Source organism: Streptomyces sp. NPDC038135 (assembly GCF_055601245.1).
Genome location: NZ_JBVJXS010000004.1, coordinates 563338 through 615318 on the forward strand (window position 1 = coordinate 563338; position 51981 = coordinate 615318).

71 protein-coding genes and 1 tRNA gene (1 of these 72 only partly in view) are annotated in these 51981 nt (G+C 71.5%); 64 read left to right on the plus strand and 8 right to left on the minus strand.

The genetic code is table 11. From position 1 onward, the window contains the following. The first annotated feature begins 307 nt into the window (after positions 1-307). The 3 genes from ACZ7JA_RS14215 to fdh all read left to right on the plus strand — a co-directional run bounded on the left by ACZ7JA_RS14215 (position 308) and on the right by fdh (position 5779). Positions 308-1345: a 4Fe-4S dicluster domain-containing protein gene (locus ACZ7JA_RS14215; protein ID WP_450747066.1), complete on the plus strand. Its 1038-nt coding sequence runs from the start codon at positions 308-310 to the stop codon at positions 1343-1345. Beyond that, a complete protein-coding gene (gene nrfD, locus ACZ7JA_RS14220; RefSeq protein ID WP_470808282.1) occupies positions 1342-2361 on the plus strand; it encodes an NrfD/PsrC family molybdoenzyme membrane anchor subunit in 1020 nt (339 codons plus the stop codon). The genes ACZ7JA_RS14215 and nrfD overlap by 4 nt, the downstream gene beginning before the upstream one ends. Before the next feature lie 136 nt (positions 2362-2497). Further along, positions 2498-5779, plus strand: a complete 3282-nt coding sequence (gene fdh / locus ACZ7JA_RS14225; protein ID WP_470808284.1) for a formate dehydrogenase — start codon at positions 2498-2500, stop codon at positions 5777-5779. 45 nt (positions 5780-5824) lie between these two features. Here fdh and selD read toward each other — a convergent pair whose 3' ends face one another. Further along, positions 5825-6835 (minus strand): selenide, water dikinase SelD, encoded by a 1011-nt coding sequence (selD, locus tag ACZ7JA_RS14230; RefSeq protein ID WP_401133499.1) that lies wholly within the window; start codon positions 6833-6835, stop codon positions 5825-5827. A 35-nt stretch (positions 6836-6870) separates the two neighbouring features. On the opposite strand from selD, the gene ACZ7JA_RS14235 reads away from it, so the two are divergent. Beyond that, positions 6871-6963: transfer RNA gene (locus tag ACZ7JA_RS14235), tRNA-Sec, on the plus strand. 77 nt (positions 6964-7040) lie between these two features. After that, positions 7041-8294 (plus strand): tyrosine-type recombinase/integrase, encoded by a 1254-nt coding sequence (locus ACZ7JA_RS14240; RefSeq protein ID WP_470808288.1) that lies wholly within the window; start codon positions 7041-7043, stop codon positions 8292-8294. A gap of 9 nt (positions 8295-8303) precedes the next feature. On the opposite strand, the gene ACZ7JA_RS14245 is transcribed toward ACZ7JA_RS14240, so the two are convergent. Both ACZ7JA_RS14245 and ACZ7JA_RS14250 read right to left on the minus strand, forming a co-directional pair. Further along, entirely contained in the window at positions 8304-8498 is a 195-nt protein-coding gene (locus tag ACZ7JA_RS14245) for a hypothetical protein (protein ID WP_470808291.1), read from the minus strand. A gap of 227 nt (positions 8499-8725) precedes the next feature. Further along, positions 8726-9154 (minus strand): helix-turn-helix domain-containing protein, encoded by a 429-nt coding sequence (locus tag ACZ7JA_RS14250; RefSeq protein ID WP_470808293.1) that lies wholly within the window; start codon positions 9152-9154, stop codon positions 8726-8728. A 267-nt stretch (positions 9155-9421) separates the two neighbouring features. Between ACZ7JA_RS14250 and ACZ7JA_RS14255 the strand changes: the two genes are divergently transcribed. The 27 genes from ACZ7JA_RS14255 to ACZ7JA_RS14385 all read left to right on the plus strand — a co-directional run bounded on the left by ACZ7JA_RS14255 (position 9422) and on the right by ACZ7JA_RS14385 (position 23543). Beyond that, positions 9422-9721, plus strand: a complete 300-nt coding sequence (locus ACZ7JA_RS14255) for a helix-turn-helix domain-containing protein (protein ID WP_470808295.1) — start codon at positions 9422-9424, stop codon at positions 9719-9721. Then, entirely contained in the window at positions 9718-9987 is a 270-nt protein-coding gene (locus ACZ7JA_RS14260; RefSeq protein WP_470808298.1) for a helix-turn-helix domain-containing protein, read from the plus strand. Before ACZ7JA_RS14255 ends, ACZ7JA_RS14260 begins: the two co-directional genes overlap by 4 nt. A 92-nt stretch (positions 9988-10079) precedes the next feature. Next, positions 10080-10463 carry a hypothetical protein gene (locus tag ACZ7JA_RS14265; protein WP_470808300.1) on the plus strand — a complete coding sequence of 128 codons (384 nt, stop codon included), beginning with the start codon at positions 10080-10082 and terminating at the stop codon, positions 10461-10463. Beyond that, positions 10460-11137 carry a hypothetical protein gene (locus ACZ7JA_RS14270; RefSeq protein WP_470808302.1) on the plus strand — a complete coding sequence of 226 codons (678 nt, stop codon included), beginning with the start codon at positions 10460-10462 and terminating at the stop codon, positions 11135-11137. The genes ACZ7JA_RS14265 and ACZ7JA_RS14270 overlap by 4 nt, the downstream gene beginning before the upstream one ends. After that, complete coding sequence (locus ACZ7JA_RS14275) at positions 11137-11394, plus strand: hypothetical protein (protein WP_470808305.1); 258 nt, start codon at positions 11137-11139, stop codon at positions 11392-11394. Before ACZ7JA_RS14270 ends, ACZ7JA_RS14275 begins: the two co-directional genes overlap by 1 nt. Next, positions 11391-11573 (plus strand): hypothetical protein, encoded by a 183-nt coding sequence (locus ACZ7JA_RS14280; RefSeq protein WP_470808307.1) that lies wholly within the window; start codon positions 11391-11393, stop codon positions 11571-11573. Before ACZ7JA_RS14275 ends, ACZ7JA_RS14280 begins: the two co-directional genes overlap by 4 nt. Next, entirely contained in the window at positions 11570-12064 is a 495-nt protein-coding gene (locus tag ACZ7JA_RS14285) for a hypothetical protein (RefSeq protein WP_470808309.1), read from the plus strand. Before ACZ7JA_RS14280 ends, ACZ7JA_RS14285 begins: the two co-directional genes overlap by 4 nt. Continuing rightward, the gene (locus tag ACZ7JA_RS14290) at positions 12064-12303 is read left to right on the plus strand and encodes a hypothetical protein (RefSeq protein ID WP_470808311.1); all 240 of its coding nucleotides are present in this window, start codon (positions 12064-12066) and stop codon (positions 12301-12303) included. The genes ACZ7JA_RS14285 and ACZ7JA_RS14290 overlap by 1 nt, the downstream gene beginning before the upstream one ends. Then, the gene (locus tag ACZ7JA_RS14295; RefSeq protein WP_470808313.1) at positions 12300-13337 is read left to right on the plus strand and encodes a YqaJ viral recombinase family nuclease; all 1038 of its coding nucleotides are present in this window, start codon (positions 12300-12302) and stop codon (positions 13335-13337) included. The genes ACZ7JA_RS14290 and ACZ7JA_RS14295 overlap by 4 nt, the downstream gene beginning before the upstream one ends. Before the next feature lies 1 nt (position 13338). Continuing rightward, positions 13339-14109 (plus strand): ERF family protein, encoded by a 771-nt coding sequence (locus tag ACZ7JA_RS14300; RefSeq protein WP_470808315.1) that lies wholly within the window; start codon positions 13339-13341, stop codon positions 14107-14109. Next, a complete protein-coding gene (locus ACZ7JA_RS14305) occupies positions 14106-14999 on the plus strand; it encodes a hypothetical protein (protein WP_470808316.1) in 894 nt (297 codons plus the stop codon). Before ACZ7JA_RS14300 ends, ACZ7JA_RS14305 begins: the two co-directional genes overlap by 4 nt. Further along, positions 14996-15376 (plus strand): hypothetical protein, encoded by a 381-nt coding sequence (locus ACZ7JA_RS14310; protein ID WP_470808318.1) that lies wholly within the window; start codon positions 14996-14998, stop codon positions 15374-15376. The genes ACZ7JA_RS14305 and ACZ7JA_RS14310 overlap by 4 nt, the downstream gene beginning before the upstream one ends. A gap of 16 nt (positions 15377-15392) precedes the next feature. Continuing rightward, positions 15393-15746, plus strand: a complete 354-nt coding sequence (locus tag ACZ7JA_RS14315) for a hypothetical protein (RefSeq protein WP_470808322.1) — start codon at positions 15393-15395, stop codon at positions 15744-15746. After that, complete coding sequence (locus ACZ7JA_RS14320; RefSeq protein WP_470808326.1) at positions 15746-15955, plus strand: helix-turn-helix domain-containing protein; 210 nt, start codon at positions 15746-15748, stop codon at positions 15953-15955. Before ACZ7JA_RS14315 ends, ACZ7JA_RS14320 begins: the two co-directional genes overlap by 1 nt. Beyond that, positions 15952-16356 carry a hypothetical protein gene (locus ACZ7JA_RS14325; protein WP_470808331.1) on the plus strand — a complete coding sequence of 135 codons (405 nt, stop codon included), beginning with the start codon at positions 15952-15954 and terminating at the stop codon, positions 16354-16356. The genes ACZ7JA_RS14320 and ACZ7JA_RS14325 overlap by 4 nt, the downstream gene beginning before the upstream one ends. Before the next feature lie 70 nt (positions 16357-16426). After that, entirely contained in the window at positions 16427-17434 is a 1008-nt protein-coding gene (locus tag ACZ7JA_RS14330) for a hypothetical protein (protein ID WP_470808334.1), read from the plus strand. Then, a complete protein-coding gene (locus ACZ7JA_RS14335; RefSeq protein ID WP_470808336.1) occupies positions 17431-18108 on the plus strand; it encodes a zinc finger domain-containing protein in 678 nt (225 codons plus the stop codon). The genes ACZ7JA_RS14330 and ACZ7JA_RS14335 overlap by 4 nt, the downstream gene beginning before the upstream one ends. Beyond that, positions 18105-18713: a WhiB family transcriptional regulator gene (locus ACZ7JA_RS14340; protein WP_470808339.1), complete on the plus strand. Its 609-nt coding sequence runs from the start codon at positions 18105-18107 to the stop codon at positions 18711-18713. Before ACZ7JA_RS14335 ends, ACZ7JA_RS14340 begins: the two co-directional genes overlap by 4 nt. Before the next feature lie 117 nt (positions 18714-18830). Continuing rightward, entirely contained in the window at positions 18831-19658 is an 828-nt protein-coding gene (locus tag ACZ7JA_RS14345; protein ID WP_470808341.1) for a DNA adenine methylase, read from the plus strand. Beyond that, entirely contained in the window at positions 19652-20680 is a 1029-nt protein-coding gene (locus tag ACZ7JA_RS14350; protein ID WP_470808551.1) for a DNA-methyltransferase, read from the plus strand. The genes ACZ7JA_RS14345 and ACZ7JA_RS14350 overlap by 7 nt, the downstream gene beginning before the upstream one ends. An 81-nt stretch (positions 20681-20761) precedes the next feature. Then, positions 20762-21001, plus strand: coding sequence for a hypothetical protein (locus ACZ7JA_RS14355; protein WP_470808344.1), 240 nt, complete (start codon positions 20762-20764; stop codon positions 20999-21001). Next, positions 20998-21141 carry a hypothetical protein gene (locus ACZ7JA_RS14360; RefSeq protein WP_470808346.1) on the plus strand — a complete coding sequence of 48 codons (144 nt, stop codon included), beginning with the start codon at positions 20998-21000 and terminating at the stop codon, positions 21139-21141. The genes ACZ7JA_RS14355 and ACZ7JA_RS14360 overlap by 4 nt, the downstream gene beginning before the upstream one ends. 35 nt (positions 21142-21176) lie before the next feature. Then, positions 21177-21782, plus strand: a complete 606-nt coding sequence (locus ACZ7JA_RS14365) for a DUF6085 family protein (RefSeq protein ID WP_470808348.1) — start codon at positions 21177-21179, stop codon at positions 21780-21782. Between the two features lie 3 nt (positions 21783-21785). Further along, positions 21786-22361, plus strand: a complete 576-nt coding sequence (locus ACZ7JA_RS14370) for a hypothetical protein (RefSeq protein ID WP_470808350.1) — start codon at positions 21786-21788, stop codon at positions 22359-22361. Then, positions 22358-22531 carry a hypothetical protein gene (locus ACZ7JA_RS14375; protein WP_470808352.1) on the plus strand — a complete coding sequence of 58 codons (174 nt, stop codon included), beginning with the start codon at positions 22358-22360 and terminating at the stop codon, positions 22529-22531. The genes ACZ7JA_RS14370 and ACZ7JA_RS14375 overlap by 4 nt, the downstream gene beginning before the upstream one ends. Before the next feature lie 101 nt (positions 22532-22632). Beyond that, complete coding sequence (locus tag ACZ7JA_RS14380; RefSeq protein ID WP_470808355.1) at positions 22633-23379, plus strand: hypothetical protein; 747 nt, start codon at positions 22633-22635, stop codon at positions 23377-23379. Continuing rightward, positions 23376-23543: a hypothetical protein gene (locus tag ACZ7JA_RS14385; protein ID WP_470808357.1), complete on the plus strand. Its 168-nt coding sequence runs from the start codon at positions 23376-23378 to the stop codon at positions 23541-23543. Before ACZ7JA_RS14380 ends, ACZ7JA_RS14385 begins: the two co-directional genes overlap by 4 nt. Positions 23544-23622: 79 nt before the next feature. Here ACZ7JA_RS14385 and ACZ7JA_RS14390 read toward each other — a convergent pair whose 3' ends face one another. Beyond that, on the minus strand, positions 23623-23838 hold the full coding sequence (locus ACZ7JA_RS14390) for a hypothetical protein (protein ID WP_470808359.1): 216 nt from the start codon (positions 23836-23838) through the stop codon (positions 23623-23625). A 42-nt stretch (positions 23839-23880) separates the two neighbouring features. Next, complete coding sequence (locus ACZ7JA_RS14395) at positions 23881-24165, minus strand: sigma-70 RNA polymerase sigma factor region 4 domain-containing protein (protein WP_470808362.1); 285 nt, start codon at positions 24163-24165, stop codon at positions 23881-23883. Between the two features lie 114 nt (positions 24166-24279). Between ACZ7JA_RS14395 and ACZ7JA_RS14400 the strand changes: the two genes are divergently transcribed. Then, the gene (locus ACZ7JA_RS14400; protein WP_470808364.1) at positions 24280-26319 is read left to right on the plus strand and encodes a hypothetical protein; all 2040 of its coding nucleotides are present in this window, start codon (positions 24280-24282) and stop codon (positions 26317-26319) included. A 47-nt stretch (positions 26320-26366) separates the two neighbouring features. Here the strand turns inward: ACZ7JA_RS14400 and ACZ7JA_RS14405 are convergent, their stop codons facing one another. The 3 genes from ACZ7JA_RS14405 to ACZ7JA_RS14415 all read right to left on the minus strand — a co-directional run bounded on the left by ACZ7JA_RS14405 (position 26367) and on the right by ACZ7JA_RS14415 (position 27384). Beyond that, positions 26367-26603: a hypothetical protein gene (locus tag ACZ7JA_RS14405; protein ID WP_470808367.1), complete on the minus strand. Its 237-nt coding sequence runs from the start codon at positions 26601-26603 to the stop codon at positions 26367-26369. A gap of 72 nt (positions 26604-26675) precedes the next feature. Next, positions 26676-27071 carry a DUF6221 family protein gene (locus ACZ7JA_RS14410; RefSeq protein WP_470808369.1) on the minus strand — a complete coding sequence of 132 codons (396 nt, stop codon included), beginning with the start codon at positions 27069-27071 and terminating at the stop codon, positions 26676-26678. 4 nt (positions 27072-27075) lie between these two features. Beyond that, positions 27076-27384: a hypothetical protein gene (locus tag ACZ7JA_RS14415; RefSeq protein WP_470808371.1), complete on the minus strand. Its 309-nt coding sequence runs from the start codon at positions 27382-27384 to the stop codon at positions 27076-27078. A 188-nt stretch (positions 27385-27572) separates the two neighbouring features. Between ACZ7JA_RS14415 and ACZ7JA_RS14420 the strand changes: the two genes are divergently transcribed. The 31 genes from ACZ7JA_RS14420 to ACZ7JA_RS14570 all read left to right on the plus strand — a co-directional run. Then, entirely contained in the window at positions 27573-27791 is a 219-nt protein-coding gene (locus tag ACZ7JA_RS14420; protein ID WP_470808373.1) for a hypothetical protein, read from the plus strand. A gap of 130 nt (positions 27792-27921) precedes the next feature. Next, positions 27922-28116, plus strand: a complete 195-nt coding sequence (locus ACZ7JA_RS14425; RefSeq protein WP_470808375.1) for a hypothetical protein — start codon at positions 27922-27924, stop codon at positions 28114-28116. A 74-nt stretch (positions 28117-28190) separates the two neighbouring features. Beyond that, positions 28191-29042, plus strand: coding sequence for a protein transporter Sec31 (locus tag ACZ7JA_RS14430; protein WP_470808377.1), 852 nt, complete (start codon positions 28191-28193; stop codon positions 29040-29042). Between the two features lie 302 nt (positions 29043-29344). Then, positions 29345-29701, plus strand: coding sequence for a hypothetical protein (locus tag ACZ7JA_RS14435; protein WP_470808379.1), 357 nt, complete (start codon positions 29345-29347; stop codon positions 29699-29701). After that, positions 29701-30213 carry a hypothetical protein gene (locus ACZ7JA_RS14440; RefSeq protein WP_470808382.1) on the plus strand — a complete coding sequence of 171 codons (513 nt, stop codon included), beginning with the start codon at positions 29701-29703 and terminating at the stop codon, positions 30211-30213. The genes ACZ7JA_RS14435 and ACZ7JA_RS14440 overlap by 1 nt, the downstream gene beginning before the upstream one ends. Continuing rightward, entirely contained in the window at positions 30210-30794 is a 585-nt protein-coding gene (locus ACZ7JA_RS14445) for a hypothetical protein (protein WP_470808385.1), read from the plus strand. The genes ACZ7JA_RS14440 and ACZ7JA_RS14445 overlap by 4 nt, the downstream gene beginning before the upstream one ends. 71 nt (positions 30795-30865) lie before the next feature. After that, positions 30866-31078, plus strand: coding sequence for a hypothetical protein (locus ACZ7JA_RS14450; RefSeq protein WP_470808387.1), 213 nt, complete (start codon positions 30866-30868; stop codon positions 31076-31078). A gap of 77 nt (positions 31079-31155) precedes the next feature. Beyond that, positions 31156-31305, plus strand: a complete 150-nt coding sequence (locus ACZ7JA_RS14455; RefSeq protein WP_470808389.1) for a hypothetical protein — start codon at positions 31156-31158, stop codon at positions 31303-31305. 205 nt (positions 31306-31510) lie between these two features. Then, positions 31511-31993 carry a hypothetical protein gene (locus ACZ7JA_RS14460; protein ID WP_470808391.1) on the plus strand — a complete coding sequence of 161 codons (483 nt, stop codon included), beginning with the start codon at positions 31511-31513 and terminating at the stop codon, positions 31991-31993. A gap of 72 nt (positions 31994-32065) precedes the next feature. Further along, positions 32066-32626, plus strand: a complete 561-nt coding sequence (locus tag ACZ7JA_RS14465) for a helix-turn-helix domain-containing protein (RefSeq protein WP_470808393.1) — start codon at positions 32066-32068, stop codon at positions 32624-32626. Then, complete coding sequence (locus ACZ7JA_RS14470; RefSeq protein WP_470808395.1) at positions 32613-33890, plus strand: PBSX family phage terminase large subunit; 1278 nt, start codon at positions 32613-32615, stop codon at positions 33888-33890. Before ACZ7JA_RS14465 ends, ACZ7JA_RS14470 begins: the two co-directional genes overlap by 14 nt. Next, positions 33890-34063, plus strand: coding sequence for a hypothetical protein (locus ACZ7JA_RS14475; RefSeq protein WP_470808397.1), 174 nt, complete (start codon positions 33890-33892; stop codon positions 34061-34063). Before ACZ7JA_RS14470 ends, ACZ7JA_RS14475 begins: the two co-directional genes overlap by 1 nt. Next, positions 34063-34299 carry a hypothetical protein gene (locus ACZ7JA_RS14480; RefSeq protein ID WP_470808399.1) on the plus strand — a complete coding sequence of 79 codons (237 nt, stop codon included), beginning with the start codon at positions 34063-34065 and terminating at the stop codon, positions 34297-34299. Before ACZ7JA_RS14475 ends, ACZ7JA_RS14480 begins: the two co-directional genes overlap by 1 nt. Then, positions 34280-35791 (plus strand): phage portal protein, encoded by a 1512-nt coding sequence (locus ACZ7JA_RS14485; protein ID WP_470808401.1) that lies wholly within the window; start codon positions 34280-34282, stop codon positions 35789-35791. Before ACZ7JA_RS14480 ends, ACZ7JA_RS14485 begins: the two co-directional genes overlap by 20 nt. A 16-nt stretch (positions 35792-35807) precedes the next feature. After that, a complete protein-coding gene (locus ACZ7JA_RS14490) occupies positions 35808-38315 on the plus strand; it encodes a phage minor capsid protein (protein WP_470808403.1) in 2508 nt (835 codons plus the stop codon). Positions 38316-38327: 12 nt separating this feature from the next. After that, on the plus strand, positions 38328-38612 hold the full coding sequence (locus tag ACZ7JA_RS14495; protein WP_470808405.1) for a hypothetical protein: 285 nt from the start codon (positions 38328-38330) through the stop codon (positions 38610-38612). Positions 38613-38765: 153 nt separating this feature from the next. Next, positions 38766-39563, plus strand: coding sequence for a hypothetical protein (locus ACZ7JA_RS14500; protein ID WP_470808407.1), 798 nt, complete (start codon positions 38766-38768; stop codon positions 39561-39563). Between the two features lie 20 nt (positions 39564-39583). Further along, on the plus strand, positions 39584-40534 hold the full coding sequence (locus ACZ7JA_RS14505; protein WP_470808410.1) for a major capsid protein: 951 nt from the start codon (positions 39584-39586) through the stop codon (positions 40532-40534). Continuing rightward, positions 40531-40905, plus strand: coding sequence for a hypothetical protein (locus ACZ7JA_RS14510; protein WP_470808412.1), 375 nt, complete (start codon positions 40531-40533; stop codon positions 40903-40905). The genes ACZ7JA_RS14505 and ACZ7JA_RS14510 overlap by 4 nt, the downstream gene beginning before the upstream one ends. A gap of 3 nt (positions 40906-40908) precedes the next feature. Then, positions 40909-41418 (plus strand): hypothetical protein, encoded by a 510-nt coding sequence (locus tag ACZ7JA_RS14515; RefSeq protein WP_470808414.1) that lies wholly within the window; start codon positions 40909-40911, stop codon positions 41416-41418. 73 nt (positions 41419-41491) lie between these two features. Next, a complete protein-coding gene (locus ACZ7JA_RS14520) occupies positions 41492-42754 on the plus strand; it encodes a hypothetical protein (RefSeq protein WP_470808417.1) in 1263 nt (420 codons plus the stop codon). A 5-nt stretch (positions 42755-42759) separates the two neighbouring features. Then, positions 42760-43473 (plus strand): hypothetical protein, encoded by a 714-nt coding sequence (locus tag ACZ7JA_RS14525; protein ID WP_470808419.1) that lies wholly within the window; start codon positions 42760-42762, stop codon positions 43471-43473. After that, positions 43467-43784 (plus strand): hypothetical protein, encoded by a 318-nt coding sequence (locus ACZ7JA_RS14530; protein ID WP_470808421.1) that lies wholly within the window; start codon positions 43467-43469, stop codon positions 43782-43784. The genes ACZ7JA_RS14525 and ACZ7JA_RS14530 overlap by 7 nt, the downstream gene beginning before the upstream one ends. Positions 43785-43795: 11 nt before the next feature. Further along, positions 43796-44146 (plus strand): hypothetical protein, encoded by a 351-nt coding sequence (locus ACZ7JA_RS14535; RefSeq protein ID WP_470808423.1) that lies wholly within the window; start codon positions 43796-43798, stop codon positions 44144-44146. Next, positions 44143-44580 (plus strand): minor capsid protein, encoded by a 438-nt coding sequence (locus ACZ7JA_RS14540; RefSeq protein WP_470808425.1) that lies wholly within the window; start codon positions 44143-44145, stop codon positions 44578-44580. The genes ACZ7JA_RS14535 and ACZ7JA_RS14540 overlap by 4 nt, the downstream gene beginning before the upstream one ends. Positions 44581-44589: 9 nt before the next feature. After that, positions 44590-45066: a phage tail tube protein gene (locus ACZ7JA_RS14545; protein ID WP_470808428.1), complete on the plus strand. Its 477-nt coding sequence runs from the start codon at positions 44590-44592 to the stop codon at positions 45064-45066. Continuing rightward, entirely contained in the window at positions 45066-45596 is a 531-nt protein-coding gene (locus tag ACZ7JA_RS14550; RefSeq protein WP_470808430.1) for a DUF7426 family protein, read from the plus strand. Before ACZ7JA_RS14545 ends, ACZ7JA_RS14550 begins: the two co-directional genes overlap by 1 nt. Positions 45597-45805: 209 nt before the next feature. Continuing rightward, positions 45806-49114, plus strand: coding sequence for a phage tail tape measure protein (locus ACZ7JA_RS14555; RefSeq protein ID WP_470808432.1), 3309 nt, complete (start codon positions 45806-45808; stop codon positions 49112-49114). After that, on the plus strand, positions 49115-50107 hold the full coding sequence (locus ACZ7JA_RS14560; protein ID WP_470808434.1) for a phage tail family protein: 993 nt from the start codon (positions 49115-49117) through the stop codon (positions 50105-50107). Positions 50108-50120: 13 nt separating this feature from the next. Further along, positions 50121-51275, plus strand: coding sequence for a siphovirus ReqiPepy6 Gp37-like family protein (locus ACZ7JA_RS14565; RefSeq protein WP_470808437.1), 1155 nt, complete (start codon positions 50121-50123; stop codon positions 51273-51275). 3 nt (positions 51276-51278) lie between these two features. After that, a protein-coding gene (locus tag ACZ7JA_RS14570; protein ID WP_470808439.1) for a hypothetical protein crosses the window boundary here: on the plus strand, positions 51279-51981 show its 5' portion. It continues 239 nt past the right edge of the window; 703 of the gene's 942 nt are visible here — the first part of the coding sequence; its start codon is at positions 51279-51281; its stop codon lies off the right edge, out of view.

Sequence of the window (51981 nt, forward strand, 5' to 3'; positions counted from 1 at the left end):
CGCAGGCTAACCCACTTTCACGAGCCCCGACAAAGCAGCCCCTCGGCCGGCCAGACTTCGCCACGACGATCCGCCGCGAGAGGTGTACTTCCCGTCGTCCCGGGTACTCCATCGCGTTCGGCGTCCGCGGAGCGGCGCCTCGCGTCCGGCCCCTCCCGCCGGGTGACGGCTGCCGCGGGGGCCGTTTCGGGCGCGCGCGGCGAGGGCACCCGTGCCAGGCTCGAGACAGGGCACCAGGACCCGGACCCCGGACGTTTGCGCGCCTCGGCCGCCGGCGGGGGCGCGGGCCGAGCGAGGAGGGCGCGGCATGACCCCCGACGACGACGGCGCTGCGGGCCCCGGGCCGGCGCGCGGGCATCTGCTGTACGGCCCCCAGCCGGACGTGGCGGGCGCCGCGGGTTACCCGGACGCCCCGCCCAGGATGGGCTTCTTCACCGACACCTCCGTGTGCATCGGCTGCAAGGCGTGCGAGGTGGCCTGCAAGGAGTGGAACGCCGTCCCGGAGGACGGGCTCGAACTGACCGGCATGTCCTACGACAACACCCAGGGCCTCGGCGCCGACACCTGGCGGCACGTGGCGTTCATCGAGCAGCGCAAGCCCTTCGGCGGGCAGGAGCCCGGCGTCGTCCACGAGGACGTCGACGTGTTCGCCGCCGCGGCGGACCTCGGCACCGGCGCGGGCTCGCCGGGGCCGGGCGCCACCGCTCCCCCGCCCGCCGGGGCCCCCGCGGGCGCCCCAGCCGGGGAGATCTCCCCGGTGTCGCCGGACGGCCGCACCGAGCTGCGCTGGCTGATGGCCTCCGACGTGTGCAAGCACTGCACCCACGCGGCGTGCCTCGACGTGTGCCCCACAGGCGCGCTGTTCCGCACCGAGTTCGGCACGGTCGTCGTCCAGGAGGACGTCTGCAACGGCTGCGGCTACTGCGTGCCCGCCTGCCCGTACGGCGTCATCGACCAGCGCGAGGACGACGGCCGGGTGTGGAAGTGCACCCTGTGCTACGACCGGCTGGGCGTCGGCATGGAGCCGGCCTGCGCCAAGGCCTGCCCGACCGAATCGATCCAGTTCGGCCCGCTGGAGGAGCTGCGCGAGCGGGCCGCGGCCCGGGTGGAGCGGCTCCGGGAGGCGGGGGTGGCCGACGCCCGGCTGTACGGCGAGAGCCCGGACGACGGGGTCGGCGGGGACGGCGCGTTCTTCCTCCTGCTGGACGAGCCGGAGGTGTACGGCCTGCCGCCGGACCCGGTGGTCACCACCCGGGACCTGCCCGACATGTGGCGGCACGCCGCGCTGGCCGCCGTCTCGCTCGCCGCGCTCGCCGTCACCAGTTTCGTGAGGAGGCCGCGATGAGCGGTTCGGACGTGACCCGGGACGGCGTGACGGGCGGGCGGCCGGGTCGCGAGGCCCCGACGGGCGAGCGGGCCGGACGCCGCCGGCGCCGGCGCGGCCGGGGCGAGCAGCCGATGGTCCCGGACGCGGAGTTCTCGTCGTACTACGGCAAACCGGTGCTGAACAAGCCGACGTGGAAGGCGCTCGACATCGCCGGCTACCTGTATCTCGGCGGGCTGGCCGGGGCCTCGTCGCTGCTCGCGGCCGGGAGCACGCTCAGCGGGCGGCCGGGGCTGGCCCGGCCGGCGAAGCTGGGGGCCGCCGGGGCCATCTCGCTGTCCCTGGTCGCGCTCGTGCACGACCTGGGCCGCCCGGCCCGCTTCCTCAACATGCTTCGGGTGTTCAAGCCCACCTCGCCGATGAGCGTGGGCTCGTGGCTGCTGGTGGGCTACGCCCCGCTGACGGTGGCCGCGGCGGCCGCCGATGTCGCGGGCCGCTACCGCCTGGCCGGCTCGGCCGCCACGGCGGGCGCCGCCGTGCTCGGCCCGGCGGTGGCGACCTACACCGCGGTGCTGCTCTCGGACACGGCGGTGCCGTCCTGGCACGAGGGCTACCGGCAGCTCCCGTACGTCTTCGCGGGATCGGCGGCGACCGCGGCGTCCGGTCTGGCGCTGGCCGCCGCCCCGGTGGGCGAGGCGGGACCGGCCCGCCGGATGGCGGCCCTCGGCGCGGCGCTGGAGCTGGGCGCCTTCCGGCTGATGAAGGGGCGCCTGGGACTGGCCGCCGAGACCTTCGAGCAGGGCCGGCCGCACCGGTTGCTGCGCGCCGCCGAGGCGCTGACGGCGGGCGGGGCCGCCCTGGCGCTGCTGTCCGGGCGCGTGCGCGACCGGCGCCTGGCCGTGGCGGCCGGAGCCGCGCTGCTGTCCGGCTCGGCGGCACTGCGCTTCGGCGTGTTCCAGGCCGGGGTGGACTCCGCCGAGGACCCGAAGTACACGGTCGTGCCGCAGCGCGAGCGGCTCGCGGCGCGGGGCGGCTGAACCCGTCCCCCGTCCGGGAGCGAGCCGTGCCGGTTTGGCCGTCCGGGGCGGGGGTACTCCGCCGCCCGCCGGGGCCGGGATGCCGCGGACGCGCGGTGGCGTGAGAATCGAAGGACGTGGACGGGAGGAGCGGGTCGTGGGCGTTCGCACCTGGATCGACTCCTGGCCGGTCTACCGGCAGCTCACGGGTACCGACCCGCTGGGCCGGGGGGCCGCCGCCAAGAGCGGCCGCAGCGCGCGTCTGAAGCCCCGGGTGGCCTCGGCCGACCGGGTGGTCAAGTCCGTCTGCCCGTACTGCGCGGTGGGCTGCGGGCAGAACGTGTACGTCCAGGGCGGGAAGGTCACCCAGATCGAGGGCGACCCGGACTCCCCGATCTCGCGCGGCCGGCTGTGCCCCAAGGGCTCGGCCAGCCTGCAGCTGACGACGGGGAGCGCCCGCGAGCACCAGGTGCTCTATCGGCGGCCGCACGGCACGCGGTGGGAGCGGCTGGACCTGGACACGGCGATGGAGATGATCGCCGACCGGGTCGTCGAGGCGCGGCGGGCGGGCTGGCAGTGGGAGGCCGACGGGAAGCGCACCCGGCGCACCCTCGGCTTCGCGAGCCTCGGCGGGGCGACGCTCGACAATGAAGAGAACTACCTGATCAAGAAGCTGTTCACCGCGCTGGGAGCGATCCAGATCGAGAACCAGGCGCGTGTTTGACACTCCTCCACCGTTCCCAGTCTGGGAACCTCGTTCGGACGCGGCGGCGCGACCACCTTCCAGCAGGACCTGCAGAACTCGGACTGCATCGTCATCCAGGGCTCGAACATGGCCGAGTGCCATCCGGTCGGGTTCCAGTGGGTGATGGAGGCGAAGGCGCGCGGCGCGAAGGTGATCCACGTCGACCCGCGGTTCACCCGGACCAGCGCGCTGGCCGACGTGCACGTGCCGCTGCGCGCTGGCTCGGACATCGCGTTCCTCGGCGGGATCATCAACCACGTCCTGCGGGAGGAGAAGTACTTCCGGGACTACGTGCTGGCGTACAGCAACGCCTCGGTGATCCTGCGCGAGGACTTCCGGGACACCGAGGACCTGGACGGCGTCTTCTCGGGCCTGGACACCGACAGCCGCTCGTACGACAACAGCAGCTGGCAGTACGAGGGCGCCGAGATGCAGGCGGCCTCGGGCGAGCGTGATCTGGATTACGACAAGCGCACCGGCGGCGAGGGCTCCGACGACAGCGCGGTCACCGAGGCGGCGCGCGGCGAGGCGCACGGCTCCGGCGGGGCCGTGATCGGCGAGGGCGAGCCCGAGCGGGACGAGACGCTCACCCATCCGCGCTGCGTCCTGCAGGTGCTCAAGCGGCACTACGCCCGCTACACGCCCGAACTGGTCGAGGAGGTCTGCGGGGTACCGCGGGACCTGTTCCGGCAGGTGTGCGAACTGGTCACGGAGAACTCCGGACGGGACCGGACCACGGCGTTCGCCTACGCGGTCGGCTGGACACAGCACACGGTCGGCGTGCAGTACATCCGCGCGGCCGCGGTGCTGCAGACACTGCTCGGCAACATCGGCCGCCCGGGCGGCGGCATCCTCGCGCTGCGCGGGCACGCCTCCATCCAGGGCTCCACGGACATCCCGACCCTGTTCAACCTGCTGCCCGGCTACATCCCGATGCCGCACGCCCACCAGAACCAGGACCTCGACGCGTTCGCGAAGGCCGAGGCGGCCCACAAGGGCTACTGGGGCAACATGCGCGCCTACCTGGTGAGTCTGCTGAAGGCGTACTGGGGCGACGCGGCGACGCCGGAGAACGACTTCTGCTTCGACTACCTGCCGCGGCTGACCGGCTCCCACTCCGCGTACGAGACGGCACTGGCGCAGCTCGACGGGGCGTGCAAGGGCTACTTCCTGATCGGGGAGAACCCGGCGGTCGGCAACGCCAACGCCAAGCTGATGCGCATGGGCATGGCCAACCTGGACTGGCTGGTGGTGCGGGACTTCTCCCTCATCGAGTCGGCGACCTGGTGGAAGGACGGCCCGGAGATCGAGACCGGGGAGATGCGCACCGAGGACATCGGCACCGAGGTGTTCTTCCTGCCGGCCGCGGCGCACACCGAGAAGGACGGCAGCTTCACCAACACCCAGCGGCTGCTGCAGTGGCACCACCAGGCCGTGGAGCCGCCCGGCGAGGCCCGCAGCGATCTGTGGTTCACGTACCACCTGGGGCGGCTCATCAGGGAGCGGCTGGCCGGGTCCGCCGACGAGATGGACCGTCCGGTGCTGGACCTGACCTGGGACTACCCGACGAGGGGCGAGCTGGTCGAGCCGGACGCGGAGGCCGTGCTGGCCGAGATCAACGGCCATGACGCCGACGGCGATCCGCTCTCCTCCTACGAGCAGCTGGAGTCCGACGGGTCGACCGCCTGCGGGTGCTGGATCTACTGCGGGGTGTACGCCGACGGCGTCAACCAGGCCGCGCGCCGCAAGCCGGGCCGGGAGCAGGACTGGGTGGCGGCCGAGTGGGCGTGGGCCTGGCCGGCCAACCGGCGCATCCTGTACAACCGCGCCTCGGCCGATCCGGACGGCAGGCCGTGGAGCGAGCGGAAGGCGCTGGTGTGGTGGGACCCGGACAAGGGTGAGCGGGGCGAGTGGTCCGGGCACGACGTGCCCGACTTCAAGAAGGACAAGGCGCCCGACCACGAGCCGCCCGAGGGCGCGACCGGCCCCGAGGCGCTGTCCGGCCGGGACCCGTTCATCATGCAGGCCGACGGCAAGGCGTGGCTGTACGTGCCGTCGGGCCTGACCGACGGGCCGCTGCCGACGCACTACGAGCCGCAGGACTCCCCGTTCCCGAACCTGCTCTACGGCCAGCAGCGCAATCCGGTACGGCAGTTGCTGCCGACGCTGCCGGACAACCGCTACCAGCCGAGCGGCGCCGAGTCCGGCTCGGAGGTGTTCCCGTACGTGGCCACCACCTACCGGCTCACCGAGCACCACACGGCGGGCGGCATGTCCCGCTGGCTGCCCTATCTCGCCGAACTACAGCCGGAGTTCTTCTGCGAGGTGTCCCCGGAGCTGGCGGCCGAGCGGGGCCTCGCGCACACCGGCTGGGCGACGATCGTCAGCGCGCGCGGGGTGATCGAGGCCCGGGTGCTGGTGACCGACCGGATGGCGCCGCTGCGGGTGCAGGGCCGGACCCTGCACCAGGTGGGCCTGCCCTACCACTGGGGTCCGAACGGCTACAGCACCGGGGACGCCGCCAACGAGCTGCTGCACCTGTCCCTGGACCCGAACACGCACATCCAGGAGGCGAAGGCGTTCGCCGTCGACGTCCGTCCCGGGCGCCGTCCGCGGGGACCGGCGTCACTGGAGCTGGTGCGGGCCTACCGGGCCCGGGCGGGCATCGACGAGCACACCGGTACGGAGCCGTAGGGGCGGCGCGTCCGGCCCCCGCCGGCGGCCCGCCGTAGGGGCGGCTCAGCGGAGCACGATCGAGTGCTCCCCGCGGGGCACCAGCTCCCCCACCACCGGGGCGCCGGGCACCTCGCCGGCGACGAGCAGCCCGCCCGAGGTCTGCGCGTCCGCCAGCAGCAGCCGGGTGTCCGCGTCCGCGGCTCCGAAGTCGGTGTGCGGCGCGACCCACTCCAGGTTGCGCCGGGTGCCGCCGCTCACGTATCCGTCGCGGACGGCCTCGCGGGCGCCGTCCAGGTAGGGCACGGCGGCCGTGTCGAGGACGGCGGTGACGCCGGAGGCCCGGGCGAGCTTGTGCAGGTGTCCGAGGAGCCCGAAGCCGGTGACGTCGGTGGCGCAGACGGCGCCGGCGGCGAGGGCGGCGGCGGACGCGTCCCGGTTGAGGGCCGTCATCGTGGCGATCGCCTGCTCGAACCGCTCCCCCGTCGCCTTGTGCCGGTTGTTCAGCACGCCGAGGCCCAGCGGTTTGGTCAGCGAGAGCGGCAGGCCCGCGCGGCCCGCGTCGTTGCGGAGCAGCCGGGCGGGGTCGGCGAGCCCGGTGACCGCCATGCCGTACTTGGGTTCCGGGTCGTCCACGCTGTGCCCGCCGCCGATGTGGCAGCCCGCCTCGGCGGCGATGTCCAGACCGCCGCGCAGCACCTCGCGGGCCAGCTCGAAGGGCAGCCGGTCGCGGGGCCAGGCGAGCAGGTTGACGGCGAGGACGGGCCGCCCGCCCATGGCGTAGACGTCGGACAGCGCGTTGGCGGCGGCGACGCGCCCCCAGTCGTAGGGGTCGTCGACGACCGGGGTGAAGAAGTCGGCGGTGCACACCATGGCCGTGTCCTGGCCCGGGAGCGTGACGACGGCCGCGTCGTCCCCGGTGGCCAGGCCGACCAGCAGCGGGCTGTCGCCGCCCGGCAGCGGCGCGCCGAGGCCGCTGACGACCTCCTCCAGCTCGCCGGGCGGGATCTTGCAGGCGCAGCCGCCGCCGTGGGCGAACTGCGTGAGGCGTACGGACGCTTGGCGGGTCGGTGTCATGCGTGTCTCCCGGGGCACTAGCCTGGTCGAGCGGTGGAGGCGTGTGGGTGCCTGGTGGCCCTCCCGGTCTTCAAAACCGAGGTGCCCGAGGATCTCGGGCAGGCGGGTTCGATTCCCGTCCGCCTCCGTCTCCTACCTGCACCGACTGAATGCCCGGCCAAACACGGGCCTAACGCAACCGCCGCCACGCCTCTACTCTTCCCCCATGGCGAGCATCCGGAAGCGGGAACGCAAGGACGGCACCCAGATCCACCAAGTGCGCTGGCTCCAGGGCGGGCGCGGCGGCAGCTGGGAGACGGAGACCTTCGGCGACGAGGCGTCCGCCGCACAGTTCAAGGCCCTCGTCGACATCCACGGCCAGCAGTGGCCGCCCGGCTGGGTCAAGGGCAAGGGCTTCGTCGAAGAGTCCACCGTCGCCGGGGACATGCCGCTCGTGGACTGGGCGCTGCGCTACGTCGACCGGCTCACCGGCATCGACGAACGAACCCGTCGCGACTACCGGCGGGACGTGACGAACCACTTCACCATCATTCAGCACGTGGAGGCATCCGGCCGCGTCGTGCCCGCGACGATCGCGAACATCGGCGCCGACGACGTCCAGGACTGGGTGCGCGCGCAGGAGGCCGGCGAGCCGGACCCTGACGACCCCAAGGGGTGGAAGCGGCGGCCGGCGAGCCCGAAGAGCATCGCCAACCGGCACGGGCTGCTCAGCTCCATCGTCCAGGCCGCGGTCGAGGCTGACTCGCCGCTGCGGTCGAAGAACTGCTGTGTGGGGACGCGGCTGCCGCGGGTGGACGACGGCATCGACGATGAGATGTGCTTCCTCGAGCACGAGGAGTACGCCCGGATCAGCGCGGAGATCAGCGACCCGCACGCCCGGGACCTGGCGGACTGGCTCGTCGGCACCGGCATGCGCTGGGGCGAGGCGACCGCGCTGCAGGTGCGGGACGTGAACCTCACGAGGAAGGCGGTCGCCGTTCATAGGTCGTGGAAGCGCGCGGCGCCGGGCGAGGTGGGCCCGTCGTACTTCCTGGGGCCGCCGAAGACGAAGAAGGCCCGCCGGGTCATCGCGCTGACGGATGGGCAGATGGAGATGCTGCGCCGGCGCATGGCGGGCAAGCGGCCGGAGGATCTGCTGTTCGAGACGCCGCGCGGCAGGAGCTGGCGGCACGACAACTTCTGGCGGCGCCGCTGGATTCCGGCGGTGGAGGCGGCGATCGCGAAGGGGTTGCCGAAGCGGCCGCGGATCCACGACCTGCGGCACACGCATGTGGCGTGGCTGATCGCGGAGCGGATCCCGCTGCCGGCGATTCAGGCGCGGCTGGGGCATGAGTCCATCACGACGACGGTGGACCGGTACGGGCATCTGGTGGAGGCGCTGGATGGGGAGATCCGGGCGGCCGTGGATGCAGCGATGGGGGGTTCTACGGCCGCCCCCGGGATCCGCCGTGTGGTCTGAGGCTGGGCTCTAGTTGCCGGGCCAGTTCTGCGTCCACCAGCCGCCGCCGATGATCCGCTCGAGCTGCTCGCGGAACTCTTCGACGGCCTTGGGCTGGACGTACTTGCGGGAGGCGAGCCACACGAATCTGCCTTCCTGCTCGACGGCGATCACGGCTCTGTCGCCGGGCAGGCTGTCCCTGAGTTCCATTTCGAAGTCCGCCACAGGTTCGGATGCACCTGCCGGGGGAACCTTGTCCTCACCAGCGGGCTTCTCGAGCTCCCCGTCAGTCATCGCTGCCCTCCCGCGTCACGGCACCCACGCGCACATTCGTTCGTATGTTCGAATGCGTGTGCGCATTCATGTCTTAGGCGCCCCCCAGGCGGATCACCAACGCTGCCACACCGATCAGGCTGTGACCAGAGTGAATCACTGAGTTACTGAAAGTCGTACTAATCGTCCGACTTGCCCCTGGCAGGGTCGCTACCCTGCGTCTTCCTCCGGGCAAAGGTTTCCGCGATCTCGGCGAGCTGCCGGCGGTCGTCGTCGGACATCTCCTCGGCGCGCGCGACGATGATGCGGGTCGTCAGGTCGTCGCTCCACACGACGCCGGATTCGGCGGCCGGGTCGAAGCCGAGGAACTGGCTTGCGGCCGCGGCCTTCAGGACCCGCTCGGGGAGGCTGAGGCCGACGGCGAGCGCCTTGAGGAGCTCTTCCTTCGGGGTGTCGACGGGCCGGCCGTTCTCGAGCTTGGACAGCCACCCGAACTTCGCCTGTGTGCCCTCGTAGACAGATCGGGCCTCGAGCTCGCGGAGGCTGTACCCGAGCTCGGCACGCCGTGCCTTCACTAGGTCTGCGAAGTCGGTGCGCTGCTCAGTCATGGCGTGCATTCTGCCCTCTCAGTCCCCTGCTGTGACGCCTGATGCCTACGTTATCCCTTTTGATCACTGAGCAAATAGCAGGTCAGACCGCGCAACCGTCCGCCCCCCGGCACAAAGTGTCTACGCGCACACCCCGTGCGCGCTATCCCCTCGGGGGGTGATGACTGGATTCTTACCTGCCGTGCGTTTACGTAGACAGCACGTCTACGCCCGTGTACTGTCGGTCTTGTTCACGCAAACGCACATTGCGTCTACGGAGGTGATCACATGCGTCCGCAGCACAACCCCATGCAGCTCGTGAACGCTGACCTCCTGGTACTTCTCATGAGGCGCACCGGCGACGGCCGCGGAGTCAGCGTCCGCGACCTCGCCGAAGCGGCCGGCTGCCACCCGTCGAAGATCGACCACCTGCGCAACGGGCGCCGGCAGACGGCAACTCAGGCCGAGGCAGAGGCAATTGCCAGACGGCTTGGAGTCGACCTCATGTGTCTCTGGGAGCACACCGGCCGGACGGTCGAGGCCCCCGCCGAGGACGGCGCCGACCACCTCACGGCGGTCCCGGCATGACCCGCCGCCTCAAGTACCCGGAAGCCGCAGCCGAGTTGGGTGTCGAGGAGTCCTGGCTCCGCCGGCACATCAGCAAGCTGCCGCACACGAAGCTCGGCCGGGTCGTGTACTTCACCGACTCCGACATCGAGCGCATCGACGCCCTGTTCCACCGCGAGCCGAGCTCGGGCCCGCTGGCCGCGGCTCCGGCCGTGACCGTGCCGGCCGGGCCCCACCCGATGGGGCATCTCGTGCCGCTGCCGTCGCGCCGCGCGGCGAACGCCTGACCTACCCCTGAACGCGCCGAAGGGCCGCCCGCTTGTCCGGCTCGGCGACCCCACGACCGGCGCCCCTACCAGAGCTGAAAGAGAGGCCACCGATGGCCACATCATCGCAGACCGAGAGCACGGAATTCACCGTGCCCGACCGAGGCCGAGTCGCTGAACAGGCCTCCGTCCTCGAGGCGCTGTCCGCCCTGACCGCGGAGTACGCGGACCTGCCGCGCCCGTACGTCACCATCGCATCGAACCGCCCGCACTTCGACCTCCAGCTCGACCACCCCACGCACTTCGAGATGTGGCGCGAGGCGCTCGGTCTATCAACGGAGTCGGTGGAGCTGAAGGCGTTCTCCTCCAGCGTGTGGCTGGCGGCGGTCGGCGAGTTCCGCGGGGTGGCGTTCAACCTGGCCGGGCACGAGGTGCCGCTGACGCGGGAGCAGGCCACCACCCTGCAGGTCGACGAGTCGCAGGCGGTCGCAGCATGAGCGAGCCGATCACTGACCTGGAGACCGCGGTCCGCGTCATGGGCGCCCTGCCCATGCCGATCGGCCCGGGGCCCGTGGTCCGGCCGCTGGCGGTGCAGGAGGCCCAACTCGACGCGCTCACCGAGACCGGCAACCGAGCCGTGAACGACGCCGTGCACGAGGACCTGTGCGCCTGTGACGCGTGGCCGGCGAAGTGCCTGTCGTCGGGTGGCTTCTACGGCGGCTACTGGGATCTGGGCGGCCTGGAGACTGCGATCCCGGCGGTGCTGGGGCTGTGGGAGCAGATGCGCGGCGGCGAGCTGGAGCGGCTGCGCGCTGAGGTTGCTGCGCTGCGGGCGGAGCGGCACTTGACGAACGAGGCGCTGGACGACGTGGTCCGGGAGCTGCGGTGGTCGCGCCCCCGGACCGCCGAGCAGAGGCCGGTGGACGAGGACCCGATCAGGTACGCGCTCACCGACAAGGCTGGCGCCGACGACATCGTCCACCCCTGCGGTTGCCCGAAGCGGTTCGACCGGCACGCGTGGGGCTGCGCCACGCTGGCCGCTGAAGACGACGACCGGACCGCAGCGGCTGAGGAACTGCGCCCGTGCTGCGCCGGTCCCGTGTGCACCTGTACGGCGACGTCCCCGCAGGATGACGAGTACGACTTCTCGCCGCAGGCCGGTGATGCGTGATGGGGGCCGCGACCACCGCCGAGTGGCTGGCCGCCGCCGGCATCGGTACCGCCGCCTTCTTGCCGGGCGCGCTGCTGGTCCTGTCTCTGGACCACGACCTGACCCCGCGCATGCCGTCGCTCGAGCCGGTCGCTGCCGCCCTGGTGCGGGTGGACGACGCGGCCGAGCGGGTGGCGGTGCGGGTGCGGTTCGCGCTCGCCGCGTGGCTGCTGAATGTCGCCTGGTACCTCGAGCAGCCGGCGGAGGTGTCCCGATGAGGCGCGCTCTGTGGCTCCTGTACTGGGGCGTCGTCACCTTGGCTGCCGCCGTCGCGAGCGTGACCGCTGCGATCCCGTTCAGCGGAGTGTGGGCACGCATCGTCGGCATCGCCACCACCGCCGGAGTGTGCATGGTCGGCATCGTCTGGGCGCCGAGCCCGGGGGGTGTTCGCCGATGAGCGCCCGCGACCGACTCGGCGACATGGTCCGCACCGACCAGGGCGACATGAACGTCTACACCCCGCCCGAGGTGTGCGCCGCTCTGGACGCCTACCGGGCCGAGGTGCTCGGCGAGGCCATCACCGCCTTGCAGCAGATGCACGACCTCGCGCCCACCGGGCCCCGCGCAAAGGGACTCGCTTTCAGTGCCGGCGTCGTGAGCGGCATCCGCGACTTCGGTGACGAGGGGAAGAGCAGCCGCCCGGCGGTCGATGCCACCCCTCGCCTGAACGGCCGCCGCACCCGGCTCCTCGACGCGATCCGCACGCACGGCGGCCGTTGGGACACCGGCCGCGTGCTGGACCTGTACCAGCTCACCGAGCCCGGAACGATCCAGCGCGTCACCGCCCGCCGCGACTTGGGCTTCCTCCACTGGGCCGGTCATCTCGCCCAGCACGGGGCGGACAACAACCGCTTCTTCACGCTCAAGCCCCGGAAGGACGTCGACTGATGCCGGACACAGTCACCCGCCGCAGCTGGCTCCTCGCCGCCATACAGCGTGAGACCGCGCCGATCACCACCCAGCGCGCCGCCTCCCTCCTCGCGACGAGCCCTTGGGCATCGGCCGGCAGGAACACGGCCCGGAAGGACTTGCGAGCCCTTTCCGTGCGCGGATTCCTGATCCCCGCCGACGTGTCCGGCCGCCGCGTGTACCGCCCCACGACCATCGGAAAGGACGGCGCCCTGTGACGACCGTCGCGCAGGCCGGGCCCCAGACTCCGGTCACCGGCCGTCGGGTCACCCCGACCGGCCGCCTCATCCTCCCCGCCGACGCCGACCGCGCCGACTGGCTCGCCGCCCGCCGCTCCGGCATCGGCTCCAGCGACGTCCCCGCCCTCCTCGGCCTCATCGAGAAAAACCCGCCGTTGAAGGTCTGGCACGACAAGCTGGGTCACGACGTAGACGACGCAGGCGAGGCCGCCTACTGGGGCACCGTTCACGAGGAGCCCGTCGCCCGCGTCTGGGCCATGCGCAACCGCAGCGTGATCCGCCGCGTTGGCCTGGTCGCCCACCAGGATCACCCGCACTGGATGACCACCCTCGACCGGCGCGTCACCGAGTGCCCGCTGTCCGAGGGCAAGCGGACCCCGTGCGCGCTCGAGGTCAAGACGCGCTCCGCCTTCAAGAACGCTCAATGGCACGCCGGTGCCCCGGATGACGTCCTCGCCCAGATGCTGTGGCAGATCGTCGTCAACGGTTACGAGCACATGCACTTCGCTGTCCTGATCGGCGGTAACGAGTACCACCAGGGCACCGTCCGTGCCGACCAGTACGCGGACGTCATCGCCGACATCACCGTCGCCGTCGACAAGTTCTGGCACGAGCACGTACAGGCGCAGGTTCCGCCAGAGCCGACCGGGGACGGCGAGGCGCTGGCGAAGATGTTCCGCCGCCTGCACCCCTCCCGCTCCGGCTCCGTGGACGTCGACATGCACGCCGACGCCTTGGACGCGCTCCTCGCCTACAACAGGCACCAGCGCGAGGAGTCCGCGGCGAAGAAGGCGAAGGCCGCCGCGAAGGCTCGCCTGCTCGCCGCTCTCGGCGGTGCGCAGGAGGCCCGGCTGGGCGGTGAGCGCGCCTATTCCCTGCAGCCCACGAACGCCGCGCCGAAGGTCGACCTCGAGCAGCTCGCCGAGCGCTGGCCGGACGCCTACGAGGCCTGCGTGAAGGCCAATCCGACCGAGCGGCTCGACATCGACAAGCGCTTCAAGGGGGCGATCTGACATGGGACTTCGTGAGAACGCGGCCGCGGCCGCCGGCCGGACGCTGGCCGACGAGGAGCAGACCGCCCCGGCCGAGGAGCGCGACGCACCGGACCTGACCGAGCCCGACCTCGGCGACCTCACCCAGGACGCCGACGCCACCACCAGCGCCCTCACCGCCTGGTCCCGGGTGATGGGCGAGGTCCGCGCCATCGGCAAGCACGAGGAGTTCAAGGGCGGCCGCGCCGGCAACTTCAACTTCCGCGGCATCGAGACCGCGCTGAACGCCTTCGGTCCGGCCTGCCGCAAGCACGGCGTGCTGGTCATCCAGCACAAGGTCGAGACCGAGTACCGCGACATCTCCACCAGCTCGGGTGGCCGGATGCGGGAGTGCACCGCCCTGGTCACCTTCCGGATCTACGGCCCGGACGGCTCGCACTTCGACTCCCAGGCGGCCGGCGAGGCCTCCGACTCCGGTGGCCGGTCCACGCCGAAGGCCCAGTCGATCGCACTGCGGACGCTGCTCATCAACAACGGGCTCGTGCCCACCCGGGACCGGGACGCGGACGCCGACCACTTCGAGCGCGCCGAGCCGATCGGACCGACGGCGGAGGAGTACCGCGACGAGCAGCTCGACCCGAAGACCTCCCCGGGCCGGCTGAACCAGATCCGCAACGAGCTGCGGGCCCGCAGCATGTTGAACGCGAAGGTCACGAACGAGACCGGCGAGCTGGAGACGCTCGACTCGATCGGCGGCCGGATGTACCAGGCGCGCACCGGGGGTGGCCAGTGACCGCAGTCGCTGAAGGCCTGAAGGCGGCGCGGGACGCCGGCACGGACACCGACGCCCTGCCCCCGCACGGCAGCCTCTCCCGAGGGCGCCACCACCACTGCAATTGCCAACCCTGCCGCGACCGCGCCGCCCTGTACCACCGGACGCGGAGTCGGCTCATCGCCTACGGGCGATGGGAGCCGTTCGTGGACGCCGAGCCGGTCCGGCAGCACGTCCAGATGCTGCGCAGCTTCGGCCTCGGAGTGGGCCGGATCCGCACCCTGTCCGGGACCGGCAGCTCCGTGTCCCGGCTGCTGTACGGCATGAACGGCCGCCCGCCCTCCCGGCGGGTACGTACGCGCACCGCCGACTGCATCACCGCCGTCCGCCCGTCCCTCGACCTCGTGGCGCCCAACGCTCTGGTGGACGGGACCGGCACCCGGCGCCGGCTGCGCGCGCTGAACGTCATCGGCTGGCCGAACCGGGAGCTGGCCGCGCGGTCCGGTCTGGAGCGCATGACCATCGGCGACCAGATCCGGGCCGAGACGCTGACCACGTTCGCCTCCACGGCCCGGACCGTCTGCGCTCTCTACGACGAGCTGTGGAACGTCGACCCGCTCACCCAGGGGATCGCACCGCGGTACGTCCAGGAGGCCAAGGAGCGCGCGGCGAAGCGCCGCTGGGCGCCGCCGGCCGCCTGGGACGACGACTACATCGACAGCCCGTCCGCCGTGCCCGACCTCGGCGAGCACACCGACCGCTACGCCGCGCTCAGCGAGGACGCGCTCTGGTTGATCGAGGAGCAGGACTACACCCGCGAGCAGGCCGCCCACCGGCTCGGCATCACCTCCCGCCACCTGGAGCGGGCGCTGGCGTGGGCGCGGGAGGAAGAGCAGGAGGCCGCGGCATGACGAAGCCTCCGTTGGTCGGCGCCGAGGTCTGGCAGGACGTCATGACCCTCGCTGGCGACCGCTGCCAGTGCCAGGGCGCCTGCGGCAAGAAGCACGTCGGGCCGGGCCGGAAGCCGGGCCGCTGCACGCGCGAGAACGACGAGTACGTGAAGGGCGAGGGTCGCATCCGGCTCCGGGCCATTCCGCGGGATCCGACGCTGCCGTGGCACGAGGCCGCCCGGCTCCCTGCCCGCCGGCTGATCGCGTTCTGCCCGGACTGCGCGAACGGGGTGCGCCTGACCTTCGAGCGCGCCGCCAAGGCGCAGGAGCCGCAGAGCGACGGCCTGTTCGACGCCGCTCCGTACACCACCAGCCGCGCCAGCGGCGACATGACCTGACCTCGAGAGGACCACCGTGAGCAGCACAGACCTCATCATCCCCGTGGCGGGGACCGACGTGCGCCGGCTAACCGACGCGCTCAATGCGGCCCGCGCACTCGGCATCAAGTTCGAGATCGGCCCCAACCCGCACCTGCGCTTCGATTCCCTCACCGAGCGCTACGTCCCGGCCGGGAGCCTGCCGGACGACGAGGACTCCCGCACTACATGGGAGGGCGGGCACGCCCTCGTGATCGAGTACGGCGACTGCGAGTTCTACGGCCGCTGTCAGTGCGGCAAGGACTTCGGGATGGTCAGGCCGGACAGGTTCCGCGACGACGTCTTCGGCGAGAAGTGGGAGCGCCACGTCATGACGGAGGTGTCGGCCTGATGTCCGAGACCTACACCAACCGCCCCCGCCTGAAGGGTGCGGACCGCGAGAAGGCCAGGAAGCGCGCCGCCGAGCTGTACGAGGCGGGTTGCTCGATCCGTTCCGTCGCCGCGGAGTTGGACCGCTCATACGGCTGTACCCGCACGCTGCTGCTCGAGGCCGGCGTCAGACTCCGGTCCCGCTCCGGCCGGACGGCGGCCGCCCGATGACCAGCACGATGGAGTGGATCCGCCGCACCTACGACGTGCCCGCCCGCCACGGGATGCGGATCGAGTTCGACGGCAAGCCCGCCACCATCATCGGCGCGGGCGGCGGCTACCTCCGCTTCCGCATCGACGGCGAGAAGCGCCGCACCATCGGCCACCCCTGCTACCGGATCGTCTACCCGGCCGTCCCGGAGCCCGCCCGCCCCCGCGGCTGGTGCAAGCACTGCGTGAAGGACCGGGCGATGACGAAGGACGGCGTCATGGGCCAGCACCGCTGGGGCGGTCGGACCTGGTCGGGATCCCACAGCCACAGGTGGTCCGAGCCGTGTCCCGGGTCCGGGAAGCCCCCGTGGAAGCCCGTCCGCAACCAGACCCACCCGGGCGAGCAGCGTCCCGCCGCCTGACCACCCGAACGGCCCCGGGGCGGGGTGCCACCCCAACCCCCGCCCCGGGCCTACCAGAGAGAAGCCGCACATGCCCTGGGTCCGTCTCGATGACCGGTTCCCCTCACACCGCAAGGTCGCGCTGCTGAGCGACCGCGCCTTCCGGCTGTACGTCTCGGCCCTGTGCTGGTCGTCGGAGAACCTGACCGAGGGCCGGATCGCCGACCGCGAGCTGCCGCTCGTGGCTCCCCGCTTGCGTGGCGTCAAGGCCGTGGCCAAGGAGTTGGAGGAGGCCCGCCTGTGGGACCGCGTGGAGGCCGGCTGGGACATCCACGACTACCTGATCTATCAGCGCGACCGGGAGCAGGTGCTGGCGGAGCGGGCGGCCAACGCAGCGCGGCAGCAGGCGTACCGCGACAGGAAGAAGGCGGAGAAGGAGGAGGCGGCGCGTAACGCCGACCGTAACGCCGACCGTAACGGGGGGAGTAACGGCGTTACGGACGAGGCCTCCGGCTCCGAAAACGAGTCAAGTAAAGGTAAAACTCGACACGACGGCGACACGAACGCGACTCGAAGCGGTGCCGAAAATCCCTCATCGCCGCAGGTCACAGAGTTTCGTAACGGCGTTAGTAACGGCACCCCGTCCTCATCCCCATCCCAGGAGTCTCCTTCGGAGACTCTTCCTCCCCCTTCCCCCTCCACGAAAAGCGCGCCATCGAGCGCGGTCGAGGTCTCGGGAAGAGGAGAGATCCAACCCCTCATCGACGCCATGCACGCGCGCGGCATGAGCGTCTCGTGGACCTTCAACGCGGACGAGTGGATCGAGCTGCGCGACGCGGTCCGCCGGGCCGGCGTCCCCGCCCTCGTCGACCACGCCGCCCGCGCCTGGCAGGCCGCCAAGTCCCAGCCCTACAGCGCCCGCTACTTCCTGCGCGGCTGGACCGGCGTACAGGCGCCCGCCGCCTACACCGGCCCCCGCCCCGTAGCGGGACCCCCCAGCAAGAACCAGGAGTACCTGGACGACATGGCCCAGATCGCCAACGAGCTGCGCCAGCAGCGCCTCGCCGAGGAGCGACGGGCCGCAGGAGGTGACGCATGAACCCCGAGCACGTACCCGAGCTCATCGCCAAGATCGCCATGGCCGACCCGCGCATGAAGCGCGACGACCCCATCGAACGCCGCGCGCAGCTCCAGATGTGGATCGGCATCCTCGCCGACGTCCCCGCCGACTTCGCCCTCCAGGCCGCACAGGCGCACTACGCCGAGAGCCAGTGGCCCATCACCGCCGGAGACATCGCGGGCCGCTGGCAGACCGTTGTGCGCGACCGCATGCGCAGCGACGTCACCACGTTCGAGCCCCACGACCATCCAGGCCTCGACCCCGACGACGTCGGCGGGTATCTCGACGCGCTGCGCGGGCGCCGCCGGGCCGTCATGCTCGGCCAGCTCCCGCCCGCCCCCGTCAAGGCGATCACCGCCGGAGCGGGCGCCGCCGAAGCCGGCCGCCGCATCGCCGCCCTCGGCGACTACCTCACCACCGAGGCCCGCACCGCCCTCGCACCGTTCCGACCCATGGCCTCCGAGCGTGAGCGCCTCGTGCGCGCCGGGAAGGGCGACCCGCTCAGCGTGCCCTGCCCGCACATCCACTGCGTCGCCGCCAAGGGCGACCCGTGCCGCAACATCCACCGCCATCCCCGCCAGAAGCCCCACCCCAGCCGCATCGACGCGGCCCAAGCCGCCGCGGCCGCCGAGCAGGAGAGGGACAGCGCATGAACACCCTGCACGACCTGCCCACGACCGACGACGTCCTGCCCTGCCGCACCACCGACCCGGAAGCGTTCTTCAGCAAGAGCAGCACCGAGCGCGCCACCGCCAAGAGGCTCTGCCGCCGCTGCCCCATCCAGGAGGCGTGCACCCAGTACGCCCTCGAGCACCCCGACCTCATCGGCATCTGGGGCGGCACCACCCACGCCGACCGCCGCAGGATCACCAGGCGGAGCGACAAGGCAGGGCGCACACGGCTGCCCTGCGGAAGCGAGCGCGCCTACCGGTCGCACATCGGCTACCGCGAGAAGCCCTGCGCCAAGTGCACAGCCGCACACGAGGAACACGTCACCGCCCAGCGCCGCACCGCGCTCGCCGCCGAACACGCGCTCCCCGACGGGGGATCGACCGCTGGCTACTGGATCCACAAGCGCCTCGGCGAGCAGCCCTGCACGGCATGCGCGGCCGCTCTCAATGCGCAGCACGCCCAGAGTCCAGCCGTACGAGCCCGACGAGGCACAGGACGGCCCAGCACGGCCACCAAGGCACCCAGGGGCCCCGAGCGCACCGCAGGCGCTCCAGGAGCCACACAGGGGCTTCCACGGGCCTGTTGAGACCTGCGGCGCCGACTCGGTTCCACAGGACCCCGCGCGATACGGCCGGACAGACCGCCTGACGGCCTTCGCCTTCCGACTCCAGCCATCACACCCGACACCCTCCAGAGGACACCCGTGAGCACAGCCGTCCGACCGCCCGTCCCGTACTTCGGCTCGAAGCAGCGTCTCGCTGGCCGTATCGTCACCCTGCTCCCGCCGCACACCCACTACGTCGAACCCTTCGCTGGCGGCCTGTCCGTCCTCCTCGCCAAAACCCCGGCGAAGCAAGAGACCGTCTCCGACCTGGACGGCCAGCTCATGACGTTCTGGCGGATCCTCCGCGACCGCCCCGAGGAACTGATCCGCGCTTGCGCCCTCACCCCGCACTCCCGGGCCGAACACGACGCCGCCTACCAGGACACCCTCGGCGACGAGCTGGAGACCGCCCGTCGCGTCTGGGTACGCCTCACCCAGGGCCGCGGCGGCACCCTCCGTAAGACCGGCTGGCGCCAGTACATCAACCCCGCGGGTACCTCCACGTCGCTGCCGGCCTGCCTGGGCGGCTACGTCGACCGCCTCGCGTCCGCAGCCGAACGACTCCACATGGTGTCGCTGGAAGCCCTGCCCGCCCTCGACCTGATTGCCAAGTACGGGCGGCACGAGCAGGTGCTGCTGTACGTCGACCCGCCCTACCTCGGCTCCACGCGGTCGCACCCGAACTACCGGCACGAGATGCGCGGCGAGGCCGAGCACCAGGAGCTGGCGGCCGCGCTCGCCGACTGTCGGGCTGCCGTTGTCCTGTCCGGCTACCACAGCCCGCTCTACGACGAGCTGTATGCCGGCTGGCATCGGGCCGAGATGACCGCGAGCGCCGGCAACTCCCACCCGGACCGAACCCGCAGTCGGGTGGAAGTGCTGTGGTCCAACCGGCCGCTGAGGAGCCACACGTGCACCGCATGCTGATCGCCGACGCCAGGCGCCTGCCCCTGGCCGGCGACAGCGTCGACCTCGTCGTCACCTCACCGCCGTACTGGCGCAAGCGCGACTACGGCGTCACCGGACAACTCGGCCAGGAGGACACCCCGGCCGGCTACACCGCCGCGCTCGTGGACTGCCTCACCGAGTGGCGGCGCGTCCTCACCCCGACCGGATCGGTCATGCTCAACGTCGGCGACAGCTACTGGAAGCGCGCCCTCGCCGGCATCCCCGGCCGCATCGAAGCCGCCGCCGCCGACGCCGGCTGGCTGCTGCGCAACCGGATCGTGTGGGCGAAGACTCGCGGCAACCCGGACCCTGCGAAGGACCGACTCGCCCCCCGCCACGAGTACGTCCTGCACCTCACCCCGCGCCGCTACCACTACGACCTCACCGGGTACGCCGAGCAGTACGGGCGCGGCGCCAACCCGGGAGACGTCTGGCTGATCGAACCTGAGCGCAGCCTCTCCCCGCACCTCGCCCCGTTCCCAACGGAGCTGGCACGAAGGGCGATCCTCCTCGCCTGCCCCCGCACCGTGTGCACCGAGTGTGGGCACGTAGCGCAGCGGATCACCACACCGTCCGGAGAGCTGGACGCGTCCCGGCCGCAGGCTCGGCGCGCGATGCAGCTTGCCGCCGAGGCAGGGCTGACCGACGCGCACCTCGCGGCGATCCGGGCGACTGGGATCTCCGACGCCGGCAAGGCGCAGCGCACGCAGACCGGTACAGGCCGCAACAGTGCCGAGGTGCAGCAGCTCGCCGCCGAAGCCAAGGCCGTGCTGGGCGGCTACTTCCGTGAATTCACGTTCGGCCCGAAGCGCACGATCGGCTGGACCGACTGCGGGCACGGCGCGCCGCGGCCCGGTCGCGTCCTCGATCCGTTCTCCGGGACCGGCACCACCGGCGTCGCCGCGGCCGAGCTGGACCGCGAGTACATCGGCGCCGACCTCGACCCTCGCTGCCACGCCATCGCCGCCAGCCGAGCCGAGCAGGCTGCGCTCGCCGCGTGACCACGAACGCTACGGCTGGCCCCTGGGCGAATCAGGGGCCAGCCGGGCACCGCGATCCTACTCACCACCTGGAGTCACCAGATGACCAACAGCCTCCGCGACGCCCGCATCGCCGCGCTCATCGCCTTCCTCGCCCTCGCCACCGGCCTGTACCTCGCCGCCCACGGCTCCTGGTGGTGCCTCCTGCCGTTCTACGTCGCGCTGCTCCTCGGCTGGTGCGAGCGCCGTCTCCGCGCCGACCACCGCCGCCAGTTGGCCCGGCATCACCAGGCGCGCCGCGCGGCCGGCATCGAGCAGCACGACCAGCGGGACGCGGCATGAGCGGCCCGTCCTCGGCACCCCAGGGCGAGCACGTGCCCCAGCGGGGCGCCACCTGGGACCGCCCCCGCGTCGAGGTCGTGATCCCCGACGACGCCCCCGACCCCCGACCCGGCCGCGAGGAGCGCCGGGCCCTTGCCTGAGCTGAGCGACGACGGAGGAAGAAGTGACCCAGCCCATGAGCCAGGTACAGGGCCGCTGTCCGGCCTGTCGAGGCGCCAGCCTCTTCCTCGGCAACGGCGGCCACATCACGTGCTCCCGCCTGGACTGCCCCGACCCCACAGCCGTCGATGACCTGCTGCACAGCGGAGCAGCGGCCCCGTCCTCGGCGAACGAGCCCGCGGAGTCCCCGCTGCGCGAGCCGGTCGCCGACGCGCTGAAGGACGCCGACTGCGACCTGCCCATCGAGCAGCGCCACGCGCTCGCCGATGCCGTCCTGGCCGTCCTTGACCCGCACGGCGACACCGCCGCCGCCCTCGAGCGCGGCCACCGCTGCCTGCTTGGGAACCACGACAAGCGGCTCCATGACGCCGAGGAGCAAGTCAAGGCGCTCCAAGCCGCCGAGGCGTACCGGCAAGCCGCCGCCGACACGCTCGTCGGGCGCATGGACGCCATCAGGCAGCAGACGGCCGAGGGCCTGGTCGAAGGGTTCGAGCAGCTGATCCAGCGCGCCGGACGGGCTGAAGCCACCATCGCCCGCGTGCGCGCCGTCCTCGACGACCCGACCGCCCTCGACTGGCGGCAGCGTCTCCGTGCCGCCATCAACCAGCCCAAGGAGCAGTGACCTGTGACCACCTACCCGCACCCTGACGGCGACTTCACCATCCTCGGCCCCGAGGTCTTCACCGACTCCAGCGGCGACGCCATCAGCTGGAAGGGCGAGCAGTACGTCCGCCGCAGCATCGTCAGCCTCGACGACCAGCACCCCAAGGACGGCCCGCTCAGCTACGCCGACGTCTGCGCCGCGTACACCATCGCCACCAACCGGGCCGACGCTGCCGTGGACGAACGGGACGGCGCGTACCGGGAGCGCGCGCACCTCGTCGCCCTGCTCGCCGCGATGACGGACGGCGCGGTCATCGCGGACGCCCCCGACGTTGACGAGCCCGGCTGGCAGATCGTCTACCTCACCCTCGGCGGCCGCCAAGCCTCCTGGCACATCAGCCCGCGGGACGCCGACCTCTTCGGCCACGTCGAGCGCGTCGACCCCCTCGACGTCCGCGCTCTGTGGGACGGCCACACCACCGAGGAGAAGTACGCCGGGATCGCCGCCTGGACGGCCGAGCTCGCCGAGCGGTGCGGGCCGGCGTGCGCCGAGCAGCACACGGAGACCGGGCGCTGCGAGATCGCGAGGAACCGGTGACGCTCTGGCAGCTCGCCCTCGTCCTGGTCGTACAGATCGGCTGCTGGTACCTCGCCGCACACCTCACCGAGCGGCGAGCGGCGAGACGTGAGGCACGCCGCGCCGTCCTCGACCAGAAGCTGAACGAGTCGCTGCGGGTCCTGTTCGAGCAGCGCGAGCAGCAGCCCTAGACGCGACGAAGGGGCGCACCCACGAACCCCCCAGTCCCACGGCACGCCCCAACTCACCGGCGGCCCAACCGTACCGCCCCGCACGCCACATGGAGCGCCAGATGACCACCGCCGCCACCCACCTCCGCACCATCGCCCTCCACTGGACCGACCTCCGTCAAGCCGCCGGCCAGCCCGCCCAGGTCGGCGCGTTCGGCCTCGGCCTCCGCGGCTACCTCGCCCGCCTCGACCAGGCCGACGCCGAGCAGCTCGAGTACGAACGCTGGCAGGCCGCGCACCTCCGCTCCCTCGAGCGGGACCCGCTGCAGCTCGGCGATCGGCCGTCCCCGATCCGCTTCCAAATCCTCGACACCATGCACGCCGTCGAGGCCGCGCTCGTCGCGTGCGCCGACGACATCGCGGCCGCCGCCCAGCGCGCACCGATCCCCATGCCGACTGCGCGCCGGGCCGACTACGGGACGCTGCGGGAGGCGCGCATCGCCCACCAGGAGCGGCAGCGGCAGGAGCACTTGGCGCTCGCCGACCAGCGGGACCCGCGCCGCTGGAAGTTCACCGGGCAGCGGACCGCGCCGTACGCCGCACTGTGGCTGTGCGCCCGTGTCGAGCGCGCGCCCGGCCCATGCAGGCGGCTCACGGAGACGGAGGAGAAGCGCATCGCCAGCGTCGCCGCAGGAGCGGCCGCGCGCGTCGAGCGGGCCCTGGACATCGGGTCGCAGCAGCGGACCCTCGAGGAGCGCTGCGACTGCGGCGGCCGCATCGACATCCACGGCGGCGAGGGCCGGCCGCCCGTGGCGCACTGCACGGGCTGCGGGCGGATCTGGACGGAGGGCGGGGTGATCGCGGCATGAACGACGAGGAGGCCCGGAAGTTCGCGGAGATCCTGCGCGTAGAGCTGTTGCGAGAGCACCCCGAGGTGGCGCACGAGGTGCGACGGATGCGGCGTGGCATGCGGAGCCCGAGTCGGATCTTCCTGAGCAACGAGCGGCGCAGCGACGATGACGTGGCATCCTGAGCGTGGCGGTTCGGAAGTGCTGATGCAGTGTCCGGACAGCGCGGGGACTACGCACCCCGCCCGGACCGCCACCACCCCGTCAGTGCTCCCACTGGTCCGGGCCGCCGCCGCGCCAGTCAAACAGCTCGGCGTGCGCGGCGACGTCCAGCTCGTCCCAGCCCTCGAGGCCCGCGCGCTCCAGGAACACAGCGACGTCGTGCAGCGAGAAGGCGGTCCCGACCATCGCCCCGTCGACGGAGACGCGGCGACCGCCGTTCTCGGCCGGCGGAAGGACGACGACGCGCGCTGTGCTCATGCGCTCCAGCCTTACCCGGGCCGCGAGCGCGCGCACGTCGGGTCACTCCGGCTGGTCTGCTGCCTTCTTGCGGGGGGTGCGGCTGTGGCCGCGCGCGATGCCGCTGACGCGCTCGGGCTTGACGCCGAGGTGCGGCGCCATCTCGGTGTAGGTCATGCCGTCGCGCTCGCGCAGGGTGCGCACGACGTGCTGCCGGCGCTCACGCAGCCAGCTCTGAAGGTCGGGGATGGCGTTGAGCGCCTGGGTGAGAGTGACCGCCTGGTCCAGGCTCTCTGTACCTGCCGCTAGGGCGCTGAGCTGCTCAAACGGTGCGGGTGGCTTGTCCATTGGGCCAGCTTAGTGGGTACCCGCCAAGCAAAGCTAGTGGGTACCCACTTGACATCATTGATGGGTACCCACTAATCTCAAGACATCGCAAGGCACTCACGGGAGGGGCAAGACATGACGATCACCCAGGACACCCAGCAGCCGGCACCCAAGGCAGAGGTCATGAAGGTCCGGCGCGGCGACCTGGTGCTGGTCGAGATGCGGCCCTCCTACACCGTCATCAGCGGCGGCGAGCGGGGCCGCGTCGAGGAGCTCGCCTACCGGCTCATGATCGTCACGAACCTGTACCGCGACGGACGGATCAAGATGGTCAAGGACGCGCGGTCGTTCGGCGACAGCTACCCGCAGCAGTTCGACAAGATGCTGCACCGCACCGGCCAGCACTGGCTGCTCCCCGCCGCCGACTGGAACGTCGAGGCGGCGCAGAAGCTGGCCGCCGAGCACGTCTATCCCAACAGCACCACCCCCCGCGACTTCCCCACCCTGGACGCAGCGCGCGAGGCGCTCGCTCCCGCCCGCGTCGGATACGTCGCCCCGGCCGTCGAGGAGCCCGCGGTCGAGGAGCAGCCGGCGGAGGACGAGGAGACTCCCAGCGAGCGCTACGAGCGCCTGGACGAGGTGCTCCACAGCGTCGGCAGGATCCACCCGAGCGAGCGCACGGAGGAGCAGCGCGAGCAGCTCCGCACCGCCAAGGCGGACATGGATGAGCTGCTCGCCACCCCGCCGGCCGGCTACTCGGTCCCGAAGGCGGCCGCCGACCTCGTCGCGCACGCGCTGGCGAACGGCTGGAAGACGTCCGCTCGGTGGACCGCACCCACCTACGAGGGCGAGCCGTTCCTCAGCGTCCAGGTCGGCCGGCTGGTGCCCGACGAGGAGCGCGAGGAGTACCGCGGGGACCGCTGGGTGTTCAGCCTCACCTGGCACTCGCGTGACTGCGCCCCGGGCAAGGTCCGCCGCTTCGGGCGCATCCTCGGCACGACGCCGGACAACCCTGCCACGCACGAAGTGTCGTCGGTGAAGGCGATCCGCGAGACGATCACGGCGCACCCTGCCGCGGTCGCGGTCGCGGTCGCGGTCGCGGTCGCCGAGAAGCCGCAGCCGACCGCCGCCGAGGAGCCGGCGACGGAGGAGGTCGCAGAGGAGGAGCAGCAGGAGACTGAGGTCGTCAAGGCGCCGTCCATCTCCGCCAGGCAGTCGCTCGGCACCAGCAACGGCGTCGAGGCGTGGCAGCGGGTCATCAACGGCCGCACCTACTGGTTCAACGCGACCCCGTTCGAGATGAAGGTCTTCCGCCTCAGCCTGACCGGTGGCGACCTCGTCCACCACTGGAAGGACGTTCCCGACACCATCGGGGAGTACGACCGCTTTGACCAGTCCACCGCCCCGAAGCCGGGCCAGATCGCGTGGGCGCGCCACTGGGACCCGGGTAGCGACGAGCGGCGCTACGTCACCGCCTGCCGCGCCTGCGGCTCCATCGTCGAGGTCACGAGGGAGCAGCGCATCACCGACCATGCGACCAACGTCTATGGCACGCAGGCCTGCACGGGAAGCGACACGGCCGCGACCCTGAAGGCTGCGATGGTGCGCGACAGCCGGCTGAACCAGGCCGAGCGGAACGCGGAGAGCGTCGTGGGTCACTACCTGCGCTCCTGCCCGGGATTCGACCGCATCACTGGCGAGGACTGCCACCACCCCATCTGTCACGAGCGCCACCTGAAGGGGCTGCAGTGGACGCTTATGGGCTGGCGCGAGGCCGTCGAGGCGCGGCCGGCGCAGGTCGAGGTGAGCAGCGAGGCGCGGCAGCAGGTCGCCGAGGCGCCGAGCGGGGAGCAGGCGGAGGAGACGAGCGAGCCGACGGAGGAACTGTCGGCCGCAGTCGGCGTCTCGAGCGACGCGCCCACCGGATCGTCGGCGGGCAGCTCCCGTCCGGTCCCTTCGCCGCGGTCAGTGCTCCCACTGGTCCGGTCCGCCGCCGCGCCAGTCGATCAGCTCCGCGTGCTGGGCGACGTCCAGCTCGTCCCAGCCCTCCAGGCCTGCGCGCTCGAGGAACACCGCCAGGTCGTGCAGGCTGAATGCGGTCCCGAGCGGCTGCCCGTCGACGTAGACGCGGCGCCCGCCGTTCTGGGCGGGCGGGGAGACGACGACACGGGCTGAAGCCATGGATCCAGCGTCACCGCGGGCGCGGCCGCTCGCATCCGGTGCTACTCCGCCGGATCCTGCGAGGCGTGCCGCACCGCTGTCTTCACGGCCTGCTCCAGCTCGTACCGGTTGACGCCCGCCTCCTGAGCGTGCGCCGTGATCGCGGCCTGCACCGCCTCCGCTGCCTGTCGCCAGCGCCGCCACTGCTCGTCGTACTCCGGGCCGGCCAGCCCAGCCATGCGGGCGCGCTCCATCTCGGCAGTGCGCTCGAGCTCGATCAGGGGTTCGGGGATCTTCACGGCGTGATCCTAGGCCGGGCATGACGGAGCCCCCGCCTCGACCCGCGAGACGGGGGCATGGGCGCGCGCGGGCTAGGGCCGCCACTCCTCGCGGTAGCCGGGCCGGTCCGCGTAGGGCAGCGCGAGCAGGCGCAGCAGCGGAAGCTGAGATGGCGGATAGTTCGAGCAGTCGCCCGCGAGGATCTCATCCGGTAGGTGGCAGCAGCCATGCTCAGCGTCGACCGCCGAGGCGTGCGCCGGGGCGACCTCGATCATCCGCCGCTTGGCGTCGATCTCGCGCAGCACCCGCGCCGGGTCGTACTCCGCAATGTGGTCCTGCGGCGTGTGCGGCTCAGCGACTACGTCCGCCCCGGTGTCGCTGGTCACGCTCCCCATAGACATGTCCACAGTCCACACCGAGCCGTACTCCGCGGCAGCAGCGCGCGCCCACTCCTCGTCGGTGTCGAGTACCTCGCCCAACCACGTCACCAGCTCATCCATCCGACGCCTCCCGCTCCCCTGCCGCCGGACGGTTCCGTCCCGAGCCCTTGTAGCCGCGCAGTAGATCCTGGACGGTCGCCGGCTTGATGCCCAGGCGTGCCGCGATGCCGCGCACCGACTCGTTCTCCTCGTCCTTCAGCCGGCGGGCCAGCACGCCGCGCTCCGCGTTCCAGCGGGCGCTCCGCTCGCGCGTCGCCGCCGTGATCTCGGCCTGCGCGCGAGACCGCGCCTCCGGGTCGGCGATGCGTTCCACGGCGTCAAGAGCCTCGAACACTCGCTGCACCTCCTCGTCGTCTGCCACGCCCGCGCCTTCCTGATCCGGCGGGCCTTTCCCCAGAGGCTGTATGGTGACCGCACAACTGGTGTATGGTCACCATACAGGCCCGGGGGCAACCCTGAGCCATCAAGTACAAAGCCCCCGGCCGGAGTTGCCGCTCCATATGGCCGGGGGTGGACCCACCCCGAAGCGATCAAAGGAGCAGGTCCGCCATGGAGCGTACCGAGCACACCCCGGAGCAGCCCAGCCCCGGCGAGGTCCAGCACGCCAACGGCAACGCGTACAAGGTCATCGCGGCCGGCAGCTACACCGCCCGCATGGCCCGCGACGTCCACCAGGTCCGCATGACCGACGGCCGCGAGTGGACCGTCGGCCAGCCCATCGGCTGGCACGGCACCCCCGCCGCCTGGCTCCCGGCGGTGACCGCATGAGCTACCAGGGCCCCTCCTGCGGTGACTGCGGCGGACAAGGCGGTCACACGGAGACCACGATCAACGGCGACGGCAGCCAGGTCAGCGTCTGGAAGCCCTGCGGCAGCTGCAGTGGACGGGGGCACGCCTGATGGGCTGGTTCAACCGTGACGCGCAGACGACGCGCAGCTACCCGGCCGCCGGAGCATCCGTCACCGGCGACCCGGGCCGGTTCCGCCGCGCGAAGACCACGGGCGCCCGCCGTGCCGCCGCCCAGGGTCAGGCGTGGGAGGACCGCGACCGCGCCCAAGAGTCCGGCCGGCGCTGGTACCGGCCCGCCCGCTGACCCACCCACCGACCGGCCGCCCCCGTAAATCCCCCAGCGGGGGCGGCCACTTCGTCAGCTCCCGGAGGAGCACCGTGAAGACCGAGCGCATCCCGCGCACTCGCATCGTTCCGCACACTGTCGACGGCGACACCGAGCTGATCGAAGAGACCGAGTACATCGAGATCCCTGCCGCACCCCGCGACTGGGACCAGATCGTCAGGGTCGCGATCACAGTGCTGGCCGCCATCCTCCTGATCGCAGCTGTCTCCTGGTCCACGGCCAGCATCGGCTCGCTGCTCAGCAGGATCACGGTCGCCGCCGCCGCGTACGGCGCAGCGTCCGCCTTCGACCTCCTCTGGATCATGGCCACTGCCGCACGATGGGCGCTGCGTACCGACCCGGTCCGCGTGCGCACGGCGATCCGACTCGGCCGGGTCGCCCTCGCCGTCGCCATGGCCGCGATGATCGCGGACGGGTACGTCAGCGACGAGCTGGTGATCGGAGCGGTCGGCGCCTGCGTGTCCGCGCTCGCCAAGGGCGGCACGGAGCTCGCGATGCTCGTGCACGCCAAGCCGCTGGATCCACGCACCCAGCAGTGGCTCACGCAGCGGCGCGCCCGCCTCAACGCTCAGCTCGGCCTGCTCCCTGTCCGCCGCGAGCTCGCCCGCGGCGAAGCTGCCCTCATCGCCGAGCAGCGCCGCCTGGAGGCGCTCAGCGCGGATTCCGGATCCGCGGATCCGGACCAGTCCGGACAGTCCGCGGACGATCCGGATGCCGATCCGCAGCCGCCCGCCGCCGGGCCCATGACCATCAAGGACGCGGTCCGGACCGCGCTGGACTCCGGGATCCGCGAGCAGGATCGCGTCCTGGCTTACGTCCGCAAGGTCGCCGACGCCAACGCGAAGGCGGACACCGTCGGCCGCTACATCCGGCTGGCCGGCTGATGGGCGCGCAGCCGTCGCCCGACGGAGACGAGCTGCGCGCCCGCCACTACCTGCGCCGCCTCGGCGCCCGCCCCTTCGGCCACCAGGAGCCCACCATGTCCATCCCAGAGCCCCGCCGCCCCGTCACCCCGACCCGCGTCATCCCCGCCGGGGCGCCGCTCCCCGCCCGAGCCCCAGAGCCCGGTGAAGCGCCGCCATGGCGCACCCCGCCGCCTCCACCACCGCCGCCCGCGCCCCCCGCACCCATGCCCGTTCCGCCCGATCCGGGCCCGCGGACCGTCGAAGTCCGACACGTTCACCAGGTGCTCCTGGCCAGCCCGGATCCCGATCCGGAGCCCAGTCCGCGCCTGTGGCAGCGACTGTGGGACGCGCTGGTCACCTGGCGGATGCTGGTCGCGATCCTCGCCGCGCTCACCCCGTGGGCGGGCGGCCGCAGTCCGGTCGGGATCTGGGCGCACACCCTGCACCAGGCCCGCACCGAGGCCGGTATCGGCGCCGCCTACGTGATCGCTGGCGTCGCCCTCACCACCGCCTGGGCCCTCGACAAGCGCACCGGCCGCGCCGTGCCCCGCTTCCTCCTCGTCACCGCCCTGCTCGGCGCCCTCGGCGTCTTCGACTGGTTCGACCCGATCCTCGCCCTCACCGGAGTCCACCGCTGATGAACGGCACCACGACCCTGACCCTCGGCGGGCTGCTCGCCGCCCTCATCGTCCTCGTCGCCAACCTGCACCCCTGGTACCGGGGCGGCCGCGAGATGAAGCAGCTCAGCGCCTTCGGCAAGGGCTTCGGCGCCTCAGCGTGCGCCGCGGCCTGCCCCGGCGGGATCCTCGGCTGGGCCCACCACCACACCGGCAGTGTCGCCAACGGCACAGGGGGGCGCGTCAGCAGCCAGGCCACCGGCACCAGCGGCGCGGCCGGGCTCAGCGGCGGGCAGCTCGCCGGCCTGTCCGCGACTGGCGCTGTCGTCGCTGTCCTCGCCGTGTTCCTGGTCAGCCTGGCGTACAAGCAGGCCGGGAAGGCGGACAAGCGGCGCATCGTCGGCGGCGCCTTCGTCGGCAGCGCGTTCCTGCTCACCGCTGGTGTCGCGGGCGCCCTGCAGTGGCTGCCGAGCGCCCTCAACGCAGCAGGGGACAGCGTCGTCGCCGCGTTCCAGGGAGCGGGCATCCTGTGAGCCGCCTCGCCCGCCCCGCCATCCGCCTCGCCGCCGGCAGCTCCGCAGCCACCCGCGCCCTGGGCAACAGGCTCGCCGCCTGGGTCGCGCGCGGCCGCCGCCAGGATCTGACCGGCTGGCGCGCCGCCCTCGGCTGCTGGCTGCGCCTCGCCGCCCTCGTCTTCGGCCTCTACCTGCTGTGGCGGATCGTGCGGGCCGTGCCCTCCCTCATGTGGCTGCTCAGCGCCACCTGGCTGGTCGCAGCCTGGCGAGCCGGGAAGCGCACCCCCGCGCCGGCCGTCGAGGAGGGCTCACCGGCACCCGACGTCGAAGCCGTCCGAACCCTGCTCCTCGAGGCCATGGGAGAGGCCGACGCGGTGCACCTCAGCACGGTCCTCGCCTACCTCCAGGAGAGGGGGCACGGAGAGGGCTGGAAGGTGGCCGACTTGAGGGCCCGTTTGGAGGCCCTGGGCATCCCCGTCCAACCCAAGGTGAAGGCGCCCGGCAGTAAGAGCCCGACGAGGGGCGTCCGGCGCGCCGACCTGACCCCTTCCCCGGCCGCCGCCGAGGAGACATCTACCGCCCCGTCTACCGCCGCCTGACCTGCACGTCTACCGGCGTATCTACCCCGATCTACCGCCCGTCTACGGGCCCATCTACCGGCTGGAGGCCTGTGTTCACCCACGAGATCGTCACCACCTGCGAGGCCCGCCGCGGCATCCTGCGCCGCTCGGTCGTGACCGTGATCGTCACCCCCGTGGAGGCGCACGGCGACGAGGAGCTCGGCCGTATCACGCGTGCCGTCCTCACCGCGATCTACGAGGCATTCCCCCGCGCGTACGTCACCTCGCGGCCGCAGCCGATCACGCTGCCGCACACCCACTGACCCCGGGGCGGCCGCCCGCCTGGCAGCTAGTCGGCCGCCCCGGTCCACCCATCCCGACACGAGACAGGAGCGCCATCATGGCACCCCTCGGATTCCCGAAGCCGATCGAGCCCGACGACCCCCGCCTCCAGGGGCACGAGACGACCTACCAGGCCTCGCGCGGCGGCCACTTCCCCGCCGGGGACAAGCCTGTGCCCGGCACCCCGAAGGAGGAGCAGGAGAGCTGACGCCCTGCCACACTGAGAGAAAGCCCCGCCGTCGCCCCCCGTCGATGGCGGGGCTTTCTCGTGCCCGCGCGCGCCAGAACCTCAACCTAGCTTGACGTTCCCGCTGATCGTCCTCCACTATGGGCCGCAGATTTGGCGTGCCCGGAAACAGACGCAGATCCGGCATCATGACCCCCGACAGAACCACGCGTTCCATGGGGGGACCATGAACACCAGGCTCACCGCTGCCGCACTCTGCGCAGCCACTCTCGCCACTCTCACCGGCTGCTCCTCGAGCGACGACGCCGACGCCAAGCCGAGCGCCACAGCCAAGCCGAGCTCGCCGGCCGCCAGCAGCGCGAGCAGCAGCTCCGCCGAGCCGAGCGCCAGCCCCACCGCCGCGGGCACCAGCGCGCTCGAGGACGCCGTGAAGGCCTACACCGCCGCCTACTTCAAGGGCGACGCCACCACCGCCTACGCCATGCTCTCGAAGCGGTGCAAGGGGCAGATCGCCCCCGAGGCGTACGCGCCCGAGGTGAAGCAGGCGAACACCGACTACGGCACCGATCACCCGGCGACCGACGTACAGGCGCAGGTGTCCGGCGACCTCGCCCGCGTCACCTACAAGATCGCGGGCCTGCCCAAGTTCGACCAGGCGCAGCAGCCGTGGACGCGCGAGGGCGGCGCCTGGAAGTACGACGCCTGCTGACCCACCCCACTGACTGGCCCGGCCGCCCGCTCACGGCCGGGCCTTCTGCATGTCCGCGAGGAGGTGATCCGGGTGAGCAGCCAGCAGGACTCCGACACGTACAACGCGCCCGTCACCGACGAGGAGCGCGCCGAGATCCGCCGCCTGCACGCCGAAGGCCTGGGCCGCAACGAGATCGCCCGCCGTATCGGCCGCGGACAGCGCACCGTCAGCGTCCAAGCAGCCCGGATGAATCTGACGTTCGACCGGGCCCGGACCGAAGAAGCCACCCGCGCGCGCAGAGCCGACCTCGAGGAGCGCCGGCTGATCCTCGCCGAGGCGCTGCAGACCGACGCCGAGCAGCTCACCGAACGGCTCTGGCAGCGGTACACCGTCTTCAACTTCGGCGGCGCCGAGAACGACTACAACAGCCGGGTCCTCGCGGAGCCGCCCGCCGACGCGCAGAAGAACCTCATGTCCGCGGCCGGCATCGCGATCGAGAAGTCGCTGAAGCTGGTCCCGCCCGCAGAGGACACCGGCGCCGAGGACGCGCGCTCGATGCTCGGCCAGCTGATGGTCGGCCTGAAGGCTGCGTACGACGACGCAGTCCGCGAGGAGGCCGCCGACGAGGAGGCGGAGGGTGAGTCTCCTTGATGCGCTGCCGCTGTCCCGGAAGCAGATCATCTCTGTCGTCGAGGCGACGGCGCGCGTCAATGCTTGGGAGGGATCGGTCCGTTCGGGCAAGACGATCGCGTCGCTGATCTGCTGGCTGGCGTTCGTCGCGGACGCTCCGACCGGCGGCGAGCTGGTGATGGTGGGCCGCACCCGCGACTCGCTGTACCGCAACGTGATCCAGCCGCTGACGAACCCGGAGGTGTTCGGGCCGCTCGCGAAGCAGGTCAAGTACAACCCGGGCGCGCCGATCGCTTACATCATGGGCCGCGTCGTGCACATCCTCGGCGCCAACGACGCGAAAGCCGAGCCGAAAGTCAGGGGCATGACCTGCTCGGGCGCGTACGTGGACGAGGCGACGACACTCCCGAAAACGTTCTTCGACCAGCTCCTCGCCCGCTGCTCGGTCACCGGGGCCCGGATCTTCACGACGACCAACCCGGACAACCCGGCGCACTGGTTCCGCAAGGAGTACCTCAAGCGGCCGGCGGAGACCGGCCTGCGCTCCTGGCACTTCACCCTGGACGACAACCCGTACCTGGACCCGCAGTACGTCGCCTTCCTGAAGACCACGTACACCGGGCTCTTCTATCGGCGGAACATCCTCGGCCATTGGGTGCAGGCCGAGGGCGCCATCTATGAAGCGTTCGACCCGGAGCGCCACATCACGGCCGACCTGCCGCCGATCGACCGCTGGCTGTGCGACGCGATCGACTACGGCACCACCAACCCGTACGCAGACCTGCTGATCGGACTCGGCACGGACCAACGGCTGTACGTCGTGTCCGAGTACCGGTGGGACTCCCGGGCCGAGCGCCGCAAGATGACCGACGCCGAGTACAGCCTGGCGCGGCGCCGCTGGCTGGCATCCGTGCCGCAGCCGACCACGAACATCCTCGGTGTGCAGCCGGAGTGGACGATCGTCGACCCGTCGGCCGCGTCGTACATCGAGCAGCTGCACCGCGACGGAGTGTCCGGCGTGACGGCCGCGGACAACTCGGTCGTGGACGGGATCCGCACGGTCAGCTCGCTGTTCGCTGGAGACCGGCTGCGCATCCACCCGTCGGCGGCCGGGCTGATCGAGGAGATCCCCGGCTACTCCTGGGACGACGACGCAGCAGAGAAGGGCGAGGACAAGCCCATCAAGCAGGACGACCACTCCTGTGACGCGCTGCGCTACGGCGTCCGCACGACCGAGGCCCTGTGGCGGCCCCATATGCCGAGCCGACTGGAGGTGGCCGCCTGATGCCCGAGACTCCGCAGACGCCGATCACTCCGAACGTTGCGATCGAGCACGCGGCGCGCCTGCTGCGCGCAGCGGAGATGGAGACGAATCTCGCCCTGATGGAACGGCTTGACGAGCTCGCGACGTCCTGGCTGAGCCTGGCGCACCTGCTGATGGAACGGGAGGGCGTGTGATGGCCATGCGCGTGACCGTCCCGGCCTCGGCCATCAACACGGAGATCGAACTGCCCATCACCATCGGCGTAGGCGAGGTCGTCAACGCCATGGGAACCCTCACGCTCGAGGTCCGCGACGGGCAGGTCGAGGACTTCCGGCCGGCGCTCGCCGACGCCCTGCGCGAGGCCGCTAACGCCGTGGAGCGCGCCGCTCTGGATGACGAGGAGGTGCCCGGTGCCGCTGCCGACGGATGACATGGCCTGGCCGCCCCCCTACCTCGCCCCCGTCCTCGACTGCATGGACACGTGGGACACGTGGTGGTCCGGCGACCCCGACCGCCTCGAGACGCTGTACGGCGGCGGCAGCGGCGGCCCTGACCCGAAGCGCATGCAGTACGCGGGCGGAGTCGTCGGCCGGCTCGCACGCTGGTGGTGGGGCACCCCGGTCGGGCCCGGGGAGCGGCGCACGAAGCTACACGTGCCGATCGCCGGTGACCTGTGCGGCGGCAGCGCCGACCTGCTGTTCTCCGAGCCGCCGAAGCTGACCGTCGATGACGACACCACGCAGAAGCGCCTCGACAAGCTCGCCGACGATGGGATGCTCGCCACCCTGCAGACTGCAGCCGAGGTCGGTGCCGCGCTCGGCGGCGTGTACCTGCGCCCCGTGTACGACACCGACATCAGCGACCGGCCCTGGCTGGACGCAGTCCACGCCGACCGCGCCGTGCCCGAGTTCCGATGGGGCCGCCTCGCCGCGGTGACGTTCTGGCGCGTGGTGGGCGAGCAGGACGGCCAGGTGTGGCGTCACCTCGAGCGACACGAGTCCGGGGTGATCCTGCACGGCCTGTACCAGGGCTCGCGGGAGAAGCTGGGCCGGCCCGTGCCGCTCGAGGACAACCCGGCCACCGAAGGGTTCGCCGAGCTGGTTGACGACCAGGGCGCCATCCCGACCGGCTACGACGGTCTGGACGTCGCCTACATCGCCAACCAGGCCTCTCGCCGCTGGCGGTGCAAGCCGCGCCTGCAGGATCTCGGCCGGTCCGACCTGGACGGTGTCGAGCCGCTCATGGACGCCCTCGATGAGACCTACTCGTCGTGGATGCGGGACATCCGGCTCGGCAAGGGCCGCATCATCACCCCTAGCGCCTACCTGCAGTCCAACGGGCCCGGCCGCGGAGCGACCTGGAACCCTGACCGTGAAGCCTTCGCTGGGCTGGACATGCTGGCGCGAGGTGACTCCGGCTCACAGTTGACGGTCGCGCAGTTCTCCATCCGCGTCGCCGAGCACAGGGACACCGCCGAGGACTTGGTCAACCAGATCCTGAGATCGGCTGGCTACTCCGGGCAGACCTTCGGGCTGGGCGGTGACGCCGCGGCGACGGCTACCGAGGTCGTCGCCAGGGAGCGGCGCAGCATGACGACCCGCGGCCGGAAGATCCTGCGCTGGCGGCCGGCGCTCGCGCACGTCACTGAGGCACTGCTCGCCGTGGACCGCGAGGTGTTCGGCGGCAGCACCACCCCGCAGCGGCCCACGGTCGAGTTCGAGGACTCCGTGCAGGAGGACCCGCTATCTCTCGCGAACACCGTGAACGTCCTCTCCCAGGCGCAGGCCGCGTCGATCGACACGAAGGTGCGCTGGGTGCACCCGGAGTGGGACGACGCGCAGGTGCAGACCGAGGTGGACCGGATCATGCAGGAGCAGGGGATGGCCGTTCCCGACCCGATGCAGACCGGAGCGTTCCCGTAGAAGGTGGTGGTCGGCCGTGCCCGTATCGCCGGCCATGGCCGAAGACCTCACCTCCAACGTCTCCACCCTGTACGAGCAGGTGGAGATGGTCCTCACCCAGCGGATCCGTGATGCGGCCGCCGAAGGGATCGACGCCCCGAACTGGGTGGAGCAGAAGCTGGCTTCGTTGGGGAACCTGCAGACCGGCGTCCGCTCCGTGGTGGACGCGCTGGCCGACGACGCGTCCGGCGCCATCCGTCAGGCGGTCGCCGACGCGTACCGGCGCGGGCAGCAGGCGGCCGTGGCCGAGCTCGGCGCGCTTCCGGCGGGCGTCACCCAGGCGGTCGCCGACGCCATCCCGAACGCGGCCTCCATCGACCGACTCGCCGCGGCACTGGTCCACGACACTCGCCCGGTGCATCTGCGGATCCTGCGCGAGTCGGTCGACGTGTACCGCGACGTCATCGCCCGCGCGTCGGCCGCCCCGCTCACCGGCGCGCAGACGCGCAGGCAAGCCGCGCAGTCGGCGCTGGACGCCTTCGCCAACCGCGGGATCACCGGCTTCACCGACACGTCCGGCCGCTCGTGGAACCTGGCTTCGTACATCGAGATGGCCACCCGCTCCACTGTGGGCCGGGCCGCGGTCGAGGCGCACACGGACCGCCTCGGTGACGCCGGAGTCGACCTGGTGATCGTCTCCCGCGCGTCCGAGGAATGCCCGCTGTGCCGCCGCTGGGAAGGCAAGGTACTCGTCCGCTCCGGCGATGCCGGGGCGCGCACCATCGAGGTCGAGCACGCTCTCGAGGACGACCGCATGGTCGAGGTGAAGGTCGCCGGCTCGCTGGAGGAGGCGCGGGCCGCAGGCCTGCTCCACCCGAACTGCCGCCACAGCGTCAGCGCGTACCTTCCCGGGCTGACCCGGGAGCCTGAGCCTGTCCCGGCGCGGGGCACGTACGAGCAGTCCCAGCAGCAGCGGTACCTGGAGCGGCAGGTCCGCAAGTGGAAGCGGCGTGCCGAGGCCGCCATCGACGAGCCGACGCGGAAGGCCGCGAACGCGCGGGTGCGCGCGTACCAGGGCAAGATCCGTGAGCTGGTCGATGAGTCGGGCATGCCGCGCAAGCCGCACCGCGAGCAGCTGGCCAAGCCCAGGCCGCAGCAGCAGGCGCAGCTCGCCGAGCAGCAGCCGGTGACACCGCCGGAGCCGGAGGTCGTCAAGCCGCCGGAGCCGCCGAAGCCGCAGGCTCGCGTGTCGCAGGCGACCCGGGACCGCATCGACGAGGTCCGCCAGGCGCTGCCGAAGAGCCGTGAGGAGTGGGCGGACGCACGGCGCGTGCAGGTGGCGCCCGAGCAGCTCGGCTACGACATTCGCATCGGCGAGTTCGAGAAGGAGCTGAAGGGCTACCGGGCCGAACGCGAGAAGCTCGTCGCCGAGAAGGAGGCCGAGTTCAAGCGGAAGAGGACGCCGAAGTACAAGCGTCCTGACCTGCTTGAGGAGGCGACGTGGCGTATCGACAGCAACATCCGGATCACCGAGAACAGCATCGAGGGCTTGAAGGAGGAGCGCGATGCCTTCCTTCGCGGCGACCCGGGCAACTACAGCTCGTGGCTGAGCCGGACGGAGCCCGCCAAGTACGAGTACACGTACCAGAAGGACCCGTTCGGCAACCTGCTGCCGCCGGAGGAGTACCAGCAGCACCTCGATCGCGTGCTGGACGTAGGCGAGTCGCTGCGGGACGACCTGCAGGACGCGTACCTGCAGGACTCCGTGCTCGCCGAGCTGCGTGAGGAGGTCAGGCGCCTCGCCAAGGCCGAAACGCCGGACGCTGACGCGCTGCGTGATGCGCAGATCGCGGTCGCGGCGCGGGAGGCGGAGACGATCCGCACGCTCCTCGCCGACGTCCGCAAGCTGGGCGGGAAGGTGAAGACGGAGCTGGCCAGCGCGGAGCTGATCGCCAAGCGCGGCGCGACCGCGACCGCGGTCCGCGAGGACTGGGAGGATCTGCTGGGCGAGGCGCTGGGGCACTTCCCCAGGCAGTGGCTCGCCGCGATGCAGGACACCCCGATGGCACTGATCGGCTCGGACCGCGCCTACTACGGTGCAGGGATGGGCGGATCCGGCATCGACCTGTTCGCCCTCGACCGGTCCGCCCCGGGCTGGTACAACGGCGCCTTCTCCTCGTACGCAGCGGAGGTCGCCACGCACGAGCTGGGCCACCGCATGGAGCAGTACGTGCCCGGCCTGCGCGAGTTGGAGTACACGCTGGTCCGCAGGCGTGCCATGAAGGACGGCATGCTCGAGCTGCCCAAGGAGATGCTGGCGATCTATCCGGGATCGGGCTACCGGCAGGGCGAGCTGACCTACGAAGACCTGTGGGCGGACGCGTACGCAGGGAAGACCTACGAGCGAGGCGCTCCCGACGACCCCGCATCGGTCTCCTCGGAGGCCTTCCAGGTCGGCCTGCAGGATCTGTTCGGACGCTCCGCCCGCAGCTTCGGAGGCCTGCAGCTCCAGCAGTTCGTGCTTGGCTGCCTGGCCACCCTGTGACAGGCTGGTTGCATGGCCTGGAGAGTGGACTCGCGTACCGATCCAGCCCGCTGGGTCGCCTACGACGGCCGCCAGTGGGCCGCTGACGACGCCACCCGCCCCAACATGATCGCCCTGGTGGACGGGCCGCAGCCGCTGACCCCGACCGGCCCGTACTACACCCCGACCGGACCTGGTGACGAGGTCGCCGTGTATCTCACCGCGAGGGCAGTGGTGCCTGCACCGCAGACGTCCGGGCAGCCGCCACAGGTGCCGAGCGTGCCGGCCGGTGAGGACTCGCCGGACATCGTCTACTAGCAGCACCTTCTCGTGATGGGCCCGCCTTGTGCGGGCCCTTTCGCATGCCCGGATCCGGGCGCCTGATCTTCCGCCCGCCTGGTGCGGGTCGGATCGCACAACCCCCGCCGGGCGCGGGGCCGAACCATTCCGACGCGCACCAGGAGTGCACGCATGCAGAAGCGAACCCTCCCCAGGCTGGCCGGCTCCGGCTGGGCTCACCCTTACAGCACGGGCCCTTTCGACCCGTTCCTGTACGCCGACGGCGGGGACGGAGGCGACTCCGGATCCGACAGCGGCGACAGCGGTGACGACACCGGCGCGGGCGACGACGCAGGAGACGACGATGCCGGCGGGACCGGCGACGACGACACCTCCGGCGGCGACACCGGCGCGGACAGTAAGCCGAAGCCCAAGCCGCCCGCGAAGAAGGGCGACGAGGACCCGGCCGCGAAGATCGCCCGCCTGGAGAAGGAGCTGAAGGCGGCGAACGGCGAGGCCGCGAAGGCACGGACGAGCGCGAAGCAGCAGGCGGCCGACGAGGCGCGCACGAAGATCGTGCAGGAGCTGGGCAAGGCGCTCGGTCTGGTCAAGGACGACAAAGACACCCCGCCTGACCCGGCCGCGCTCACCGCGCAGATCGAGAAGGCCACGGCGGCGCACCGGGAGACCGCTGTCGAGCTGGCCGTGTACCGGAATGCGTCGAAGCACGGCGCCGACCCGGACGCGCTCACCGACAGCCGGACCTTCCTGAAGTCCATCGCCGGCCTCGACCCGTCCGACGAAGGGTTCGGCAAGGCCGTGTCCGCCGCCATCAAGGCCGCGGTCGCGGACAACCCCAAGCTCAAAGCCGCGAGCCAGGCGCCCGCGCGCACTGCAGGGGACTTCTCCGGAGGCACCGGAGGACGCCCCAAGGACGACTCCATCGAAGCCCACCGCGAGGCACGCCGGAAGGCGCGCTCCGGCGGCTGATCCCGTAGAGAGAGGGCCCCATGGCCAACACGTTCCTGACCCCCGACACCATCGCCCGCCGGGCCCTGGCCACGCTGTACGAGACGACGCACATGGCGCAGCTCGTGCACCGCGACTACGAGGCCGACTTCGCCGGCCGCGTCGGCGACACGATCACCGTGCGCAAGCCCGCGGTGTTCACGGCGAACGAGTTCAACAGGGCGACCGGCATCGTGCCGCAGAACGCGACCGAGTCCGGCTTCCCGGTCGTCCTCAACCACATGCCGGACGTGTCCTTCACGGTCACCACGGAGCAGCTCAACCTGGAGATCAACGACTTCGGCGTGCAGCTCCTCGACCCGGCGATGGAGGCCATGGCCCAGAAGATCGACCGGGACATCCTCGCGCTGCGCGACGACATCACCCAGGAAGTGGGCGGTGTCAGCGAGAACGCGGCCGGCGAGGACTACAACTACCCGGGCGGCCACTACCCGTGGTCCGACTCCCGCGTCCTCATCGAGGCCGGTGCCCTCCTCGACACGAAGAACGTCCCCGCCATGGACCGCCGCGTCGTCGTCGGCCCGCGCACGAAGGCCCGCTGGGTCGCCGAGAAGACGTGGCGGCAGGCCGACCACCGCGGCTCCACCGAAGGCCTCCTCGAGGCGTCGATGGGCGCCCGCGTCTCGGGTTTCGACCCGTACATGACGCAGAACATCGCCGGACCGGCGGCGAGCCCCACCACCGGGCAACCGACCACCGAGGTCGACATCGCCTTCCACAAGACCGCGTTCGCGCTGGTCACCCGCACCCTCGAGGTCCCTCCGGGCGCCCAGGACGCGACGATCATGAACTACTCCGGCTTCGCGCTCCGCGTCGTCTACGACTACGACATCAAGTACAAGCAGACGGTCGTCTCCGTCGACTGCCTGTACGGCACGAAGACCCTCGACCCCAACCGCGCCGTACTGATCAAGGGAGCTGACGCCGCATGATCCGCTACTACAACGAGAACAACGGCGACACCGTCGAGCGCGAGGAGGCGGACGCTCGCCTCGACGCGCTCCCGAACTGGCGGCGCCTCGAAGGCGACGAGAAGCCCGGCCCGGTCACCCCGGACAGCGTCCTCAAGCGGCCCCAGGCTTCCCCCGGCGTCGCGCTCACCTCGACGGAGGGCGAACGCGCCGAAGCCGAGGAGGAGTTCAAGGAGCAGCAGGAGGAGGCCGGCGACCCGCCGTCCAAGTCCGCGTCCAAGCAGGACTGGATCGACTACGCGCTGAAGCGGGCTGTGTCCGACCAGGAGCGTCAGGAGATCCCGGGCCTGACGAAGGACGTGCTCGTCGCGAAGTACGGCGAGGAGGCGTAGCGGATGCCGCTCTCCGGAACGACGCTCGCCGTCTCGGCCTACGCCGAGCTGAGCAGCGCGCTGGACCTGGGCACGGGCCGAGCACCGCAGTCCCTGGCTCGGTCCATGTCGCTAGCCTCCGGCACCGGCGTGGGCAAGGCGGACAGGGTGTTCGCCGACCGGCGGTCGCTGGCCGCATCCGCGAGCGAGGATCTCGACCTGGCGGGCACCCTGACCGACGCCTTCGGGGCGACGATCAGCTTCGCCCAGATCAAGGGCTTGATCATCGCGGCGGCCGACGGCAACACGAACAACGTCGTGATCGGCAACGCCGCTTCGAACGCGTGGGCCGCGCTGCTCGGCGCGACCGGCACCGTGACCCTCCGCCCTGGCGCGTTCATCGCGGTCGGTACCGGCGCCGGGGACGCAGGCTACGCGGTCACCTCCGGTACCGGGGACCTGCTGAAGGTCGCCAACTCCGGCGGCGGCTCCTCGGTCGCGTACGACATCCACATCATCGGCGCGTCCGCGTAGCCGGACCGGCTCATCACCGCGAGGGAACCGCCGTCCTGGCGGCTCCCTCGCGCCGTCCCGGAAGGAGGGCGCCATGGCAGCCACTGGATACGTCAGCAGCAGCGGCGAGAAGGTGAGCCGGGCCGGGGACACGATGACCGGCGACCTGGTCCTCAACGACACGATCCCGGACACCGACCGGTCGGCCGCGCCGAAGGCCTACGTCGACTCGGCCGTCGCCGGGGCGAGCGGCGGCATCCCCGCCAACTCCGTGACGGCCACGACCAGCTACGGGCTGCCAGCCAGCGCGGGCGCCAGCGTGCAGTACGCGCGCGGCGACCACAGCCACGGCACCCCGCCCGCGCCGACGGCTGGCACGTCGTCGGGCACGTTCGCTGCGGGCAACGACTCCCGCATCGTTGGCGCCGCACAGAAGAGCGCGAACCTCAGCGACCTCGCCAACCCCGCGCAGGCGCGCAACAGCCTGGGCCTGGGCGGGGCCGCAGTCCTCAACGTCGGCACCGGCGCCAATACCGTGGCGGCTGGGAATGACTCCCGGCTCGCCGGGGCGGCGCAGAAGGCGCAAAACCTTGCGGACCTCGCCGACGTAGCCACGGCCCGCGAGAACCTGGGGCTTGGCGACGCGGCCACCCGCAGCGTCGGCGCCATCACCGGCACGGTCGCGGCCGGAGACGACTCCCGCCTCAGCGACCCACGCCCGCCGACCGGTACGGCCGGCGGCGATCTCAGCGACACCTACCCGAACCCCAAGGTGGCCAAGGTCAACGGGATCGCGGTCTCCGGCACGCCGACCATCGGGCAGGTGCTCACCGCCACATCCGGCTCCGCAGCAACCTGGCAGACGCCGGCCGCCAGCGGCGGGGGCAGCTCCCCGATCAGGACGGCCACCGTCCGGATCACGAATGACAACCTGGGTGGCCTGCCGGCGTCGCCCGGCTGGACAGTGGTGCAGACGTCGGCCGGCACGGCGCTCGCGTGCTCCATCCCCGCCAGCGCGGGTGACCGCATTCGGGTGTCCGCCGCGATGATGTACGTCGGCTCGCACTACCTGGACTGGGCACTGCTCAGCAGCGCGGGCGCGATCGCGGTCTACGGCGGATCGGGCGGCAGCTCGCCGCTGCCGCAGGGGCATCCGGCGATGTACCCGAGCCTGTCGTTCAACTACGTCAGCGGGGGCGAGATGTTCGTCGCCGGCCCGGCGCACATCGACGGCAGCGGCAAGGTGACGGTGGCGCTGGTCCACCAGGGCTCGAGCTCGGACGCCTCGTCCAAGGTGTATGCCCACGCCGACTATCCGTGGCGGCTGAGGTTGGAGAACCTGGGGGTGGAGCCGTGACAGGCGTGATCGCAGGTCAGGCCACTACGCTGGTCTCCCAGTGGTTCGCCTACGAGGGCGGCCCTCTCGTCGACCTCGACGCCACTCCTACGGTCAGCATCACCAGCTCGGCCACAGGCGCGGTCATCGTGGCGCCCACCGCGACCGGGGTCACCCACCCCAGCCTTGGGTTTCACGCGTACGCCTGGACGCCGGCCGTCGACCTCCCTCCGGGCCCGTACCTGGTGCTGTGGTCCGGGACGAAGGACGGGGCGCCGGTCTCGTCGTCCGAGACGGTTACGGTCACCGAGCTGCGGGCCGGCCGCGTGTACGCCACGGTCGCCGAGTACCAGGCCGTCAGCGGCAACACCCCGCAGTCCACAACAGCGGCCCGCCTGCGGACTGCGTCACGGATGCTGGACCGGCTGGTGCTGCGCCTGTGCTGGTACGACGTCGATGCCGACGGGATGCCCACGCACCCGCTGGTCGCGGCCGCTCTGCGGGATGCCGTGTGCGCGCAGGCCGCATGGTGGCAGGAGACCGGCGCGGACCCGTCCGGCGCGGACGCGGTCGGCTGGGGCTCCATCGCGATCGGCAGCGTGCAGCTCGGCCGGTCGGTGACCGCTGTGTCCGGCGAGGACGCCCCGGCCCGGCAGCTCGCCCCCGAAGTGTGGGACGCGCTGCACGACCCGGCCCTGACCCCGGACATCTTCCGCATGGGCGCGGTGACGACATGCTGATCCCGCGCTGGGTGATGCGGCACCAGGTCACCATCGAGCCGTACCTCGGCGACACCAGCAAGGGCCCCAAGTACGGGCCGCCTGTGGTCATCGAGCACTGCTTCGTCGATGAACAGACACGCAACGTCCGCACCCCGGGCGGCGACGAGGTCACCTCCACCAGCACCGTTTTCGTCGACCCGGGGACGCAGGCGCCCGCGCGCTCCCGCGTGACCCTGCCGTCCGGCCGTATCACGCGCGTCATCCAGCTCAAGGACCGCAACAGTGGCGGCCTGCCCACACCCGACCACGTGGAACTGCAACTCGAGTAACGGGAGGGCCCATGCCGCAGAGCATTCGACTCAACTTCGATGGAGCTGCGGCCGGCGCCGCGATGCGCCAAGGAGCGGTCCGCGGCCTGTACCTGGGCGCCGAGCACGTCCTCGGCCTGAGCAATCAGGTCGTGCCGCTCGACGAGGCGGCCCTGATGCGGTCCGGCGTGGCGAGCGTGGATGCCTCGTCGCTGGCCGCCGCAGTCAGCTACGACAGCCCGTACGCCGTCCGCCAGCACGAAGAGCTGGAGTGGCGGCACGCCCCCGGCCGGACCGCCAAGTACCTAGAGAACAGCCTCAACGCCTCCCGTCAGGAAGTGCAGGCACTCATCGCCACACAGATCAGGCGGGCCCTGCGGTGAGCCCGACCCATGACGTCGACCTCCTCACCGGGATCGCCGTCCTCCTGGCGGCCGAGGGCATCGGCGTGTACTCACCCGACGACGTCCTGCCCGACAACAGCACAGCGATCGTCCTCGGCCGCATGCCGGACGACCCGGACCGGGCACTCGGCCTGACCTCGTATCCGGTGGCCGACGACGACACCACGAACGCGATCACCGGCGTTCAGGTCCGCATGCGCGCGGGCACGGACCCGACCGACCTGGTGCAGCTCGGCAACGACGTTTTCTCGGCGCTGCACCACCGGGAGCACTACACGGCCGGCGGCGTCCATGTCGCCCTGTCGTGGCGGCAGTCCCAGGCGTGGATCGGTCAGGACGACCGGGGCCGCATGGAGCTGACCGGCAACTACTACCTCCGGACCGTGCGGTCCGGGCCCCACCTGTACGAGTAGGAGGACCGCATGTCCACACCCACCCCCACCGAGGTCACCGCGCTCGCCCGACGCTGGGCTGTCGACCTGAACATGGGCACCGAGGAGACGCCCGACTGGCAGCGCGTCATGGGCGTGACCAACGTGTCGCCGTCCGCGGAGCCGAACATCGAGGACTCCACCGACTACGACTCCGGCGGCTGGGCCGGTAGCACCAAAACCGGCCAGGCCTGGGAGCTCGGTCTGACCCTGAACAGGAAGATCAACGACGCGGTCAAGACGTACCACCCCACCCACGAGGCGCTCCGCATCGCCTCGTACTCCTCCGGCTCAGCGTCGTACGTGCACGTCCGCCGCTACGACCGCAACGGGCTCCCGGAGGCCTACGAGGGCAGGGCGCTGGTGACGTGGGCGGAGTCCGGCGGAGAGGCCACCGCTCTGGACCAGGTCGAGGTCACCCTCACCGGCGACGGGCCGCTCGAGCTCATCGACAACCCGGTCGCCTGATGGCGGGCGGCAACACGTTCGAGGCGCTGGACAGCTTCCTCGACGAGTACCTGGACCTGCCGGTGAAGGGCCGGGACGGGCAGGTCCGCGTCTACCGCATCGAGGAGCCCTCCGCCGAGGACGGCCTCCGGATCGAGCGGATCAGCACGATGGCGGCCCGCCTCGCGTCCGGCGCGGCCCTCCCGGACGCTCCGGTCCTCGGCGATGACGAGGAGCTGGACCTGTACCGGATGTGCCTGGGCGACGCCTACGAGCGGCTCCGCACAGAGCTGAAGTGGGGCGCGTTCAAGCACGTCGCGCTGACCGCGATGTTCTGGATCACCACGGACAAGGAGGCCGCCGAGCAGTATTGGCGGACAGGCCAGCAGCCGGGAAAAGCCCCGAGGAACCGAGCGGAGCGTCGGCAGGAACAGCGCGGCTCCTCGGTGTCGGCTGCGGTGACTACGACCCGGTCACCGGCCTCTACGAGTGGTACGAGGGCGGCATCCAAGCGCCGAAGCGGTCGGGGCAGGGGTCGGCCGCAGAGCTGACGTGGGAACAGATCCTCGGCCAGTGGCCGCTGATCGAGGCCGACCTTCACTCGGAGTACGGCATCGACGTCGGCTCCGGCATCCTCCACGAGCGCACCTACCGCTGGTTCAAGGTCCGCGTCTTCGGCCTGTTCTCCGCCGAGACACGGATCCAGCGTCACTTCGCACCACCTCCTGACGATCCACACCGACCCGCCAGGAGGTGACCTGTGGCGCTGACCGTCGGCGAGCTCACCGCCATCCTGACCATCGACGACCGCACCGTGGACCCGGCCCTGCGCCGCGCCGAACGCGCCATGCGGCAGACCGGGCAGCGCATCGCCGGTGACGCCGAACGCTCCGGCCAGCAGGCAGGCGACCAGCTCGGCGGAGGCTTCGTCCGCGGCGCCGACGGCCAGTGGCGCAACATGCGCGGCGAGCTGGTCGACGCCACTCGGGCAGCCACCCTCGAGGCGGAGGCGCAGGCGCATCGCGGCGGCCGCCGGACAGGGCAGGACTTCAGCGACGGAGTCCAGCAGGGCTCCCGGGACGCCGGGGACGCGCTCGCCGACAACGTGCGCCGCGGAGCCAACGAGGCCGAGCGTGCGGCCGGTGACTCCGGCGAGGGCGGCGGGGAGTCCTTCATCCAGCGCATGCGGAGCGGCGCCTCCGGCGGGATCGGCGAGCTCGCGGGCAACATTCGTGAAGGCCTGACCAGCAAGCTGGGCCTGGCCGCACTGGGTGGCACTCTGGGCGCCGCCTTCATGGCTGCCATCGGCACCGCCATGGATCAGGAGCGCGTCACCGGTCGTCTCGCCGCTCAGCTCGGTAAGACTCCGGAGCAGGCCCGCCGGTATGGGCACGTCGCCGGCCAGATGTACGCGTCGGCGGTCACCGAGGACTTCCAGGGCGCCGCCGACGCGATCAGCGCGGTCATGCGGTCCGGGATCCTGCCGCCGGACGCCACGAACGCGCAGATCCAGTCGATCGCCACCAACGTCTCCGACCTGGCCAGCACCTTCGAGTTGGACTTGGGGCAGACCGCAAATGCGGTCGGCCAGATGATCAAAACCGGTTTGGCGAAGGACGGCACGGAGGCCGTCGACACGCTGACCCGCGGCCTGCAGAAGATGGGGCCGCGCGCCGACGACATCGCCGACACGATGAACGAATACTCCACGATCTTCCGGCAGATGGGCATCGACGGCGCCACCGCCACCGGCCTGCTCTCCCAGGGCATGAAGGCCGGCGCCAGAGACACGGACGTCGTCGCCGACTCGCTGAAGGAATTCGTCCTGATCACCCAGCAGGGCGGCAAGGACGTCGACTCGGCCTTCAAGAAGATCGGCCTCAACGGCAAGGAGATGCAGAGGGCTTTCGTCGAGGGCGGCCCGAAGGCGGCCAAGGCGCTGGACCAGGTCTTCGACGGGCTCCGCAAGATCAAGGACCCGACGAAGCGCCAGGCCTTGGCCATGCAGCTGTTCGCGACGAAGTCCGAGGACACCCAGAAAGCACTCATGGCGCTCGACCCGTCCAAGGCCGTCAGCGACCTGGGCCAGGTCGGCGGCGCCGCCGACAAGATGGGCGACGCGCTCCGCGACAACGCGAGCACGAAGGTAGAGGCCTTCAAGCGGGGCATTCAGCAGGGCGTCGTCGACTTCCTCGGCACGAAGGTCGTCCCCGCGCTGACCGGTTTCAAGACGTTCGTCAGCACCCAACTGGGCGGCATGTGGGACCAGGCCGGGCAGGGCAACGTCGAAGCCGCGGACCGGGTCGTCGCGTTCTTCGGTCTGGTCGCCCAGCGCGCCGGGGAGAAGATCAAGGAGATGGCCCCGAAGCTGCTGGAGGGCATCTCCGGGGCTGGGGCGAAGTTGGCCGAGTACATCACGGCCAACCCGGAGCAGGCGCTGAAGCTCAGCATGATCGCCGCCGCGATCGTCGCCGGCTTCATGCTGCTGCCCGCGCTCGTGGCCGTGGCGATCGGCGCGGCAGCCGTAGCGATGACCATCGGCTTCACGAATAAGCTGGTCTCCGCCACCCAGGAGAAGCTCCCCCAGTGGTGGAACGCGCTCGGCCAGTGGCTCACCGAGAAGTCGGCCCAGGCGCCCGGCCTGCTCAGCGCGCTCGGCTCGGCGATCGGCGGCTGGTTCGGCGGCCTGTGGTCCCGATACATCTCCGGGCCGATCAGCGGCCAGTGGAACAGCTTCATCGGCAGCGTGCGGGGACTGCCCGGCCGTGCCGTTGCCGCGCTCAACCCCCTGGGCGGCAATCTCGGCTCGGCAGCGAGCAGCGCCTGGTCCCGGTTCGTGTCCGCCAGCGCAGCCAAGGCCGTCGAGGCCATTGACTGGATCCGTAGCCTGCCCGGCCGCGCCCGGGACGCCCTCGGAAACCTCGGCGGCGTCCTGGTCGACGCGGGCGCCTCGCTGATGTCGGGCTTCATCTCCGGCATCACGTCGAAGATCGGGTCGCTGACCTCGACGCTCACCGGCATCACGAGCATGATCCCGAAGCACAAGGGTCCGCCGAAGAAGGACGCGAAGCTGCTGACCCCGGCCGGTCGTCTGATCATCGATGGCTTCATCAAGGGCATCGGCGACTCGATCCCGGCGCTGAAGTCGAAGCTGGCGCAGATCACGAAGGCGCTCCCGGCCGACGTGAAGCACGGCATCGGCCGGACCCTCGCCCGGAACGTGCGGGAGCTCGAGGGCTACGTCAAGGACGTCGAGAAGGTCGCCGGCAAGCTGAAGGCGGCGCAGAAGAAACTCGATGACCAGAAGAAGGCCCGGTCGCAGCTCCGCGAGAGCGTGAAGGGCGGCATCCTCAGCTCGGCGAACATCACCCAGCAGCAGGGCAGCCGGACCCCGGAGGGGATCCTGGCCCGCCTGCAGAGGGACCGGAAGGCGGCCGAGGCTTTCGCGAAGAACATCGCGAAGCTGAAGCGGCAGGGAGTCCGCGCCGACCTCATCAACCAGATCGCGGAGGCCGGAGTCGAGCAGGGCTCCGCGATGGCCGCATCGCTGGCAGCAGCGACACCCGCACAGATCAAGGCGATCAACGCGGAGCAGCACAAGCTGGCTGCGGCCGCGGGCAAGGCCGGCGACACGGCGGCGGACGCCACGTACACGGCGGGCATCCGTGCCGGTGAGGGCATCGTCAAGGGGCTGAAGGACCAGCAGAAGGCGATTGAGCAGCAGATGCTGAAGATCGCCAAGTCAATGAAGGACAGCATCCGGAAGGCGCTCGGCATCAAGAGCCCCAGCCGGGTGATGGCCCGGGTCGGCGCCTACACCGCCGAAGGCCTGCGTCGAGGCATCGAGTCGGGCCGCAAGGCCGTCAACGCCACGATGGCGGGCCTGGTGGAAACGCCATCCCCAGGACGGTGGGCGCTGGCTGGCGCCGAGGCCGGCGGAGCACGCCGGGTCGTGCAGCACACGACGAACACCACCTACCACCTGACACAGCGCGAGATGACGCTCCGGGACCTGGAGACGCTACAGCGCCGCCAGGACGCGCGCGCACGAGTGGGGAGGCCACGGTAGATGCCGCTGATCACCGCCCCCGTCACCACCCCGCCGGAGACCGGCGACCCGACCACGGGTGGGGGCGGCGGCATCGTCCTGCCCGACCTCGGCCGGGCCACGGTCACCTACTACGACCCGGCCGGCGGAGTATGGCCGCTCACCAAGCGCTCCCTGGGCTGGTTCACCCTCGCCGAGGGCGTGTCCGGGCTCGGGGCGACACCGTACGAGCTGACGTCGGACCCGCGGGCGCGCGGGGGCGCGCGCCTGCGGGGGGCGCAGGCACAGCCCCGGACGATCGTGTGGCCGCTCCGCGTGGAGGGCGACACCCACACGGAGTTCGTCTCCCGCTGGCGTGCACTGGCGACCGCGATCACCCGCACCCTGCGCGACGGGCCCGGCGTCCTCGAGATCGCCCGCCCCGACGGCACCCGCCGCACGATCAACGTCTACTACCAGGAGGGATTCGAGGGGCAGGGCGACAGCGGCTCGGGCTGGTTGCGGGACACCGCGGTCCTCACCTGGTGGTGCGAGGACCCGTACTGGACCGATCCGGTGCCGGTGTCCGTGCACCGCGAGCAGGGCACCGGCAGCAGCTTCTTTACGCCGTACCCGACGGTGTCCTCCTCGCAGGTGCTCGGCGCGACCACCGTGACCAACCCGTCCGACGTGATGGTGTGGCCGACCTGGACCATCACCGGCCCAGCCAGCCTGGTGACTTTTACCCGCACCTGGACGGACCGCACCGGGGTCGCCCGCAGCGAGTCCTTCACCCTCAACCCGACGTCGGTCGGGCACGGGAACTTGCTCGCTGGTGAGAGGGTCACCGTCCGCACCGACCCGCCCCAAGTCCGCTACCAGGACGGGGCGAACTGGGTCGGCGCCCTCAGCTGGCCGACGGCCGTCCTGTGGGGGCTCGCCCCGGGTGACAACTCAGTGTCCTTCACCCTGGCGGGCTCCGGGCCGGGCAGCGCGGTCGACCTCAGCTTCAACCCGCGGTACGAGACCGCCTGATGGGGGGTGAGTGGTGGCCGTTCAGCTGCTCATCACCAACCGGAATCTCGTGGTGCAGGGCGACCCGCCCGCCGACTGGTCGAACCTGGACGTCACCCAGGTCTTCAACGAACCAGGGACGGGGTCGGTCGACCTCGTTGCCTACCCATACGTCATGCAGCAGTTGCAGCCCGGAAACCGGCTCGTCGTCGTCCGCGACGGCGCCGTGTGGATGGGCGGCCCCATGGAGATCCCGCAGGACTACTCCTGGGGCATCGCCGGGGAAGGCGAGGCACCGCCCGGCATGGTGTCGGTCAACTTCAGCGACGACATGGCGCTGCCCGCCGGATACCTCACCTGGCCCGCCCCCGCCTCAGCCTGGTCAGCGCAGCCGGAGACCTCCCGGAAGATCACCTCCACGAACGCCGAGAGCATCATCCGCACGCTGGTCAACGAGAACTGCGGACCCGGCGCGATCGCCGCCCGGCGCATCCCGAACTTCGCCCTCGGCGCGCTCGCCAGCGTCGGCTCGAGCGTCAGCGTCACCACCCGCCTCGAGCGGCTCCTGGACGTGTGCCGGCGCGTCGCCACCGACGGCGGCAACCTCGGCATCCGATGCAGGCAGGTGGGCAGCCAGATCCTGTTCGAGGTATACGCGCCCGCCGACCGCACGGCCACGGCCCGCTTCTCCGAAGGCCTGGGCAACCTCCGCGGCGTCGCCTACAAGCAGTCCGCGCCGACCGTGACCCACGCGTTGGCCGTCGGCACCGACCAGGCCGTCCCCCGCCCCTACGTCGAGGTCGCCGACACGGCGGCCGCGGCCGCGTGGTGGCGCGTGGAGCAGCTCGTCGACTCCAGCGCCGACAGCAACGACGACGGCACCATCACCCAGGAGGGCAAGCAGGCGCTCGCGGAGGGCGCGGCGCCGGTGGAGCTGGCCACGGTCACGATCGACACCGAAGACCTGAAGGCCGGCAGGGACTTCGGCCTCGGCGACCGGGTGACCGTCGCCCTGCCGACCGGCGTCGAGGTCCGCGACCTGGTGCGCTCCATCCGGCTGACGGCCAGCCCAGGCGAGGGCGAGCAGGTCACCTCCCTGATCGGCTCCCCAGACGCAACGACCGACCCCCGCATGGTGCGGCTGGTACGAGAGCTGGGCCGCAGGCTCGGCCGACTGGAAGCGAGGTAGCGCGTGGCGCAGGACAGTTGGCCGTCACCGGCCCACAACAGCCGGGCTGTCACGGACATCGAGTACGAGAAGGTGGCCGCACGCTTCTCCGGCGACGGCGTGTACGGCAGCCCCACCGACACCGCAGTCGTGACCGCGGGCACCGGCCTCGGCGTGAACCTACGCCCCAGCGTGTACGCCAGCCTGCGCGGGCACGCCTGGACCTCCGGCCCCGACGCAGTCAGCCTGTCGATCGGCCTCAACACCAGCGGCCAGATCCGCAACGACTACGTGGTCCTGCGCCTGGACCGCTCCGCCTGGACCGTCCGCGCCGTAGTCAAGGCAGGCACCCCCGGCGCCGGCCTGCCCGCGCTCACGCAGGACACCGGCGACACCGGCGTGTACGAGATCCCCCTCGCGCAGGTGCGGGTCATCAGCGGGGCCCTGAGCGTGACCGTCACCCGTAGCGAGCTGTACGTCGGGACCCGGGTCCGGCCCTGCACGTCGTCCACCCGCAACCCCGCCCCCGTGCCGGGCGAGATGGCGTTCGAGACCGACACCGGCGTCCTGCGCGTGTGGGACGGCGCCGCCTGGCAGATCGTCGCCGACGACTCCGGCGTCATCTCCGTCAACAAGAGCCTCTCGCCGTGGACCAACGAGGTCGAATCCGTTCTGCAGAAGCGCAACGGCGCCGTCCACTTGAGGTTGGGCTCGATGAAGCGCGCGG

Bases quoted from the DNA above. Each gene is read 5' to 3' on its own strand.
- ACZ7JA_RS14330 (WP_470808334.1), top strand. From the start codon at position 16,427: ATGCCCTGGGTCCGTCTCGATGACCGGTTCCCCTCACACCGCAAGGTC.
- ACZ7JA_RS14495 (WP_470808405.1), top strand. From the start codon at position 38,328: ATGGCCTGGAGAGTGGACTCGCGTACCGATCCAGCCCGCTGGGTCGCC.
- ACZ7JA_RS14300 (WP_470808315.1), top strand. From the start codon at position 13,339: ATGGGACTTCGTGAGAACGCGGCCGCGGCCGCCGGCCGGACGCTGGCC.
- ACZ7JA_RS14360 (WP_470808346.1), top strand. From the start codon at position 20,998: ATGAGCGGCCCGTCCTCGGCACCCCAGGGCGAGCACGTGCCCCAGCGG.
- ACZ7JA_RS14265 (WP_470808300.1), top strand. From the start codon at position 10,080: ATGGCCACATCATCGCAGACCGAGAGCACGGAATTCACCGTGCCCGAC.
- nrfD (WP_470808282.1), top strand. From the start codon at position 1,342: ATGAGCGGTTCGGACGTGACCCGGGACGGCGTGACGGGCGGGCGGCCG.
- ACZ7JA_RS14275 (WP_470808305.1), top strand. From the start codon at position 11,137: ATGGGGGCCGCGACCACCGCCGAGTGGCTGGCCGCCGCCGGCATCGGT.
- ACZ7JA_RS14215 (WP_450747066.1), top strand. From the start codon at position 308: ATGACCCCCGACGACGACGGCGCTGCGGGCCCCGGGCCGGCGCGCGGG.
- ACZ7JA_RS14550 (WP_470808430.1), top strand. From the start codon at position 45,066: ATGGCGGGCGGCAACACGTTCGAGGCGCTGGACAGCTTCCTCGACGAG.
- ACZ7JA_RS14280 (WP_470808307.1), top strand. From the start codon at position 11,391: ATGAGGCGCGCTCTGTGGCTCCTGTACTGGGGCGTCGTCACCTTGGCT.
- ACZ7JA_RS14420 (WP_470808373.1), top strand. From the start codon at position 27,573: ATGGAGCGTACCGAGCACACCCCGGAGCAGCCCAGCCCCGGCGAGGTC.
- ACZ7JA_RS14515 (WP_470808414.1), top strand. From the start codon at position 40,909: ATGCCGCTCTCCGGAACGACGCTCGCCGTCTCGGCCTACGCCGAGCTG.
- ACZ7JA_RS14480 (WP_470808399.1), top strand. From the start codon at position 34,063: ATGGCCATGCGCGTGACCGTCCCGGCCTCGGCCATCAACACGGAGATC.
- ACZ7JA_RS14260 (WP_470808298.1), top strand. From the start codon at position 9,718: ATGACCCGCCGCCTCAAGTACCCGGAAGCCGCAGCCGAGTTGGGTGTC.
- ACZ7JA_RS14350 (WP_470808551.1), top strand. From the start codon at position 19,652: ATGCTGATCGCCGACGCCAGGCGCCTGCCCCTGGCCGGCGACAGCGTC.
- ACZ7JA_RS14320 (WP_470808326.1), top strand. From the start codon at position 15,746: ATGTCCGAGACCTACACCAACCGCCCCCGCCTGAAGGGTGCGGACCGC.
- ACZ7JA_RS14285 (WP_470808309.1), top strand. From the start codon at position 11,570: ATGAGCGCCCGCGACCGACTCGGCGACATGGTCCGCACCGACCAGGGC.
- ACZ7JA_RS14560 (WP_470808434.1), top strand. From the start codon at position 49,115: ATGCCGCTGATCACCGCCCCCGTCACCACCCCGCCGGAGACCGGCGAC.
- selD (WP_401133499.1), bottom strand. From the start codon at position 6,835: ATGACACCGACCCGCCAAGCGTCCGTACGCCTCACGCAGTTCGCCCAC.
- ACZ7JA_RS14500 (WP_470808407.1), top strand. From the start codon at position 38,766: ATGCAGAAGCGAACCCTCCCCAGGCTGGCCGGCTCCGGCTGGGCTCAC.
- ACZ7JA_RS14425 (WP_470808375.1), top strand. From the start codon at position 27,922: ATGGGCTGGTTCAACCGTGACGCGCAGACGACGCGCAGCTACCCGGCC.
- ACZ7JA_RS14310 (WP_470808318.1), top strand. From the start codon at position 14,996: ATGACGAAGCCTCCGTTGGTCGGCGCCGAGGTCTGGCAGGACGTCATG.
- ACZ7JA_RS14340 (WP_470808339.1), top strand. From the start codon at position 18,105: ATGAACACCCTGCACGACCTGCCCACGACCGACGACGTCCTGCCCTGC.
- ACZ7JA_RS14395 (WP_470808362.1), bottom strand. From the start codon at position 24,165: ATGGACAAGCCACCCGCACCGTTTGAGCAGCTCAGCGCCCTAGCGGCA.
- ACZ7JA_RS14505 (WP_470808410.1), top strand. From the start codon at position 39,584: ATGGCCAACACGTTCCTGACCCCCGACACCATCGCCCGCCGGGCCCTG.
- ACZ7JA_RS14255 (WP_470808295.1), top strand. From the start codon at position 9,422: ATGCGTCCGCAGCACAACCCCATGCAGCTCGTGAACGCTGACCTCCTG.
- ACZ7JA_RS14520 (WP_470808417.1), top strand. From the start codon at position 41,492: ATGGCAGCCACTGGATACGTCAGCAGCAGCGGCGAGAAGGTGAGCCGG.
- ACZ7JA_RS14440 (WP_470808382.1), top strand. From the start codon at position 29,701: ATGAACGGCACCACGACCCTGACCCTCGGCGGGCTGCTCGCCGCCCTC.
- ACZ7JA_RS14335 (WP_470808336.1), top strand. From the start codon at position 17,431: ATGAACCCCGAGCACGTACCCGAGCTCATCGCCAAGATCGCCATGGCC.
- ACZ7JA_RS14325 (WP_470808331.1), top strand. From the start codon at position 15,952: ATGACCAGCACGATGGAGTGGATCCGCCGCACCTACGACGTGCCCGCC.
- ACZ7JA_RS14475 (WP_470808397.1), top strand. From the start codon at position 33,890: ATGCCCGAGACTCCGCAGACGCCGATCACTCCGAACGTTGCGATCGAG.
- ACZ7JA_RS14400 (WP_470808364.1), top strand. From the start codon at position 24,280: ATGACGATCACCCAGGACACCCAGCAGCCGGCACCCAAGGCAGAGGTC.
- ACZ7JA_RS14250 (WP_470808293.1), bottom strand. From the start codon at position 9,154: ATGACTGAGCAGCGCACCGACTTCGCAGACCTAGTGAAGGCACGGCGT.
- ACZ7JA_RS14385 (WP_470808357.1), top strand. From the start codon at position 23,376: ATGAACGACGAGGAGGCCCGGAAGTTCGCGGAGATCCTGCGCGTAGAG.
- ACZ7JA_RS14535 (WP_470808423.1), top strand. From the start codon at position 43,796: ATGCCGCAGAGCATTCGACTCAACTTCGATGGAGCTGCGGCCGGCGCC.
- ACZ7JA_RS14455 (WP_470808389.1), top strand. From the start codon at position 31,156: ATGGCACCCCTCGGATTCCCGAAGCCGATCGAGCCCGACGACCCCCGC.
- ACZ7JA_RS14380 (WP_470808355.1), top strand. From the start codon at position 22,633: ATGACCACCGCCGCCACCCACCTCCGCACCATCGCCCTCCACTGGACC.
- ACZ7JA_RS14460 (WP_470808391.1), top strand. From the start codon at position 31,511: ATGAACACCAGGCTCACCGCTGCCGCACTCTGCGCAGCCACTCTCGCC.
- ACZ7JA_RS14530 (WP_470808421.1), top strand. From the start codon at position 43,467: ATGCTGATCCCGCGCTGGGTGATGCGGCACCAGGTCACCATCGAGCCG.
- ACZ7JA_RS14545 (WP_470808428.1), top strand. From the start codon at position 44,590: ATGTCCACACCCACCCCCACCGAGGTCACCGCGCTCGCCCGACGCTGG.
- ACZ7JA_RS14290 (WP_470808311.1), top strand. From the start codon at position 12,064: ATGCCGGACACAGTCACCCGCCGCAGCTGGCTCCTCGCCGCCATACAG.
- ACZ7JA_RS14355 (WP_470808344.1), top strand. From the start codon at position 20,762: ATGACCAACAGCCTCCGCGACGCCCGCATCGCCGCGCTCATCGCCTTC.
- ACZ7JA_RS14240 (WP_470808288.1), top strand. From the start codon at position 7,041: ATGGCGAGCATCCGGAAGCGGGAACGCAAGGACGGCACCCAGATCCAC.
- ACZ7JA_RS14510 (WP_470808412.1), top strand. From the start codon at position 40,531: ATGATCCGCTACTACAACGAGAACAACGGCGACACCGTCGAGCGCGAG.
- ACZ7JA_RS14270 (WP_470808302.1), top strand. From the start codon at position 10,460: ATGAGCGAGCCGATCACTGACCTGGAGACCGCGGTCCGCGTCATGGGC.
- ACZ7JA_RS14365 (WP_470808348.1), top strand. From the start codon at position 21,177: ATGAGCCAGGTACAGGGCCGCTGTCCGGCCTGTCGAGGCGCCAGCCTC.
- ACZ7JA_RS14390 (WP_470808359.1), bottom strand. From the start codon at position 23,838: ATGAGCACAGCGCGCGTCGTCGTCCTTCCGCCGGCCGAGAACGGCGGT.